Raw genomic sequence first — 55,815 nt, 5'->3', positions numbered from 1 at the left:
GGCGACCGCCTGGGCTCGGCCGCCGCGGCCCGGCAGGCCGCCCTCGCCCGGTTCCAGGCGCGGACCACCGACGACGACTCGGCCCTCGCGGCGCGACGCGCCGTCCGGCAGGCGATCGCTGCGGCGCGGACGATCCGTGTGGCGGAGCGTGAGGCCGAGCGGGCTGTGCAGGAGGAGGCGCGGATCGCGCGAGAGGCCGAGGCGACGGCCGAGGAGGCCCGCCGGCGCGAGATCGCCGCCGCCGAGGAGACGGAGCGCGCTGCCGAGGCCGCGCGGACCGCCGAAGCACGGCAGGCCGACCAGAAAGCCGCGCGCGACGCTCGCTACGCCGCCCGCAAGGCGCGCCAGCGGGGTTGACCCACCCTGCAGCGCCGCGTGTCAGAAGGAGTGGCCGATGTCACATAAGTTCAAGCTGAATCAGCGCGTGCGGATGCTGCGATCCGGATCGTCCGACAGCCATGCCAGCGACATGGATGCCTTCGAGGTCGTGCGGCTGATGCCGGAGGATCGCAACGGGGAAGCCGCCTATCGCATCCGCTCGCGGATGGGCGAGCGCGCCGTTCGGGAAAGCGAGATCGTCGCCCTCCCTTGAGCCGTCCGGGGTGACAGCGGTCCGCCGGGCGGTCCGCTGCCGATCACGCCTGAAGGCGCGAGACGTCAGTTGCAGCCTTCCTTGTGAACGGTCTTGGAATTGCCCATCCCGTCCTCCTTGTGGACGGTCTTGGAGCCGCAATCGACGCTGCCGGTGGTGATGTCGCGGTGCTCGACGATGCCCTCGCGATGCTCGACCGCGATGCCCGGCGCCCGGTCGCGATGGATCACGGTGGTCTCCTCGGCCATCGCCGAAGCCGAGAACCCGGCCAGGATGATCGCAGCCGCGCCGGCGGTGAAGACTGTCCGCATGGGTGATCTCCTCAGTTCATCTGGGGTTAACAACGTCGGCGCGGCAGGTGGGTTCCAGCCTTTCTGATGGCATGACGCATCGAATAGCCTGCCGAAAAATGCTTCTGCTCGGGAACGATCCGAAGGATGCGGCTGCATTCACGCGCGGCACGCGGATAGACTGCCGGAATCGCGGATGAGGCGGCTTTTTGTGGCGTCCTAGCCATAGATGAGAAACATGCCGAACGGGCCGGCCATCAAGCACCGCGACCGCGCGTTCGACCAGCGGACATCCCCGTCCTGCCCCGCGCGCGGGCGCGTCGATGCAACAACAGGCATGATCGCGGCCTGACTCTGCTCCCCCGCTTATCGGTCCTTCTGCCCGCGCTCTGGCTCTCGACCACGAGCCTGCCGACGGCGCAGGTCGACCACGACGGACAGTCCCAGATCAACGCCACAGCACGCGGCAGCGACGGTTCGTTCGCGTCGTCACAGGTAGCTCAGCAGGGGATGCCGCCCCCGCCGCTTCAGGCCCACCATCCAGCGGCAGGCGGCAAAGAGCGGCAGGCTGATCAGCGCCGCGATCATCCAGAGCTGCGCCGGGGCACCGGCCTCGATCCGGCCGGAAGCGCCTGCGAGGCCGAGCGCCAGAGCGAGGTGAGAGAGCCCGCGCAGCAGCCAGAGATGGACGAGATAGAAGAACAACGGTGCGCCTCCGAACACCCGCAGCCAGGCGAGGCGCCCGGCCGGCACCGCCTCGAACAGGGCGAGGAGCCAGAGCCCGAGGCCGAGCGTCAGCAGCAGGAAGTCGGCCGAGGGCGGATACTTGGTGAGGTTCAGGAACGACAGGACCGTCGCCCCCATGGTCGGGCCGGCCTGCCACGGCACCGGCTCGCCATAGCCGTTGAGCCCCCGCAGCACCAGGAAGAGCGCAAGGGCCGCGGCCCCGAGGGCGAGGAGCCGGCGCCGCCGGGGGGCGGGATCGAGGGAGAACCACGGTCCGAGGGCGTAGCCCGCCGCCGCGACGCCGATCCAGGGCAGCACCGGATAGGAGGTGCGGGCCACACCCCAGGGCAGGTCGAGGAGGCCGCGCTGGTGCAGGATCGACCACAGCGTGTAGCCTGCCTGGCCCGGCGCGAGCACGATCCCGTCGAGGAGGTTGTGCCCGAGCATGATCAGGAGCGCGACCGTCGCCAGCGCCCATTGCGGCAGCCGCATCAGGCCCGCGAGCGCGACCATGCTGAGCCCGATCGCCCAGATCACCTGCAGGTAGAGGACCGGCGGCAGGAGCCGGCCGGTCCAGGCGAGGTTCACGAGCGTGACCTCGAGCAGGATCAGGAACAGGCCGCGGGTGAGGAGGAAGCGCGACGCCGCACCCGTGCCGTGCTTGCCGGCATAGAGGCGGGCCGAGAGCCCGGTGAGCAACAGGAAGACCGGCGCGCAGAGATGCGAGGTCAGCCGCGTCACCACCAGGTCGGGGGCGGTGACCGCGAGATCCATCGGGTCGCGGACCTGGGCGTGCAGGAAGAAGGTCTCCCGCGCGTGGTCGACCAGCATCAGGAGCATGACGAGGCCGCGCAAGGCATCGATCGCTCCGATGCGCGGGGAGGGTGTGCCCTGTGCCGTCATGACCCGGTCTCGGCGGCGAGCCGGGAGAGGAGCCGGCGCACGTCCGGCGGCGTCCAGACCCGGCCGCCGCGGGGCTTGCGCACCCCGCGCCGGGTCAAGGAGGCGGCGATGCCCTCGGGCGTGCTGCCGGCCTCGGCGGCGAGGAGAGCCAGGACCGGCGCGAGGCCCTGGCGGTAGCGCCGGGCGCGGGCGGCGGCGGCATCGCGGCCGGCATCGCCCTTGCGGCCGGCATCGCCCTTGCGGAGGAACGCTGCCATCAGAATCGCACCGACAGGGTGCCGGTGAACCGGCGCGGCGCCCCCGGATAGACCCGGAACGCGCTGAGCGAGCTTTCGTAATACGTGGTGTCGAACACGTTCTCGACGTTCAGGCCGAACCGGACATTTTCCCAGCGGTAATAGGCGAGCGCATCGACCGCGATGGTGCTTGGCAGCCGGAAGCCGCTGCCGGCGGCGTCGCCCGCCCGCTCGCCGACGGCGCGCACGCCGCCGCCGAGTCCAAGGCCTTTCCAGGGGCCCTCCTGCACCTCGTGCACCGCGAGCAGGCTGCCCGAGTGGCGCGGCACGTTGATGAGTGCCGCACCAACCGGGAGGAGATTGTCCTTGGTGACAACGGCGTCGGCGAAGACGTAGCCGGCTAGGAGCTTGATCTCCGGCGTGATCTGACCGGCCGCCGTGAACTCGAAGCCCTGGCTGCGCACCGCGCCCGCCGCGATGGAGAAGCCGCTGTTGCGCGGATCGGGGGTGAGCACGTTCTGGCGCTCGACCCGGAAGGCGGCGCCGGTGAGGCTCAACGCTCCCCCGAACAGGTCGAGCTTCGTGCCGATCTCGTAGCCGAGGCCGGTCTCGGGTTCGACCGGCCGGCCGGGCGATGCGGCGGCGGCATCCGGGCCGATATTCGGCCGGAAGCTGGTGCCGACATTGGCGTAGAGCGCGAGTTCCGGGAGCGGCTGGTAGACGAGGCCGGCCCGTGGCGAGGCGGCGGCCCAGCTCTGGTCGGCTTGGCTGCGCGGAACCCGTTCGCGGAACGAATCCTCGAAGATGTCGAACCGCACGCCGACGAGCGCCTTCCATTCCGGCGACAGAACGAGCTGATCCTGCGCGTAGAGCGCGGTGTTGGTGATGTGCTCGATGTTGTTGCGCGGGATCGTGTACGGCGGCGGCGGCTGGCCGTAACGTGGATCATAGATGTCGATCGCGTAGGGGTTGGTGCGGACGTTGGAGCGCAGGTAGACCGTGCGGCTGTCGGTGCTCTCGCGCTCGACGCCGAGGAGCAGGGTGTGGCCGATCCCGGCGGTGTCGAAGCGTCCGACCAGTTCGGCCTGGCCGATGGCCACGTCCCAGCGGTAATCGCGAAAATTGCGGTCGCGCGAGACGGTGCGGTTGTCGGCCGCGATGGCGCGAATCTCGGCCGCTTCGCCGACGAGGCTTCCGGTGTTGAAATAGGTGGCGAGCCGCATCTGCCAGTCGGCATCGAAACGGTGATCGATCCGGACCTGCATCGAGTCGGACGCTTGATGGATGCTCTGGCCCGGCTCGCCGAGGAAGCGCGAGATCGGCAGGAAGCCGAGTTGCTTGTCGATGGCGATGACGCCGCGGTCGAACACGGTGCGGTTGCGCAGGAACTCGGTCTCGACGGTGACCTTCGTGTCGGGCGTGACCTGCCAGCTCACCACCGGCGCGACCAGGAGCCGGTCGCCGTCGACGAAATCGCGAAAACTGTCCTGGCGTCCGGCCGCGAGGTTGAAGCGGTAGAGGAGCGTGCCGTCCTCGTTGAGGCTGCCTCCGGAATCGACCGTGCCGCGGACCTGCCCGAACGAGCCCCACAGCCTGCCCATCTCGACGAAGCGCTCGCGCGTCGGCTGCTTGGTGATGATGTTGATCAGGCCGCCGGGGTCGCTGCGCCCGAACAGGCCGCCGCCGGGGCCCTTGAGCACCTCGATCCGTTCGACGTTCTGGGCGTCGGGCGGGGGCGGGTAGCCGCGGTTGAGGGGAAAGCCGTTCTTGTACAACTCGGAGGTGGTCACGCCGCGGATGGCGTAGCTGAACACCGACAGGCCGCCGAAATTGTTCTGCTGGGCGACGCCGGGCGTGTAGGTGAAGACCTGGTCGACGCGCGTGGCGGCGAGATCGGTGATGACCTCGCGCGGGGCGACGGTGACGACCTGCGGCACGTCGCGCTGCGGCGTGTCGGTCCGCGTCGCGCTGACGGCCCGGTCGCCGCGGAAGCCCGGGGTGGGACCGATGAGCCCGATCGTGCCAGCAGCCGCGGAGGAGAGCGCCGGGAGCGCCGGCCCGGACGGACGCGGGCCCTCCACCACGACCTCGTCGAGGGCGATCGTCTCCTGTGCCTGCGCGGCGCTGACCGCGAGGCTGAAGCCCAGGGCGGTCGCCAGGACGGGCATCGGGCGCGGGCCGGATCGGGGACGGTGGAGCGGCGGACGGGTTCTCACGGAGCGCACTCGATGGTTGCCGTGCGGCGCGTTCCGGGCGAGCAGCAGGCGGCGCCCGCGCGGCCACGCGGCGGACAGCCCGAGCGCTCCCCCGGGGGCCGCACCGCCCGCAGGACGTGACCGCGCCGGACGGCGCAGGCTCAAGGCAGGTCTCCTGGCTCGCGGATCATCGGTCCCGCCGGCCTTCCCGGTGTCGGAGCATCAGTGGCCATCGGCGGCGGAACCTCTCCGCTCACAGTTGCGGGGGCAGCCTCGGCCTCGCCGCGGATACCTGCGCATCCGAACGGCTCACCGAGTTCCCTCTTCACCCGCGGGCTCGCACCCGGGGAACCTTGGCGGCCGCATCCATGGCAGGCCGCCCGCCGGGGAGCAACACTTGGAAACGCACTGTAATAACGTTTCAGACTATGTGTCCACGGGAACACACCGGCCGATGATGCGACCGTGGCCTACTCGCCGCGCAGGAAGGCCGCCGTGGCGGGGTGGAGCCACGAAGCCGGAACCGCTTCCGCGAGATCGCGGGGATCGCTCGGCCGCTCATGCGCCAGGCGCCGGGCGAGGGCCGGCTTCGCCTTGTCGATCGCCGCGACGAGACGGGCGGCGGAGGCCGGGTCGAGGCCGGGCTTGCCGAGGATGAAGCTCCACGACCCCACCGTCTCGATCGCCTGATCCTGGCCCGGGAAGGTGCCGGGCGGGACGGTGATGCGCCGCAGGGACGGGCTCGCCGCCAGGATCGCGGGAAGCGCCGCCGCCGAGGGGCCGAGGAAGCGGGCGCCGCCCGGTGCCTCGGCCATCGCCAGGAAGCCCGGCCAGCCGGTGCCGCCGCCGAACAGGGCCGCGGCCCGTCCGTCCCGCACCATCGCCGGGCCGTCGCCGGCATGGTCGAGGAGGATCGGGCGGATGTCGTGCTCGGGGTCGATGCCCGATCCGCGCAGGATGGTCCGGCCCATGGCGGTGAGGCCGGAACTCCGCGTGCCGAGGGCGACCGGCTTGCCGCGCAGGTCGTCGATGCCGCGCACCGGGCTCTCGGCCGGCAGCACGAACAGGCCCGGTGCCGCGTAGACCGGCGCGACCACCGTCACGGCCGGGGGCGTGCCTTGCGCGGACAGCGCCTCGTAGGCGTACTCGCCCTGGACGAGGCCGAGATCGACCTGACCGTCGCGCAGGAGCACGAGGTTCTCGGTCGAACCCTTGCTGGCGCGCAGCTCCAGGGTGAGGTCCGGATCCACCTCCCGGATCGCCGCCGCCAGCGCCTCGCCATAGGCCGGAAACCCGCCCCCGGGCGTCGCGGTGGCGAGGACGAGGCGCAGGGGTTCAGCGGCGTGGGAGGCGGGGGGCACGGCGAGGAGAGCGATGCAGGCGGCGGCGATCAGCCAGGGTTTTGGCATTGCTTCTTGTCCTGCCTTCTCTCGACGTTGGTGCCATCCGTGACGTCGTTCCGGGTCCGCGTCGCGGAGCTCGGGATCCGGAGCCGCAGGCTTTCCGGAAATAGGCGGATCGCGTTCCGCGTCATCCTGGATCACCTGAGTGTCCGGATTCCGGGTTCCGCGGCGCGGCCCCGGATTGACGTGGCGGGTGTGAAGAAAGGTGGCGACGCGGCGGTTCAGTTGGCCGGTACCGGCGTCACCGGCACCGGTGCCACGTCGGGCTGGAGCAGCGAGACGGTGATCGCCCGGGTGACATGCTCGGCCATGCAGCGATAGCCGAGATCGGCCAGGCGGAAGCCCGCGCCGGACTGCGCCGTGTCGCCCTTGAGGGCGCTGATCGCCCGCGTGGCGAGGTAGCGCATCGCCTCGTAGCGCTGGACCAGCGGCACCTGCTCGCGCTCGGCGACTTTCTGGATCGCCTGGACGAACTGGCGGTAGTAATCGTCCTTGGCGAGGCTCGCGGTGTATTGGGGATCCACCAGCACCACGTCGATGCCGTGGGACTTGATCCAGGCCACGGTCTCGGCGAGGGACTGCGAAAAGTCCTCGATGTCGACGCGGGCAAGCGCGTCGTTGCCGCCGACCTGCCAGACCACGAGGTCGGGCTCGATCTCCGCCACCTGGTTGCGCAGGCGCTCGGCCGCCCCGAAGGCGATCTCGCCGGAGACGCCGCGGCTCTCCACCGTCACCTCGATGTCGGGCAGGGAGCGGGTCAGCGCGTCTTCGAGGCGCACCGGGTAGGTGGCGGCGGTGCCGAGCCCCCCGGAATTGGAGCCGATGGTCAGGACCTGGACGGCACGGTGCTCGCGCAGGGCTTTCTTCACCGCCTTGAGCTTGGCCAGCGTGTAGAGCTTGGAGCCCGGCACCCGGCATTCCGGGGAGAGGCTCGGATCGGGCGCGTCCGGGCTCGGCGCGGTGGCCTGGAGCGCCGGGATCTCGGCAAGGGCCGGCTGGGGCGGGACGGGCGCCGGCTGAACCTGGGCCGGTTGCGGCGTCGTCGACTGCGCCTGCACGGCGAAGCCGAGGCACGACGCCATGGCGAGGCTCACGCCGCCGAGGAGGGCCGGGGAGAGCGAGAGCGCCATTCGACGAACCATGCCGTGAAGGAGAGAGAAGCCAACCCGCACCCTACGACAAATATGTCCGTCGCGAAACCTCCCCCGCTCCAGAAACGAATCAGTTGTGCACCGAGGCTGGCGACCGAACCGACCGAGAACACCGCGAGCGAGTTTCGGCCGAGGCCGGCGAGCTGCCGCGTGAGCCAGCGCGCCCGTGGCTGGACGAGGCCGAACACCGCCTGGAAGGCGAGGAGCACGCCGAGGAAGTGCACCAGACGGGCCGGCGACAGGTAGGACTTGTCGAAGATGAACAGGAGCCGCGGCTCCGGCACCGCCAGCGGGTCGGGCCGCAGGTTGAACCAGGACAGGACCGCGCCGACGAGCACGATGACGATGCCGAGCGGCATCAGCCTGCGGCGCCAGGCCAGGAACCGCTCCGAGCTGCGCCGCCACTCATGCGCCGCGAAGCCGAGCACCAGCAGCAATTGCCAGCACAGCGGGTTGAAGAACCAGTGCCCCTCCATCGGCCAGCTCGGGATGTTGATCTCGAAGACCAGGCTGACGGCGTAGAGCAGGATCGAGATCCCGATCGCGAGGCCGAGATGCACCCGCGACAGGAGCACGAAGGCGGGCGCCAGGCCGAGCAGCACGACGTAGAGCGGCAGGATGTTGAAGAAGCCGAGCTGGTGCAGCAGCGTCACCCAGCCGACGGTGGCCTGGATCGGGTCGCTGAAGATCGGCCCGGCATTGTGCCACTCCACCAGCAGCGGGTTGTCGAGGTAGAGGGCCGCACCCGCCAGCATCGCCAGCGCGATGGCGGTGATGACGAGCTGGGCGCGATACACCTCGACCATGCGCGAGAGCAGACGCAGCACCGTGCGACCTGCCGGCTCCGGCACCCCGTCGCGCCCGCGTGTGGCGATGCCGATCGACCAGCCGGCCAGGAACACGAACAGCTCGGCCGCGTCCGAGATCCCGTACTGGGAATAGGTGTAGTTCTGGAAGACGTTGCCCGGGATGTGATTGATGAAGATCGTGATCAGGGCGATGCCGCGCCAGAAATCGACCGCGTTCGGTTCACGCATGACGCTCGTGGTCCCTTTTGCCGGCCTGCGGACGTCCCCGGACCGATGGGGAGTGCCTGACGTCGATGAAGTTAGCGCATGACGGGACCGCCGCGCACCTGCGCGGCGGCCGTCCGGAATCGGTGGGGTGCGGCTCGCCCTACTTCACGATCCGGTCGAGGCGGTTGTTGACGAAGAAATACAGCTCCTTCGCGCCGGGCTCGGTGTAGAGCACCTGCACCTCGCGCTGGCCCCGCCCGCTCTCGCCGACGAGCACGTCGGTCGGCGGCTTGCCCTTGAGCCGCACCAGCTCGCATTCGGGGATGCCGGGGGCGATCTCGGTCGCCGTCGCCGGGACCGACCCGGTGCAGGTGCCGTCCTGCGCCAGGACCGGGCCCCAGCTCGGGGCGGGCGGCGGGGGCGGCTTGACCGGGGCCGCGAGGTTCACCGGCGGGGCGGCGCGGTCGGTGCTGCTGCAGCCGGCCAGAGGAAGCCCGATCAAGCCGAGCCCCATCAAGGCGATTCCGATCACCGTCCGCCGCATCGTGCCCCGCTCGTCATCGTCCGTCGCCGCCGCTCCGCCGCGCGGCCAGGGCCGTCTCGTAGAGGCGGAGCGCGTCCCCGCGCAAGGCCGCCCGCGAGCCTTTGCGGAAATAGAACATGTGGCCGCCGGGATAGACCGACAGCGAGAGGCGCCGTTCGCGGCCATAGGGCGGGATCTGGTCGAGGATCAGCTTCGAGGCGAAGTAGGGCGTGACGAGGTCGGTATAGCCGTGGGCGACGAGCACCCGCATCGCCCCGTCGAGGGCGAGGGCCTGGCGCAACTCGCCCACCACCTCCGGCGGGGAGCGGCCGCCGCCCCAGTTCCAGCTGCCGTTGACCGCGTTGTTGAGAAGCTCGTAGCGCAGGTTCGGCACCCGCCAGTTCAGGGTGCGGGCGGTGAGGTCGACGATGGCGCTGGTGAGCGGTGCCTGCATGGCGGTGAGGATCGGATCGACGAAGCGCCCCTGCGCCGCGCTCGGATCCGGGTCCCAGCCGGTGACGCCGGTATCGTAGGCGCTCGCCACCCGCCCCGCATCGCGGTCGGCCTCGCGCTGGTAGCTCGACCCCGAGAGCCGGCCGGCCTGGCGGCGCACCAGGGCGGGATCGAGCCCGGTCAGGGCCGCGACGCGCTCGGTCATCCGGTCGATGGCGGCGGAATCGGCGGGCCCGCGCAGGAGATCCGTGAGGTAGGGGCCGGTGGCATAGGCCTCGGCCTCCGCCATGCGGGCGGGGTCCGGGGTCTCCCCGCGGCGCTCCAGGCCGGCGGCGGCGAGCGAGGGCAGTCGCGTCACGGCACCCAACGGATTGTGCCGCGGCGGCTGGAGATAGCCGAAATCGAGCACCGGCGAGAGCAGGACCAGCCCCGAGAGCCCGATTCCGACGTCGTCCTGGAGCTTGCGGGCGATCAGCGGCCCGCGGAAGCCGCCATAGCTCTCGCCGAGGAAGAATTTCGGGGAGGTGAGCCGGTCGTTGGTGCGCAGCCAGCGGGCGATGGCCGCCGACAGCACCGCCGTGTCGCTCTCGACGCCGTAATAGCGCTTCCCGTCGTCGCCGGCGGCGCGGCTGTAGCCGGTGCCGACGGGGTCGATGAAGACGAGGTCGGTGAAGTCGAGCCAGGTCTCGTCGTTCGGCACCGCCACCGGCGCCATCGAGGGGCTGATGCTCGTGCCGTCGAGGGGCAGGCGCCAGGGCCCGACCGCCGCGAGGTTGAGATAGGCCGAGGCGGCGCCCGGCCCGCCATTGATCGCGAAGGTGACGGGCCTCGTCCTGGCCTCGCGCTCCGGCAGGGTGAAGGCCGTGAAGGCAATCTCGGCCTGGAGCTTGCCGGATTCGTCGACCAGCGGCAGGCTGCCGGCCACGGCGGTGAAGCTCAGGGAGCGGCCGTCGGAGAGGGACAGGCTGTGCTGCGTCGTCGCGTCGGGCGGTAGGCGCCGCCCGTCCGGCTGGCGGGTGTCCTGTCGGGCTTCTTGCTGGCGCGTCTCCTGTCGGGCCGGCTGCGCGAGGAGCGGCGCGGATCCGAGCAGCAGGGCGGCCGCGAGCGCGAGGATGCGGGTCGTGAGGCGGGTCATGACGTCTCCTCGCGGGCGGGGGCCCGGGTTGTCAGGCCTTCTTCTGCCAGCGGCCGCGCTCGTCCTGCTGCCAGTAGGCGACGCTGTGGCCGGCCTCCTTGGCGCTGCGCCACTGCTCGCGGGCGTGCAGCAGGGCATCCTGGTCGGTGCCGTCGAACAGGATGCAGATGCGCTGGTAGCTGGCGGCGTCGTCGGGCAGGGGCGCGCCCTCGACCAGGAAGCGGATCGAGGCGCCGTTCGGGTTGGCGTCGCGCAGGGTCAGCACCACCGGCTGGGTGCCGCAATCGGGGTCGCGATCGGTGCCGTGGGGCAGGAAGCTCTCGTCGGAGAAGACCCAGAGATGGTCGTCGAGGGCCTGCAGCCGCTCCTCGCTCGTCGCCTGCACGGCGACGCGCCATTGCCGCTCCAGGGATTTCTCCAGGAGGTTCGGCAGCACCGTCTCCAGGGGCTGGCGCTGCATGTGGTAGAACAGGATCTCGGTCACGGTGCTCACGACATAGGGCGACCCGGGCCGGACGGTACCGGCCCGGGATGCGGTGTGCGGCCTCAGGCGGCTGCCGCGGCTTGCGCCTGCCCCAGCAGCTTCACGAGGTCGCAGCCGGCATAGAGGTCGTGGGCGACGCCGGCCGCCCGCAAGGCGGCTTCGAGCTCGCCGGGCTTGCCGGCGAGGGTGATCGTGGTGGCGCCCGCCGCCCGCAGGGCCTCGGCGGCCGGCACCGCCTGCTCGGCATAGACCGCGTCCGAGGAGCACAGGCAGGCGAGCGGCGTGCCGGAGGCCCGGAAGGCCTCGACCAGGGCGGCATGGTCCGCAAAGCCCTCGTTCGTCACCGCCTCGATGCCGCCGGCCTCGAAGGCGTTGCGGGCGAAGGTGGCGCGGGTGTTGAAGGCGCTCAGGGGCCCCAGATTGGCCAGGAACACGCGCGGGCGCCGGCCGGTGCGGGCGAGGATGTCGTCGGAGGCGTCGCGCAGGGCCTCGTAGGGCTCCGCGAGGCGCCGGGACGGCAGCGCGCCTTCGGGAGCCGGCTCCGCCGCCGGGGCGGGGCTGAGCACCGCCACGGGCGCCTCGTGCAGGTCCGGGAACTCGCTGGTGCCGGTGATCGGCTGGCGGCGGGTGGCGAGGTCGGCATCGCGCGACCGCCGCAGGGTCGCGAGGCGGCCCGCGAGCGCGCCGGAGCGCAGGCTCCCGGCGATCCCCCCTTCCCGCTCGATCGCCTGAAAGAGCGACCACGCCTCGGCGCAGAGCGCGTCGGTCAGCGCCTCGAAGCCGCCGGCGCCGGCGGCCGGGTCGGCGACGCGCCAGAGATTGGCCTCGTCGAGGAGGACGTGCTGGGTGTTGCGGGCGCAGCGGCGCGCGAAGGCGTCGGGCAGGCCGATCGCCGCCGTGAAGGGCAGCACGGTGATCGCGTCGGCCCCGCCGAGACCCGCCGAGAACACGGCGGTGGTCGCCCGCAGCATGTTGACCCAGGGGTCGCGGGTGGTGGTGCTGCGCCAGGCGGTCTCGGCGTGGAGGCGGATTGGCGCGGGGTCGAGCCCGCTCGCCTCCTCGACCCGTGCCCAGAGGCGGCGCAGGGCCCGGGTCTTCGCCACCGTCAGGAACTCGTCGGCATCGGCCACCAGCAGGAAGGCCAGGGCTGAGCGGGCGCGCTCGAGCGGATGCCCGTCGGCCTCGAGCGCCCTCAAGGTCGCGAGCGCCCCGGAGAGGACGCAGGCGAGTTCCAGCGCCTCGCCGGCGCCGGCCTCGTGGAAGGGGCGGGCATCGGCCAGGAAGGCGCGGCCGGCAAAGCCCTGCGCCTCGAATTCGCGCAGGAGATCGGCGAGGCCGGGCCAGGACGGCGCCGCCCCGGTGGCGGCCTGCACCGCGACCGGATCGAGGCCGAGATCGATGTCGAGGGCGGCGAGATCGTCGCCCCGGGCCTTGGCCAGGGCGAGCAGGGCCTTCGCGGCCTCGGGCGCCGCCGCGCCGGCATCGAGCCGCAGGCCGATCAGCGGCAGCATCACGTCGGCGAGCGCCGCCTCCAGGTCCTGCGGGCCGGACAGGCCGAAGCCGCGGGCGGCGGGGCTGCCTGCCATCACCAGGGTCAGGGCGTCGGCGCCGCCCTCCAGGTCGGTCAGCGCCAGGGCGTTGGCCTCGGCGGGATCCGGATGGTCGACCCGCTGGCTCACCCGCCAGCGCCCCGGCGTCGCGCGGCCGGGCTGGGCAGCGGCGTCGGCCGGCGGATAGAGCGGCCGAACCGTGATTCCGTCCGGCGTGCGGCGCACCAGCCGCTTCTCGAAATCGGCCCCCTTCAGCACCCCATCCACCAGGGCACGCCACTGCGCCTCCGTGGCGGCCGGAAACGCGGCGGCGAGCGTCGTATCGTCCATGGCGGGTCCTCGTGGCGCGGGTCACTCCCTGGGGCCAGGACATAACCGCGCCACCCGGCCTTGGTCGAGACCTCTTGGGTCGAGGTCTGTCGGGTCGCGGTCTGTCGGGTCGCGGTCTCTCGATCGAGGCCCCTTTGGGGGACCCCGCCTCGAGGTCCGTCAGCCGAAGACGATCAGCCCGGCGAAGCCCGCCGCGCCCACGATGATGCGCCACCAGGCGAACAGCGCGAAGCCGTGGCGGGAGACGTAGTCGAGGAGCTTGCGCACCACGAACAGCGCCGACAGGAACGCCACCACGAAGCCGATGGCGATCAGACCGACATCGTCCTTCGACAGGTTCTTGTAGTTGTCGAGCAGGTCCTTGGCGAAGGCGCCCGCCATGGTCGGCATGGCGAGGTAGAACGAGAACTCGGTGGCGGCGCGCTTGCCCGAGCCCATCAGCATCGCCCCCACGATCGTGGCGCCGGAGCGCGACACGCCGGGGATCATCGCCAGGCACTGGAAGAAGCCGATCTTCAGCGCCATCGGCAGCGAGAACTGGTGCACGTCGTCGTATTTCTGCTCGATCTCGGTCTCGTCGATGACGAGCAGCACGAGGCCGCCGGCGACCAGCGTCGAGCAGATGATCCAGGGGTTGAACAGGTAGAACTTGATGTATTTCGAGAACAGGCCGCCGACGATGGCGGCGGGCAGGAACGCCACCAGGATCGCCAGGATGAAGCGGCGGGCATTCGGGTCGCGGGGCGCGCGCCGCAGCAGGTCGAGGAGCTGGCGGAAATAGACCCCGACGATGGCCAGGATGGCGCCGAGCTGGATCAGCACCTCGAAGGTGTTGTTGGGCGATTCGAAGCCGATGAAGTGGCCGACGAGGAGCTGGTGCCCGGTCGAGGAGACCGGGATGAACTCGGTCGCGCCCTCGACGAGGGCGAGCACCACGGCCTTGCCGATGCTGGCGACGTCCATCACCGGGCTCCCCGTTCGGAGCTCATGCCGCGCGCTGACGCGCCCAACCCTCTCGTCGCCGTCGTCATGTCGTCTGCTCTCGTGGTCGCGCCGCGGGCGGTCGCGACCGCGTCCGGCGGGGATGAAGAAACGGGGGCCGGCTCCGTGCCGCCCGCGTCGTGCCCGCCGGTACGGCGCCAGCTCTGTGGCAAGTCTGTGGTGGAGCTCTATGATGAGGGGCGTGCCGGCGGCTCGGGCGTCGCGCAGGAGTCTTGCATCGGCAGGGTTGAGGCTCGGTTACCAGCACCCGTCACCCGTGTTAAGGATGCCGAAAGATCTCTATGAACCGGTGACCGGACGTTAAACACGATCGGGTCAAGCCTGACGCCTACGACCCACCGCGAGCCGACCTTCAAGGCCAGCCAACAGACGAAGCGCGAAACGGCCCCGCATGGCGACGCTCCATCACTCCTCGTTCTGCCCGCATTCCCGCTTCGTGCGCCTGATCATGGCCGAGATGGGCATGGAGCCCCACCTCGTCGAAGAACGCCCGTGGGAGCGCCGGGAGGAATTTTTGATGATGAACCCGGCCGGCACCACCCCGGTGCTGGTCGAGGAAGGCGGGCTCGCCGTGCCGGGCGCCAGCATCATCGCCGAATACCTCGACGAGACGCGGGGGCTGGGCCTGAGCGGGCTCCGGCTCCTGCCGGAATCCCCCGCCGCCCGGGTCGAGGTGCGCCGCCTGCTCGACTGGTTCCTGCAGAAGTTCGACCAGGAGGTGACCGGCTACCTCGTCACCGAGAAGATCCACAAGCGCTTCATGACCTCGCAGCATGGCGGCGGCCCGCCGGACATGAACGCGATCCGGGCGGCGCGCAGCAACGTGCGCTATCACCTGAAATACATCGGCTACCTGATCTCGCGCCGGAACTGGCTGGCGGGCAGCCAGCTGACCTACGCGGATCTCGCCGCGGCGGCACATCTGTCCTGCGTCGACTATCTCGGCGACGTGCCGTGGGACGAGGACGAGATGGCGCGGAACTGGTACGCGCGGGTGAAGTCGCGCCCCTCCTTCCGCAGCCTGCTCACCGACCGGGTGGCCGGGATGGCGCCGGCCGATCATTACGCGGATCTGGACTTCTGACCCCTCACGCCCTGCGCCACTTCCTGGAAACCCGCGCCCGGGCGCTGGGCTTCGACGCCCTGGCGATCACCCGGCCCGACGCGGTGCCGGCCCTCCCGGAGCGCCTGGCCGCCTGGCTCGCCTCCGGTCACCATGGCGACATGGCCTGGATGGAGGAGCGGACGGGCGAGCGGGCCGATCCGGCACGCCTGTGGCCGGAGGTGCGCAGCATCGTGATGCTCGGCGTCAATGCCGGGCCGGAAAGCGACCCGCTGGCGGCGCTCCGGGATCCTTCGCGCGGCTCGATCGCCGTCTATGCGCGGCGGCGCGACTATCACGACGTGATCAAGGGCAAGCTGAAGGAGCTGGGCGGCGCCTTCGCGGTGAAGGCCGGGGCCGCGATCAAGGTCTTCGTCGACACCGCGCCGGTGATGGAGAAGCCGCTCGCGGCTGCCGCCGGGCTCGGCTGGCAGGGCAAGCACAGCGTGCTGCTGTCGCGGGACTTCGGCAATTGGCTGCTCCTCGGCGCTCTTTACACGACAGCGGAATTGCCGGCGGACGCACCGGAGGGCGACCATTGCGGCCGCTGCCGGCGCTGCCTCGATGCCTGCCCGACCGACGCCTTCCCGGCCCCCTACCAGCTGGATGCACGGCGCTGCCTCGCCTACCTGACGATCGAGCATGCGGGGCCGATCCCGCCGGAATTCCGAGTGCCGATGGGCAACCGGGTCTTCGGCTGCGACGATTGCCTGGCGGTGTGCCCGTGGAACAAGTTCGCGACGGCGACCCGGGAGGCGCGGCTGACCGCCCGCGACGACCTCGCGGCCCCTCCCCTCGCAGAGCTGGCCCGGCTCGACGATGCGGCATTCCGCAGGCGCTTCGCCGGGACGCCGATCAAGCGCACCGGGCGCGACCGCTTCCTGCGCAACGTGCTGATCGCCATCGGCAATTCGGGGGACGAGGGCCTTTCCGGCGAGGCCGAGCGCCTCCTGGGCGATCCCTCGCCGCTGGTGCGCGGCATGGCGGTGTGGGCGCTCGCCCGCCTCGGGCGCCTGCCCCCGGCCCCGCCGCCGGGCGAGCGGGACCCCGACGTGCTGGCCGAGTGGGATCTGGCGAAAAACTCTGGAGTCCGGAGGGCGAGCCCTCTGGCAGGTGCAGGGCAGCGCCCTGCATAAGACGGCATCTCCCGTCAGGCAGGGCTTTGCGCCGCATGAACCTGTTCGTCTTCGGGCTCGGCTACACGGCCGGCCATTTCGTGGCGCGCGAGCGCGCGCGCTTCAGCAGCGTCACGGCGACCCGCCAGGCGCCGGCCGCGATCGATGGGGTGGCCCTGCGGGTCTTCTCGCCCGACGAGAGCGATCCGCGGATCGTCGACGATCTCGGCCAAGCCGACGCGATCCTGGTGTCGATCCCGCCGGATTCGGGCGCCGATCCGGCACTCGCGGCCTTCGCGGACGTGATCGCCGCCGGCCCGGCCCGGTGGATCGGCTACCTGTCGACCATCGGGGTCTATGGCGACCAGGGCGGCGCCTGGATCGACGAGGCGACGCCGCCGGCCCCCACCCATCAGCGCACCCGCGACCGGGTGGCGGCGGAGGAGGCTTGGGCAGCTTTCGGCGCGCGGACGGGCAAGGCGGTGCAGGTCTTCCGGCTGTCGGGCATCTACGGGCCCGGGCGCAACGCCTTCGAGAAGCTGCGCCAGGGCAAGGCGCAACGCATCGTCAAGCCGGGCCAGGTGTTCAACCGCATCCATGTCGACGACATCGCGACCACGCTCGCCGCCTCCCTCGACCGGCCGCGGGCGGGCGCGATCTACAACGTCACCGACGACGAGCCCGCCCCGCCGCAGGACGTGACGGCCTACGCGGCCGGGCTCGCCGGGCTGCCGCTGCCGCCAGCCGTCGATTTCGACACGGCGCAATTGAGCCCGATGGCGCGCAGCTTCTACGGCGAGAACAAGCGGGTGCGGAACCGGCTGATCCGGGAGGAGCTGGGGGTGGACCTGGCCTATCCGACCTATCGGGAGGGGTTGCGGGAATTGGTGTAGGGGGCAGGCGCTGGCCGCCGCGGGTGCGCGTGCCTGGTTCTTTCAATCGTATGGACACCCTCCCCGTCATCCCGGGTTCTCGCCTTTCGGCGAGCCCCGGGATGACGGGGAGAGATGCCGGCCTATATGTCACATCGACTATCAGTCGACGCGATTACTTCTCGAACTCCACCCTCTTGATGAACTTCACCGCACCGCGCTCGTTGCGCACGACGTTGTAGCCGTGCAGTCCGTCGCCGTTCTGGTCGAAGTTGTACATCCCTTCGGCCCCCTGCACGCCTCTGGTGGCGAGCAGCGCGTCGCGGATCTTGCCGGGCTCGGTGCTGCCGGCCTGGTTGATGGCGCGGGCCAGGATCGTCACCGCATCGTAGGCCCAGGCCGAGAAGAAGTCGGGGGCGGTCTTGTAGGCGGCCTCGTACGTCTTGGCGTAGGCCTTCGCGACCGGGTTGGCGTCGCGGTGGAAGTCGGAGGCCGCGTAGGCGCCGTCCAGGGCGGCGCCGGCGAGCTTCAGCGCCGTGGCGCTCGACGTGGTGGACGAGCCGACCCAGTCGATATTGACCCCGAGCTGGCGCAGCTGCCGGGCGAAGATGCCCTGGTCGGTCTCGAACGGGATGTAGGTGCCGAGTACGTCGGCGCCGGATTGCTTCACCGCCAGCGCGACGGCGGTGAAGTCCTGCGAGTTGTTGGGGAAGGCCTGCACCACCACCGGCTCGATGCCCTGCTCCTTCAGGGCGGCGGCGAGGTTGCGCATGCCGCTGGTGCCGAAGGTGTCGCTCGAATGGACCAGCGCCCATTTGCGCCGGTTCAGGGTCGTCACGCCGAATTCCGCGATGACCCGGGCGGAGTAGCGGTCGTTCGGGCGGAAGCGGAACAGCCAGGGATTGCCGACGGCGGTGAGCTGCGGATCGGTGCCGCCGATCATCGCGGGCTTGCCCGTCTTGGCGACGTCCGGCGCGATGGCCTGGACCTGCGTGCTGCGCACCGGCGCGATGAAGGCCGGAAGCGTGGGATCGGCCGCGAGCTTGCTGAAGGCCAGGATGGCGCCGGGATTCGTGCTCTGGTCGTCCTGGACCACGAAGTCGAGCGGGCGCCCGAGCACGCCGCCGGACTTGTTGACCTCCTCCGCCGCGAGCTTCGCCCCCTGCACGAGGTACTTGCCGGATTCGGCGCCCGGCCCGGTGATCGCCGCGGCGACCCCGATCCGGATCGGGTCGGCGGCGAGGGCGGGCCCGATTCCCAGGGACAGGCACAGGGCAGCGAGCAGCGTCGCGCGGCGGGTCATGGCGTCCTCCCGTTGTTTTGCGGACAGCTTACCGCCTGTGCTCCGGCGGACAACGCGGATCTTTTGCCGGATCGGCCGCGAGGCCGTCGCGACGGGACCTGCGTCAGGGGGCCTGCCGGGCGATGGCCACCGGGTCGACCGAGACTTCCTGCTTCAGGGTGCGCAGCGCGAAGACCGAGCGCGACTGGCGGATGCCGCGCAGGCGGTAGAGCTTTTCGCGCAGGAACCGCTCGTAATGCGCGGTGCCGCTGACCGCCACCTTGATGATGTAGTCGTACTCGCCCGTCACCAGGTGCACTTCCAGGACTTCCGGAATGCGCAGGATCTCGGTGCCGAAGGCCTCCAGCACCGAATCGTCGTGCTTGTCGAGGGTCACCTCGACGAAGACCACGTCCGGGATGCCCAGCGCCCGGTGGTCGAGCAGGGCGACGTAGTCGCGGATCAGCCCAGCCTCCTCCAGGCGCCGCAGGCGCGTCCAGCACGGCGATTGCGACAGACCGACCCGCTCAGCCAGGGCCGCGATGGTCAGCCGGCCGTCCTCCCGCAGGGCGCCCAGGATCTTCCGGTCCATGTCGTCGAGCCGGTGCGGCTCCGCAGCCCTCGCGGGGGCCTGGATGCGCCCAGAACGCCTGTTCGGCGAATCGCCGTTCGATGCCATCGCGTGTTCTCCGGAAATCCGCTTTAGCCGCGAAAATCGGCGAGGACCATCCGGCCGGACCCGGCTACAAGGGAGCCAATCAAGCGTCGCGGGAGGACGCGCGTGGCTCGACACCAAGGGCACTTCAGCGAGGGGCACCTCATCGAGATCCGGGCCCGCATCCTGCGCGTCGCCGCCGGCGCGTCGCCGATCGTCACCCTCTCGCATCCGGTCCCGGTCGGGGCGGCCCCGTCCGTCCTCGCCGCCTGCCTCCCGCGCCATCCGGCGGCGGTCGAGGCGTGGCCCGGCGCGCCGTCCTGAGACCGACACACAATCGTCCGCGACCCCTCCCCCAAGGGCCTCCCATGCCGCCAGACGCCTCGAGTCCCCACGCTCCCCTGAGCCTTCATGTGCCGGAGCCGGCCGTCCGCCCGGGCGGCAATCCGAGCTTCTCCGATCTCGACATCCCGGAAGCCGGCGCCGTCCGGCGGCCCGAGGTCGACGTGGCGGCGGCGGACATCCGCGACCTCGCCTACACGCTGATCCGGGTGCTCGACTCCGAGGGCAAGGCGGTCGGCCCCTGGGCCGGCTCGCTCACCGACGAGGAGCTGCTCGCGGGCTTGCGCGACATGATGAAGCTGCGCGCCTTCGATGCGCGGATGCTGATGGCCCAGCGCCAGGGCAAGACCTCGTTCTACATGCAGCATCTCGGCGAGGAGGCGGTGAGCACCGCCTTCCGCCGGGCGCTCGAGCCGGGCGACATGAACTTCCCGACCTACCGGCAGGCGGGGCTGCTCATCGCCGGCGGCTATCCGCTCGTCGACATGATGTGCCAGATCTACTCCAACGAGAACGATCCGCTGCACGGCCGCCAATTGCCGGTGATGTACTCGGCCAAGGAGCACGGCTTCTTCTCGATCTCCGGCAACCTTGCGACCCAGACCATCCAGGCGGTCGGCTGGGCGATGGCCTCGGCGATCAAGAACGACAGCAAGATCGCCGCGGCCTGGATCGGCGACGGCTCGACCGCCGAATCGGACTTCCACGCGGCGCTGGTCTTCGCCTCGACCTACCGGGCACCGGTGGTGCTCAACGTCGTCAACAACCAGTGGGCCATTTCGACCTTCCAGGGCTTCGCCCGCGGCGGCTCCTCGACCTTCGCGGCGCGCGGCCACGGCTTCGGGATTCCGGCTTTGCGGGTCGACGGCAACGATTACCTCGCCGTCCACGCGGTGGCGAAATGGGCGGTCGAGCGGGCGCGGCGCAATCTCGGGCCGACGCTGGTCGAATACGTCACCTACCGCGCCGGCGCGCACTCGACCTCCGACGACCCCTCCGCCTACCGGCCGAAGACCGAGTTCGACGCCTGGCCCCTCGGCGACCCGGTCGCGCGGCTCAAGGATCACCTGATCGCCCGCGGCGTCTGGTCGGAGGAGCGCCACCGCCAGGGCGAGGCCGAGATCCTCGACGAGGTCGTGGCCGCCCAGCGCGAGGCCGAGACCCACGGGACGCTGCATGCCGGCGGCAAGCCGTCGCCGCGCGACATGTTCGAAGGAGTTTTCTCCGAGATGCCCCCCCACCTGCGCCGCCAGCGCCAGCAGGCGGGGTACTGACATGCCGCGCCGCACGATGATCGAGGCCATCCGCGACGCGATGGCCGTGGCGATGGAGCGCGACGACGACGTGGTCGTGTTCGGGGAGGATGTCGGCTATTTCGGCGGCGTCTTCCGCTGCACCCAAGGCTTGCAGGCCCGCTTCGGTAAGAGCCGCTGCTTCGACGCGCCGATCAGCGAGCTCGGCATCGTCGGCGCCGCCGTCGGCATGGCGGCCTACGGCCTGAAGCCCTGCGTCGAGATCCAGTTCGCCGATTACATGTACCCGGCCTACGACCAGATCGTGTCGGAGGCCGCGCGCCTGCGCTACCGCTCGGGCGGCCAGTTCACCGCCCCGATCGTGGTGCGGATGCCCACCGGCGGCGGCATCTTCGGCGGCCAGACCCACAGCCAGAGCCCCGAGGCGCTGTTCACCCACGTGGCCGGCCTCAAGACCGTGGTGCCGTCGAACCCCTACGACGCCAAGGGCCTCCTCATCGCGGCGATCGAGGATCCCGACCCGGTGATCTTTCTCGAGCCCAAGCGCCTCTATAACGGACCCTTCGACGGCCACCACGACCGGCCGGTGACGCCCTGGGCCCGCCACGACCTCGGCGAGGTGCCGGACGGGCACTACACCGTGCCGCTCGGCAAGGCGGCGATCCGGCGCGAAGGAAACGCCGTCACGGTGCTCGCCTACGGCACGATCGTGCACGTGGCCGAGGCCGCCGCCGCCGAGACCGGCATCGACGCCGAGATCGTCGACCTGCGGACGCTGCTTCCCCTCGACATGGAGACGATCGAGGCTTCGGTGCGCAAGACCGGGCGCTGCGTCATCGCGCATGAGGCGACCCTGACCTCGGGCTTCGGCGCGGAACTCGCGGCCCTCGTGCAGGAATCCTGCTTCTACCACCTGGAGGCGCCGATCGTCCGGGTCGCGGGCTGGGACACGCCCTACCCGCACGCCCAGGAATGGGCCTATTTCCCGGGTCCCGAGCGCGTCGGCCGGGCCCTTCGCGCCGCGCTGGAGGGCTGACCCATGGGCTTTCGCATCGTCAAGCTGCCCGATATCGGCGAGGGCGTGGCCGAGGCCGAGGTCTCGGCCTGGCACGTCAAGGTCGGCGACGTGGTCCGGGAGGACCAGCCGCTCGCCGACGTGATGACCGACAAGGCCACCGTCGAGATCCCCTCGCCGGTGAGCGGCACGGTCGCGGCGTTGGGCGCCGAGGCCGGCCAGATGCTGGCGGTCGGCGCCGAGCTGGTGCGGCTGGAGGTCGAGGGCGGGGAGTCCGCGCCCGCGTCAGTTCCCGAAGCCGGCGTCGCGGTGGCGCCGGAGGTGGCGAAGGCGCAGGACGCGGCGGCGGGCCAGCCGGCCGCCGCCCTGGTCCCGGCCGCGGACGGCCTGGAGCCGGCCCAGCCCGCGCCCGCCCCGACATCCGCCGCTGCGCCGAAGCCGGTCGAGCCGCCGAGGCCGGCGCCCGCCAACCCCCCTGCCCCGCGCCCCGCCGCGGCAGCGCCCTCCTCCGGCCCGCCCCGCCCGTCCGGCGAGAAGCCGGTCGCCTCCCCGGCCGTGCGAAGGCGCGCGCTCGATGCCGGGATCGACCTGCGCCAGGTCCGCGGCACGGGACCGGCCGGCCGCATCGGCCACGACGACCTCGATGCCTTCCTGACCGCGCCGCCCGAGGAGGCGGCCCCCGCGCCCGCCGGCCGCGCCCCGCGGACGGGCGTGGAGGAGATCAAGGTCATCGGCCTGCGCCGGCGCATCGCCCAGCGCATGGCCGACGCCAAGCGCCGCGTCGCGCATTTCTCCTACGTCGAGGAGGTCGACGTGACCGCGGTGGAGGAGCTGCGCACGGCCCTCAACCAGCGCCACGGCGCGAGCCGGCCGAAGCTGACCCTGATCCCGTTCCTGGTCCAGGCCCTGGTGCGCGCCCTGCCGGACTTCCCGCAGATGAACGCGCATTACGACGACGAGGCGGAGGTGATCCACCGCCATGCGGGGATCCATGTCGGCATCGCCACCCAGACCCCCTCGGGCCTGATGGTGCCGGTGCTCCGCCACGCCGAGACCCGCGACGTGTGGAACGCGGCCGCCGAGGTCCGTCGTCTGGCGGACGCCGCCCGCAATGGATTGGCGGCCCGCGACGAGCTCTCGGGCTCGACCATCACCATCACGTCGCTCGGGGCGCTCGGCGGCATCGTGACGACGCCGGTGATCAACCGGCCGGAAGTGGCGATCATCGGCGTCAACAAGCAGGTGATGCGCCCGCTCTGGCGCGACGGCGCCTTCGTGCCGCGCCTGACGATGAACCTCTCGGCGTCCTTCGACCACCGGGTGGTCGACGGCTACGACGCCGCCCTGTTCGTGCAGGCCCTGAAGGCCCTGCTCGAGACGCCCGCGACATTGTTCATGGAGGCCTGACCCGTGGGCGAGATCACCACCAAGCTCCTGGTGCTCGGCGGCGGCCCGGGCGGCTACGTCGCGGCGATCCGCGCCGGCCAGCACGGCATCGACACCGTGCTGGTCGAGGAGAACCGGCTCGGGGGCACCTGCCTCAATGTCGGCTGCATCCCCTCGAAGGCGATGATCCACGCGGCCGAGGCTTTTCACGCGGCGGTTCTGCAATCCGAGGATGCCTCGCCCTTCGGCCTCTCCGCCGGCCCGCCCAAGCTCGACTTCACCCGCACGGTGGCCTGGAAGGACGGCATCGTCGGGCGGCTCAACACCGGCGTGGCGTCGCTCCTGAAGCGCGGCGGGGTCAAGATCCTGCGCGGGCGCGGCACCATGGTCGACGGCAAGACCTGCCTCGTCGAGACCGACACGGGGCCCGAGCGGGTGCGGGCCGAGCACGTCATCCTCGCCACCGGCTCGGTCCCGGCGGCGTTGCCCCATCTGCCCTTCGGCGGGCGTGTCATCTCGTCGACCGAGGCGTTGTCCCTGGCGAAGGTCCCCGCCACGATGGCGGTGGTGGGCGCCGGCTATATCGGGCTCGAACTCGGCACCGCCTTCGCCAAGCTCGGCGCCAAGGTCACGGTGGTCGAGATGGCCGAGCGGATCCTGCCGGCCTACGATGCCGAGCTCACCCGGCCCGTGGCGCGGCGCTTGGGCGCTCTCGGGATCGAGGTGCTTCTCGGCGCCAAGGCGACCGGGCTCTCGGGCGACGGGCTCTCGGGCGACGGGCTCGCCGTCGATGTCGGGGGCGAACCCCGGACGATTCCCGCCGAGGTGATCCTGGTCGCGGTCGGGCGCAAGGCGCGCACCCACGATTTCGGCCTCGACCGGCTCGACCTCGACATGAGCGGGCCGTTCCTCCGCATCGACGAGCGCTGCGCCACCTCGATGCGCAACGTCTGGGCGGTCGGCGACGTCACCGGCGAGCCGATGCTGGCCCATCGCGCCATGGCGCAGGGCGAGATGGTGGCCGACCTCGTGGCGGGCCGCCGCCGCGCCTTCCACAAGGTGGCGATCCCGGCGGTCTGCTTCACCGATCCCGAAGTGGTCTCGGCCGGCCTCTCGCCGGAGGAGGCCCGGGCCGCCGGCCACGAGATCCGCACCGGCCTCTTCCCCTTCGCCGCCAATGGCCGCGCCATGACGTTGGGCGCCGAGGACGGCTTCGTGCGGGTGACGGCGCGGGCCGACAACCACCTGCTGCTCGGCATCCAGGCGGTGGGGGCCGGCGTCTCGGAACTGGCGGCGGGGTTCGGCCTGGCGCTGGAGATGGGCGCGCGGCTCGAGGACGTCGCCGGCACGATCCACGCCCACCCCACCCTCGGCGAGGCCTTCCACGAGGCGAACCTGCGGGCGCTCGGCGAGGCTCTCCACATCTGAGAAGCCGCGCCGTCGGGTGAATCGCCGCCCGATATGCGAGATCATCCCTCGTCGCGGGCCGCGGAGGGACGACGCGTGAGCGAGAAGAGGCGCCGTGCCACGGCCGCGGAGATCCGCGGCCGGGCCTTCGGCGACGTGATCGAGTGGCTGGAATACCGCGTCGCGGTCTGTCGCGACGGGCTGGAGCGCTACACCGCCTCCCACGGCGCCGACAGCCGGGCCGCGGCGGCGGAACGCGCCGCGGCGTTCGAGGCCGAGCTGATCCTGCGCGAGATCGGCAAGCTGGCGCGTGAGGCGCCGCGCGCGAAGGCGTTCCGCGAGGCGGCCGAGGCGCGCCGCCGCTTCGTCGCCGCACAGCGGGAGCAGGCCGGCGAGGCGGACGCGCCGGAGGAGGCCTGACGGGCCGCCGCCGCGGCCCTCATGATGCTCGGGCAGACGAAGAATTTTTCTTCGCCGCATTGAATAGATCCGGGCCTGCGTGAAATACTGCGAAGACGGTCCCACCTCAGACGGGCCGCGATCCAGGGAGTATCGCCATGACGGGCCGGGGCTCACAGCGCCTGGGGAGATTCGTTTCCGTGCTCGCCCTCTGCGTCGCGGCGCAAGGCGCGCAGGCCGAGGTGAAGACCGGGCCGGTGCTGATGCATTGGGGGCCGTGCGAGGCCTCCGGCGCCGTCCCCTACCCGGCCGGCAGCTTCGGCGACCGCTTCCTGGTGGTCGACGACCAGGACAACACCTTGCGCCTCTACAAGGCCGACGAATCCGGCCCGCCGCTGATGCTGAAGGGCGGCGACCTCGACGCGGCGCTCGCGCCCTCCGGTCGCGAGGAGCCCGCCAAGGCCGACCTCGAATCCCTCGCCTGGCTCGGCAGCGACCTGGTGCTGATGGGCTCGCACGCCCGCGACGCGGAGGGGCGCACCCGCGAGGCCTCGCGCCAGATGCTCGCCCTCACGGTCGGCGGCGACCCGAAGGCGCCCGCGGTGACGCCGAAGGGCCAGGCCTTCCAGGGCCTCGCCAAGGCTATCGCCGATCTCGACCCGCGCCTGTCCGAGCGCATCGCCGTCGACCTCGCGGCGAAGGCGAGCCTGAGCCCGCGGCGGCGCGGCTTCGCCATCGAGGGCCTGAGCCCGACGCCCGACGGGCGCGGCCTGTTCGTCGCGCTGCGCAACCCGCTCAACGCCGACAATGACGCCCTGGTGGTGCCGTTCGAGAACCCGGCCGAGGTACTGGCGGGCGGCGCTGCGCCCAAGCTCGCGAAGCCGGTCGCCCTCGACCTCAAGGGCCGCGGCATCCGCGACATCGCCTATGCGCCGGGGATCAAGGCCTATTTCCTGATCGCCGGCGGCTCCGGCAGCGGCGGCGAGGCCGCCGATCTCTACCGCTGGTCCGGCACCGCCGGCGAGGCGCCGTCCCGCGTCGCGGGGGCGGCCGAGGCCTTGGCGGCTTTGCCCGATTTCCAGCCCGAGGGCCTGATCGTCGCCCCTGACGGCAAGAAGGTGCAACTGATCAGCGACGACGCCGATATCTGCCCGGCGCGCAGGCCGCAGGGGTTCCGGAGCGTGGTGCTGGAGTTGGAGTGAGCGGGGCTCACCCCGCCGGCCGGACGATCGCGAGACCTTCCTTCGTCACGACGTTCGCCGCACGGGATGCTGTCGGGATGTCCAGGACGCGCCGAGATCCCGAGCCCGAACGGCCTCGCCTCATACGGGATCTCGGCGTGCTACGGCTGCGACGCTGCGTCGGCCGTTGCGGGCCACGCTGCCAGGAGGGCGGCTCGCGTTCGTAGTCCGGTCGGCACCGGATCGGCGCGCTCGTCCCGGTCGAGCCGTGCGACGAGCAGCGTGCGTGCGCCCTTCGTCGCCCAACCGACATACCAGCCATAGGCGCGCGCCATGTCGGACACGCCACGCCCGTCGCGCGGATAGGCCGTGCCGGTCTTGCCGTGCACCTGCCAGCCACCGCCTGCGGGGCTGACCTCGACGACGTCCTCCGCCTTCGCCATCGCTTGCGCCGAGACCGGCAAGGCATGGTTCACCAGCCGGCGCAGGAAGACGACCTGCTCGTAGGGCGAGACTTGGAGCGACGACGCGATCCACGCCCGGTCGAGGCCGTTGGCCCTGCCGGGATCACCGGAGATGTCCGCATTCCCGAAGCCGAGCTTGCGCGCATACTCGGTCACGCGTGCCTCCCCCAGCGCGTGGGTGATGCGCTGCGAGTACCAGACGACGGAATATTTGAGCCAGCGCGTCGGATCGGTCGGCTGCCGCCACGCCTGGCCACCCCAGTCAGGATCGCCGGCCTTATAGGGCTGCACGGGCGCGTGGGCATCGGTGAGGAAGCCGCTGTCGAAGCCCATGACGGCGAGCGGGATCTTGAAGGTCGAGGCGGGCGTCACCCGGGTGCGGCAGTCGCCGTGTTCGAACAGCACGCGACCGTCCATGGCATCCATCACGATGGTGCAGAGCGTGCCGGCCTGGGCGAGGCGAGGGGCGGAGGCTGCCAGGATCAGAGCAACGAGACCAGTCCGATGCATGGATGCCTCCGTCCGAGGCAGGGCTCCTCGCATGACGCGTTCTGCGATGGCAAGCGACGAAGGCTCCGGCCGCCCTGAGCAAACATCGCCGGCGACATGGCTGCTTTCCGCCGGCGAGCAGCCTCAGGGGCCTCGGCCCGGGCGATGAACCATCCCGGGTCCTGCCGCGACAGGACGACCGGACGCACTCAGGGTCAGCGGGCGAGCCCGCACCCGCCGAGCACCCATCGACGAACGACCGTCACGCGTCTCGCTTCGGCCCAGCCTTCCTGCGGACGGCTGTTCGCCTGTCCCGCCGCAGCAGCCAGAGCTGCCAGAATCCGAATCCCAGTACCGCCCCGAAGACCAGCCCGAAATCCAGCAGCGCGAACAGCGTCTCGTTCACGACGGCGCCGGGCCGCCGAGGCGTTCGCGCTCGCGCAGGGTCTCGATGAGGTCGAGCACGCGCACGACCTGCCCGCCGAAATTCCACCAGGCCGGCCGCGTCGCGGCGGGGGCAAGCGGCGTCGCCGCCACCGCCGCGACCAGGAAGGCCGCTTCCGGCAAAACCGGGCGGTCGGCGCGGCGAGCCGAGGGCGTGACGACGGCGTGGGCCAGGAGCCGTACCTTGCGGGCGCCCGGCACCCGGGCGCGGCGGGTCACCGGATCGAGCCCGCCGCGGAGAAGGTCGCGACCGATTTCGGCATAGATCAGCCCGGCGGCGCGCACCGCGGGGCGGCAGGCGGGCGGCAGCATCGCGATGCCGGATTCCGCCCGCGCATAGAGGAGGTCGGCGTCGTCGAGCAGGCGGGCGACGACGGCGGCGAGCGCGGGGCTCGGCTCCGGCCGGGCGAGGAAGGCGTCGGGGTCGAGACCGGCCTCGCGCAGCCAGGATTCGGGCAGGTAGAGGCGACCCGCCCGGGCATCCTCACCGACGTCCCGGGCGACGTTGGTGAGCTGCATGGCGATGCCGAGATCGCAGGCCCGCGCCAGCGCTTCGGCTGAGCGCTCGCCCATGACGAGCGTCATCATCGCCCCGACCGAGCCGGCGACCCGGGCCGCGTAGGCGACGAGGGAGGAGAGGTCCGGGTGGCGGCGCCCGGCGGCGTCCCAGGCGAGGCCCTCGAGGAGGGCGGCGGGCAGCGCCTGGGGGATCGCGTGGCGGGTCACGATCTCGGCGAGCACGCGGTCGGCAGGGGCGTCGGCGGGCCGGCCGGCATAAGCCGCCGCCAGGCGCGCCCGCAGGCGCGGCACCGCGTCGACCCGGGCGCCCGCCCCGTCGACCGCGTCGTCGGACAGGCGGCAGAAGGCGTAGAGCCCGTAGGCGTCGCGGCGTACGGCCCGGGGCAGCAGCCACGAGGCGGCGTAGAAGCTGCGCGAGCCGGTCCGGATCGCCGCCCGGCAGGCGGCGTGGTCGGCGGGGCGGGCCGGCAGCCCGCGGAGAGGCGCATCAGGCGAAGACGGCAGCATCCGGCACCACGCGATCGAGGATTTTCGACGAGGAGAGCACGCCCGGCAGCCCCGCCCCCGGATGGGTGCCGGCGCCGACGAGGTAGAGGTGGCGCACCGCGCCGCAGCGATTGTGCGGGCGGAAATATGCACTCTGGGTCAGGATCGGTTCGAGGCCGAAGCCTGAGCCGCGGAAAGCCAGGAAATCGTCGGAAAAATCCTGCGGCGTCGTCACCCGGGAGGTGACGAGGGATTTTGACAGGCCGGGCAGGATCGTGGCTTCGAGGCGTGCGGCGATGCGCTGCCGGAACGGCTCGGCGAGCCTCGCCCAATCCTGCCCCCCGGCGAGGTTCGGCACGGGAACGAGGGCATAGAACGCGTCGTGGCCCGGCGGCGCGACGCTCGGATCGGTCGCGGTCGGGCGGTGCAGGTAGAGGCTCATGTCCTCGGCCAGCACCTTGGCGGTGAAGATGTCGTCGAGGAGCCCGCGATAGCGCGGCCCGAGCAGGATCGTGTGGTGGGCGAGGTCCGGATAGGTCCGCCGCGTGCCGAAATACCAGACGAACAGCCCCATCGAGGAGTGAGCCCGGGCAAGCCGCCGCTCGCGCCAGCCCCGCGCCTCCTGCGGCAGCAGGTGGAGCGCCGTCGCAGCCGAATCGGCATTCGACACCACCACGTCCGCGGGCATCTCCGTGCCGTCGGCCAGCGCCACGCCCCGCGCGGTCCCGTTCGTCACCAGGATACGTTCGACCTCGGCGCCGCACCGCACCTCGCCGCCCTGGCCCTCGATCAGGCGGACCATCCCGCGCACCAGGGCGCCGGTGCCGCCGAGCACCGAATGCACGCCCCAGCGCCGCTCCAGGGCGGCGATCAGGCAGTAGAGCGCGCTCGCCCGGAACGGCGAGCCGCCGATGAGGAGCGGGTGGAAGCTGAACGCCGTGCGCAGGCGCTCGTCGCGGAACACCGACGAGACGAGGCCGTAGACGCTGCGATGGCCGCCGATGCGCAAGAGGTCGGGGGCGATGCGCAGCATGTCGGTGAGGCGCCCGAACGGCACCGCGCCGAGCTGTTCGAACCCGACCCGGCACAGCTCGTCCGAGAGCGCCATGAAGCGGTCATAGGCGGGGGCCTCGCCGGGCGACAGGCGCTCGACCTCGGCACGCATCGCCTCGGCCTCGCCGCACATCGCGAAGGTGGCGCCGTCATCGAACCGAATCCGGTAGAACGGCCGCATCGGCACAAGCGTCACGTCGTCGGCGAGTGATCGCCCGCAGAGCGCCCACAGTTCCTCGAACAGGAACGGCGCGGTGACGATGGTCGGCCCGGCATCGAAGGTGAACCCGTCCTGCCGGTGCACCCGCGCCCGCCCGCCGGGCTGGTCCAGGCGTTCCAGCACGCTCACCCGGTAGCCCCGCGCGCCGAGCCGGATCGCCGCCGCGAGCCCGCCGAAGCCGCTGCCGATCACCACCGCACGGGGCCGGCGCCGGGCGGACGTGACCCGCGGCGGCGCCTCATCGAGTGTCAACATAAGTTGACACTATCATCGCGGTCGGGGCGGGTGGCAAGCGGGAAAGACGGTTTGCAGGCTCGACTTCGCCGAGGTCTAGGCCTGCGCTGCCCCGGCCCGGATCAGCTCCGCCACCACCTCCGGCTTCTCCTCGTGCGCCAGATGCCCGAGGCCGCGCAGCAGCTCCACCCGCGCCTTTCCGCCGAGGCGGTCGGCGAGGCCGAACGACACGTCGGGGGCGATGGTGCGGTCCTGCGCGCCGACGATCAGGAGCAGCGGAGGGCCGAGGCGGGGCAGGTCGCGGTCGAGGGGGATGAGGTCCCAATGCGCCATCATGCCGAGGGCGCCGGCGACGTGGCCGGGGGTCTGGAACAGGCGGCGGTAGAGATCGAGGCCGGTGCGCTCGAGGGTCGAGCCGGTGCCGTGGATCAGCCGCTCCACCGCCGCCCGGTCGGCCGACCAGGCGAAGACCCGCGGGGTCACCGGGTTGAGGAACAGGGCGCGGGCCATGGCCGGGAAGATGAAGCCGGCCATGCCCGGGAAGGGCTTCAAGGCGGCGTTGAGCCCGACGAGGAGGCGCGGCGCCAGCGACCCGTCGAGGCAGAGCCGCGCCAGGATCGCGGCGCCGGCGGAATGGCCGACCGCGACCTCGGGCGCCACCCCGAGACTGCGCAGCAGGTCGGCGAGCGCCCGGGCCATGCGCGGCAGCGAGGGCGTCGGCAGGGGATCGGTGAAGCCGTGGCCCGGCAGGTCGGGGGCGATCACCCGGAAGTCGCGGGCGAGCAGCGGCAGCAGCCCGCGCCAGGAATGGGTCGCCGCGCCGGTGCCGTGGACGAGGAGCAGCACCGGGCCCTCGCCCGCCTCCTGCACGTGCCAGGTCAGGCCGCTGGCGGTCACGAAGCGGCTCGCCTCGCGGTTCGGCCAGTCGCGGCCCTCCCGGGCGAAGGCGGGCCTGTCGTCGGTGAGTGCCATCGTTCAACCCGGCGGGGCGGCCTCGCGCACGGCCCGGGTCAGGCGCGCGGCATCGGCCTGCGGCATGGCGAGGTAGCGCGCGGCCATCGCGGCGGCCAGCGCCCGGGCCAAGTCCTGCGGGCGGGCGGCGGTGTCGATCACCAGGGCGCGGGTGCCCTCCGCCGCCAGCGCCTTGGCGGCGCTCAGGGCGTCGGCGCCCGCCTGGGCCCGGCCCGGCGCGCCGGAGCGGGCGATGTTGGCGCGGCCGTCGGTGAGGAGCAGCACGGTCGCGCTGCGCCCGGCCCGGCGCTCGGCGGCGGCGAGCCGTCCCGCCGCCTCGATGCCGGCCGCGAGCGGGGTGCCGCCGCCCCCCGGCAGGGAGGCGAGCGCGCGCTTGGCCCGCACCAGCGAGCGGGTCGGGGCGAGCAAGAGGTCGGCATTGCGGCCCCGGAAGGCCACAAGGGCGACGCGGTCGCGCCGCACGTAGCACTCGGCGAGCAGCGATTCGACCGCGCCCTTGGCCTCGGCCAGCCGCTCCAGGGCGGCGGAGCCGGAGGCATCGACCGCGAAGATCGTGGTGGTCTCGCGCTTCCGCACCAGGCGGCGGATGCGCAGGTCGTCGGCCGTGATGCGCAGGCGCGCCTCAGCCCCGCCCCGGCGCAGGCGCTGCCAGGGCGCCGCGGCCCGCAGGGTCTCGATCAGGGCGAGGCGGCCGCGGCGCGGATCGCCCGGCCGCGCCCCGACCGGGCGGCCGCTTTGGGCCGACGCGGAGGCCCCGGCGCGGCCCGCGCCGGGGCTGCGGGTGCGAGGGCCCTCGCCCGCGAGCAGACGGGCGAGGAGGCCGGGCGGCAGGCTCGCCGCGACAGCTGCGAGGACGCGGTCGTCGAGGCTCGGATCGTCGCCGTTCCGGTCGTCGTCCTGGTCTGCCGCTCCGGCCTCGTCGCGGTCCGGCGGCGGAGGCTCGGACGGAGCCTCGATCGCGTCGGACGGCCAGGTGCACGCCCGGGGCGCGAGCACCAGGGCGGCGGCGGCGGCGAGATCGGAATCGTCCAAAGCCGCGCGTCCGGCGAGCGCCGCGTGCATCCGCGCCACCCGCAAGGCGAGGAGCGGCGCGCGCAAGGACGCGATGCCGAGCCGCGAAGCGAGGGCGCACACGGCCTCGGCCGCCTCGGGCGGGACCTCGGGCCGGGCCGCGCGGGCGGCCATGAGGTCGGGGAGTGGCTGGGTGGTCGCGAGGGCGCCGAGCGGCACGGCGTCGAGGTCGAGATGGAGGGCCGCGCGGTCGGCGAGGCAAGCCGGCAGGGTCTCGTCCTCACCCTCTCCTTCATCAAGGAGCATGAGCCCGAAGCGGGCCGGGTGCCGGGTCGCGATCCCGTCCCGGGCGATTTCGACGGCGCCGGTATCGAGTCCTTGCGCGATCCGCGCCGCGGTGCCGGGGCTGAGCCTTTCGGCCATCGGCACCACCACAACGCCGCCATGGCTGCGGGCGATGAGGCCGGGCTGCGCCACCGGCTGCCCGGCCCTCAAGGTCGCCGGGAGGTCGAGCCCACCGAGGAGCGCGTCGTCGGCGATGCCGGGCGGGAGACGCGTCACCGGCGTGCCTTCGGGGAGAAGGGCGCGCAATCGGTCGAGCCAGGCCTCCCGCACCGGGCCAGGCCGGGAGCGCACGACGACGCTCGTCCCCGCCGGGTCGATCGCCACCAGGACCGCCGCGAGGCAGGCCTGGGTCCAGGCCGCGTCGGGCGCGGCGCTCACCCGAGCACCTCGGCGAGCGCCCGGCCGATCCGGGCCTCCGACCCGGCCTCGTCGAGGGGGTTGCGGCGCAGGCGGTGGCTCAAGGCGCTCGGGGCGACCTCGCGCAGGTGGTCGAGGGTCACGGTCCCGGCCCCGTCGAGGCTCGCCAGGGCGCGGGCGGTGCGCATCAGGGTCAGCTCGCCGCGCAAGCCGTCGGTGCCGAGCGCCAGGCAGAGCCGGGCTGACGCCTCCAGCACCGCGTCCGGCACCGCGACCTCGGGCAGCTGCGCCCGGGCCGCCAGGATCGCCTGCCCGAGCCGCGCCTCCTCCGCCGACCACTCGGCCGCGAAACCGGCGGGATCGCGCTCGTACGCGTCGCGGCGGCGCACGATCGTCACCCGGCTGGCCAGGTCGGCAGGCGTCGTCACCGCGACGGCGAGGCCGAACCGGTCGAGGAGCTGCGGGCGCAACTCGCCCTCCTCCGGGTTGCCGCTGCCGACGAGGACGAACCGCGCCGGGTGGCGCAGGCTCAGGCCCTCGCGCTCGACCGTGTTCACGCCCGAGGCCGCCACGTCGAGGAGCAGGTCGACGAGGTGGTCCTCCAGCAGGTTGACCTCGTCGATGTAGAGGAACCCCCGGTTGGCGCGGGCGAGCAAGCCCGGCTCGAACGCCTTCTCGCCGGCCCCGAGCGCCCGGCCGATATCGAGGGCTCCGACGACCCGGTCCTCGGTGGCGCCGAGCGGCAGGTCGACCACCGGCACCGGCACGGTCTTGACGGTGAGACCCTGCGCCCGGCGCGCCGTGCAGGCCGGGCAGAGCGAGGCGGCATCGACCGGATCGCAGGCGTAAGGACAGCCCGCGACCGCCCGCATCGGCGGCAGCAGGGCGGCGAGCGCCCGAACGGCGGTGGACTTGCCGGTGCCGCGATCGCCGAAGACCAGCACCCCGCCTACCGCCGGATCGACCGCCGCGACGAGCAGCGCACGCCGCATCGCGTCCTGCCCGACGATGGCCGAGAACGGATAGGGCGGGCGGGCCATCGCCTCGGGATGCGCGGCGGGATCCACGATGATCGGGGTCGAGAAGCCCGGCTTGGAGGCCCGCCGGGACAGGGCCGAGTGGGTGGGGGCCACGGAGAGTCCTCGCGGGTGGGTGGTGCGGGGCAGGATCGGACGGGACGACCCGATTGTCTAATAAAAATGACGGTTGAATTGGATGACAGTGGCGTGCCGCTCCCGCGCGAAAGGATGCGACGGTCGCGCGCAAAGGAACGCTCGCCCGCGGGGGAGACGGCTGCCCGCTGCGTCAGCAGGCCCGGGCCGGGACGAAGTCCCGCGAGCGGGGAACCCGCTTCCGGAAACGGTGTGACGTCCGTGACGGGCGCCAAGGCGATCAGCGTCGCGCTGCCCCTTTCCCGCCCTGCGTCGCAGGGCACCCTCCCCCGCAGAGGGGGAGGGTTCGGACGTTGCGCCTCACGCCGCCCGGGCCAGCCCGATCCGTCCCCAGATCGTCCCGAGCGCCAGCGCCAGATGATCGATATCGGCGTCGCTGTGGAGCGGCGATGGCGTAATGCGCAGCCGTTCGGTGCCGCGCGGCACGGTCGGATAGTTGATCGGCTGAACGTAGATCGCGAACTCGTCGAGCAGCGTGTCGCTGATCTGCTTGCACTGGACCGGATCGCCGACCATCACCGGCACGATGTGGCTCGGATTGTCGAGGAGCGGGATGCCGATCGCCGAGAGCCGCCGGCGCACCGCGGCGACCCGGTCCTGGTGGCGGGCGCGCTCGGTTCCGCTGGCCTTCAGGTGGCGGATGCTCGCCGCCGCCCCCGCCGCGATGGCGGGCGGCAGCGAGGTGGTGAAGATGAAGCCCGAGGCGAAGCTGCGCACGAAGTCGCACAGCGCGCTCGAAGCCGCGATGTAGCCGCCCGAGACCGCGAAGGCCTTGCCGAGGGTGCCCTCGATCACGGTGAGGCGGTGCATCAGCCCCTCGCGCTCGGCGATGCCGCCGCCGCGGGGCCCGTAGAGGCCCACCGCGTGGACCTCGTCGAGATAGGTCATGGCGCCGTGCGCCTCTGCGACGTCGCACAATTCGGCGATCGGCGCGATGTCGCCGTCCATCGAGTAGACGGATTCGAAGGCGACGAGCTTCGGCAGGTCCGGATCGACGAGGCGGAGCTTGCGGTCGAGGTCGTCGGGATCGTTGTGGCGGAAGATGTGGCGTTCGGCGCGGCTGGAGCGGATGCCCTCGATCATCGAGGCATGGTTGCCCTCGTCGGAGAAGACGACGCAGCCGGGCAGCTTCGAGGCGAGGGTCCCGAGCCCGGCCCAGTTCGAGACGTAGCCCGAGGTGAAGAGGAGCGCCGCCTCCTTGCCGTGCAGGTCGGCGAGTTCCTGCTCCAGGAGCACGTGATAGTGGTTGGTGCCCGAGATGTTGCGGGTGCCGCCCGCGCCGGCGCCGCAGCGGTCGATCGCCTCGTGCATCGCACCCGTCACCGCCGGGTGCTGGCCCATGCCGAGATAGTCGTTCGAGCACCACACCGTCACCTCGCGGGTGCCGTGCGCGCCGTGCTGCGTGGCGTAGGGGAAACGTCCGGCCTGCCGCTCGAGGTCGGTGAAGATCCGGTAGCGCCCCTCGCGGTGCAGGCCCTGGAGGGCGGCGGAGAACATTGCCTCGTAGTCCATCGAGCGTCCCCTTGTACGGTGTTCTTGTGTACGGTGTTCTTATCGTCGTGGTCTTCTGCGTCGCTTACGGAGCGGCGTCGGCCCCCGGGCGGCGGGCGGGCAGGCCCCAGCCCCAGAGCGCGGCGGAGGGCAGCGGCAGCATCAGGAAGCCGTGTTCCAGGATGGCGAGCGCCATCAGGGTCGCCATCATGGTGTGGCCGGAGCGCTTGAAGGCCGAGGCGCTCTCGGTCACGGCAGGGTGCAGCAGCACCAGGAGGAAGCCGGTGGCGAGGATCATCGCCACCGGGAACAGCGCGTTCATCGGCGCGCGGCGAAAGAAGCTGCCGAGATAGCGCAGATGTTCGGGCAGGAACTCGGCGTTGAGGTTGCGCACGCCGAGGAACAGGTTGAGCCGGGCGCTGAGGTTCATCCCCCACAGCACCAGGTAGGTCCAGAGCGCCATGCGGTTCGGGGAGCCCGCCGTCAGCCACGCGATGGCGACGAATCCGAGGATGATCGCCGCCTCGTGCCAGAGGTTCGTCGCCGCCGCGGCGCCGAAGCGGGCGAGGCCCCGGTCGGTGGCTGAGCCCGGTGTGCGCCGGGGACCGGCGAGATAGCCCATGTAGAAGGCCATTTCCTGCCAGCCCCAGACGATCAGCGCCGCCGTGAAGGCCGCGTAGGCCCCCGCCTCGCTCTCCTGGCTCGCGCTCCAGGCGACGACCCAGAGGGCGATGACCAGCGCCAGCGTCGTCGCGCCGAAGCTCCAGGCATGGGTGCGGCGCGGCCGATGGTTCAGCCAGAGGATCGCCCCGGTCAGGAACCACCAGATCACGACGGCATAGAGGATCGGCGCGGCGTAGTCGGACATGCGGGCGCTACCAGGCGGGGCTGAGGCGGATCTGCGCGGGCATCGGGTTGGCCTTGGCGGGCATCACCATCAGCCGCCCGAAGGCGAGGGCGGCCTTGGCCGCGTAGCCGGCATGCTTGAGCTTGCCGACGAGCCCGCCCCGCGCCTTGGCCTCCTCGATGCCGCGGGCGCAGGACAGCAGCCGCTCCAGCCCGGCCCGGAAGCCCGGATGGTCGAGGTCGAGGGTCAGCGGGAAGACCTGGCGCGAGATCTCCGAGGTGACGGCGAAGACCTGGAAGTCGTACTCCTTGGGGTCGATCCCGAGCGCCTTATGGAAGGCCGGCCGGCACTGGTCGCGTACGTACATCGTGCAGAACACGGCGAGCAGGAAGAACTTGATCCAGTAATAGTTGATGCCGGTCAGCAGCTTCGGGTTGGCGCGCATCAGGAGCGCGAAGGCCTCGCCGTGACGGAACTCGTCGTTGCACCACTTCTCGAACCACTTGAAGATCGGGTGGAAGCGCTTGTCCGGATGGCGCTCGAGATGGCGGAAGATCGTGATGTAGCGGGCGTAGCCGATCTTTTCGGAGATATAGGTGGCGTAGAAGATGAATTTCGGCCGGAAATGGGTGTATTTCTTCGCTTTGGTCAGGAAGCCGAGGTCGATGCCGACCCCGAAATCCTTCAGCGTGTCGTTGATGAAGCCGGCATGGCGGGCCTCGTCGCGGCTCATGAAGCCGAACAGCTCGCGGATGTCCTTGTTCTGGGCGCGCTTGCGCATCTCGGCGTAGAGCACGCAGCCCGAGAACTCGGCGGTGATCGACGAGACCAGGAAGTCGAGGAATTCCTTGCGCAGCTCCGGATCGAGGCCCGAGAGGTCGAGGTCGAAGTCGGAGTTGCGGACGAAGTGGCGCTTGTTCGGATCGCTGCGCATCTCGGCGATCAGCACGTCCCACTCGGCCCGCACCGGCTCGACATTCGTGCGGTCGAGTTCCTCGAAGTTGGTGGTGTAGAAGCGGGGGCTCAGGAACGTCGTTTCCTGCGCCGACTTCGTGCTCTCGTTCGGGGTCTTCAGGGTCGTCGCGCTCATAGCCGCGTCCTTTCCGAGAAGCTGACTTCGTAGAGTTCGGTGAGCTCGAAATGACCCGCGATGCGGGTCCACAGGCGCTCGACGGCGCCGGCGCGCACCACCGTGGCGGTGCGGCGCACCACGATCCGGTCGCCGTAGGGCACGGAGGTCGGCGCATCGTGCACCGTCACCTCGTCGCCCGGGGCGATCAGAAGCCCGCCGTCCAGCGTGACGTGGGCGTGCAGGCTCTCGGCCGTCTGCTCGATCTCGACCGTGCACGGCACCTCGATGCGGCTTTTGCCGCTGAGCCACTGCATCACGATGCGCCCCTCCCCTGTTCGAGCAGCCGCGCGAAGGCGGCCGCGTTGCCGAGCCCGAAGGCTTCGAGGTTGATCCGCCGGCCCGACGCGACGTCGTCGAGCGAGAGCGTGCCGTTGTCCCAGCGGGTGAGCCGGAACGGCGGGTCGCGCGACAGGCCCTCGCGCAGGCGGGCCTGGGCCATCACCCGCAAGGTGGCGCGCAGGAACCCGTCCTCGCCGGGTTGAACCTCGGCGACGAGGTGGCCGTTCGCGGCGTCGCGCAACGCCACGCGGCCGTCCGGCCGGTCCTCGACCTTGAGGTCGAGCACCTGCACGGCTGAAGCCGGCGGCATCTGCGTGGTGCCGATGTCGCCGAACCGCCCGATCGCCACCGCGGCCAGCGAGAAGGCGACGAGGAGGCCCGCATTGCGCAGGAGCGCGCGGGGAACAGGGATATCGTGCGCCATTCCCGTCTCCCTCAGTGGCCTGCCGCCGCGAGGCGGCCGGGGAGGACGGGGGCGGTCTCGGGGAGCGGCGGCAGCGCCTGGACCGGCTGGCCGTTCGCCTCGGCGAGCGCCGCGGCGATGCGCTTGGCGACCGCCTCGGCATCCGGCACGCAGCGCAGCATCGGCTCGGGCCGGGTCAGGCGCCAGGGCCGGGCATGCGGCCACAGATGGAGATAGGCCAGCCGCACGCCGGGCTTGAGCAGCAGGGGCAGGTCGCCGCTGCCGTCGCCGAAGCGGCGGAAGGCGGCGCCCTCGATCTCCTTCAGGGGCAGGTTGACGTCCATCTGGAGCGCGATGCCGATGCGCAGCATCAGCCGCCGGTCGGTCAGGGTGTAGATGGTGGTGCGGCAGGCCCCCCAGGCGAGGGCGAACAGGATGACGAGGGCCAGGGCGCCCGCCAGCAGCACCGGCCAGGCCGCGGCGACCCGCCCGGCCGAGACCGCCTGGTAGAGGGCGAGCCCGCCGAAATAGAGCGCGACGAGGTCGACGTGGAAGGCGCGGCGCGCCAGGCTCAGGGGGGCCGGGCGGCCCTGCCACAGCAGGCGCTCGCCGGAAGGCAGCGGGCCGGGCAGCCCGTGGGGAAGGGTCTGCGTCACAGCAGCGGCTCCTGGCGGCGATCGGTGGCGTAGAGCGTGCCGGCGCCGTAATAGGCGATGACCCGCTCCTCCTCCCGCAGGGTGATGCTGTCGGGATCGCGGTGCTGCGGCACGCCGGCGAACTGGCGGGCGAGCAGGGCCTCGACGACGATCTTCTTGTGTCTGCTGAAGCGCTGCACGTCCGCGAAGGTCACCGGGATCAGCACGGTGCGGTCGCGGGCGCCCTCCAGCTCCATCTCGTAGTAGCGGGGGAGCGACTCGCCGCGATCGACCCAGATCTCCGTGACGGTTCCGGCTACGACTCCATCGGCGCCGTAGACCGACATCCCGCGCGGGTCGGGATCCTCCGCCGCGACCGTGAACTCCTCGGCGACGCGCATCGGCACGATGCGGGTCTTGCCCTCCCAGGTGAGGTCCGGCCGCTCGGCCCGCAGGGCGTAGGCGCCCGGACCGACGCCGTCGGCGAGGCGGGAATCGTCGGTCGCGGTCGGAACGATAGGGGCGCCGGGCCAGGGTTCGAGCTTGACCGCCTTGAGCGGGCCGACCGGGCCTTCATGCGGGCGCGGCGCCAGCACGGTCGAGCCGTCGGCGAGCAGGAACGTTTTCGGGGACGGCACGAACAGCCAATCCCACCCCTTGAGGCCGCCATGGACCTCTGATTCGAGGGGATAGCCTTCCCGGCGATCCTCGCGGCGCAGGTAGAAGACCAGGCCGGCGAAGAAGATCCAGAACGCGTAGAGCACCACTTGCGCGACGTCGAGGTAGCTCGTGAGGGCACCCTTGGGCATGATGGCCTCCTTCTAGGACAGGGCCGGGCGGGCGGAGAGCGGGGACGGATCGGGCCGGCGCACCAGCGGGCCGATCGCCACCAGGGTGGCGAAGAGCAGCCCGATCTCGATGTGGTAGACGACGAGGTAGCCGGTGGAGGCCTCGGAGAGCGCCTCGCCGAGGCGTCCGGACACCGCGAGGGCCGAGCCGAGATCGCGCAGGATGCCGCTCGCCGCGATGGCCGCCCCCGCGGCGCAGGCCTGGACCGCGCCCCAGGCGCCGAGCGCGAGCCCGGTCTGCTCTGCCGCCGCCCCGGCCATCGAGGCCGTGAGGGTGCCGTGGGCGAAGAGCCCGCCGCCGACGCCGATCAGCGCGACGCCGCAGGCGAAGAGCCCGCCGGAGCTCAAGGGGGCGGCGAAGACCACCGCCGAGAAGGCGGCGATGCCGACGACGGCGCCGGCCGCCGCGACCCGGAACGGATCGCCGCCGCGGTTGAGCCAGCGCGCGGCGGTGAGGAGCCCCGCCCCGCCGCCGATGGCGAGCACGGCGGTGAGCGCGGTCGTCGCGGCGACCGGCAAGTGCAGGATCTGGCCGCCATAGGGTTCGAGCAGGATGTCCTGCATGCTGAACCCCGCCGTGCCGAGCCCGGTGGCGATCAGGCGCCGGCGCGCCTGCGGCTGGGCCGCGTAGGCGCTCCAGGCATCGCCGAAGCGGCGGGGCGCTTCCGCCTTGCGGGAGGTGTCGCGCGGCTCCTGCTTCCACAGGGCGATGCCGTTGAGGATCAGCGTGGCCAGCGCCGCGCCCTGGATCACCTGGATCAGCCGGATCGCCGAGAAGTGCGCGAGGGCGAGCCCGAACACCACGGCGCTCGCCATCATGCCGGCGAGCAGCATGGCGCAGAGGAGCGCCACCACCTTCGGCCGGGCGTGTGGGGGCGCGAGGTCGGTGGCGAGCGCGAGCCCCACCGTCTGCGTGGTGTGGAGCCCGGCGCCGACGAGCACGAAGGCGAGGGCCGCCGCCGCCTGGCCGATGACGATCGGGCCGGTCGTGTCCCCCGACAGGATCAGGAGCGCGAAGGGCATGATGGCGAAGCCGCCGAATTGCAGCAGCGTGCCGAACCACAGGTAGGGCACGCGCTTCCAGCCCAGCACCGACCGGTGGGTGTCGGAGCGGAAGCCGATCAGCGCCCGGAACGGCGCGCCCAGGAGTGGCAGTGCCAGCATCACGGCGACGATCCAGGCCGGCACGTCGAGCTCGACGATCATCACGCGGTTGAGAGTGCCGATCAGCAGCACCGCCGCCATCCCGACCGTGACCTGGAACAGCGACAGGCGCAGGAGCCGGCCGAGCGGCAGCTCTGTCGTGGCGGCATCCGCGAAGGGCAGGTAGCGGGGCCCGAGATCGGCGAGCACCCGGGCGAGGCGGCGAGCAGGGCTCATCGGCGCACCAGCTCCAGGGCGTTCGAGAGGTAGAAGCCGGAATTGACCCGCCGGCTGCGGGCGAGGGCGAAGGGCGTCAGGCCCGGATCGGCGGCGATGCGGCGGCGGAGCGCGCCCTCGCCGACCGGCTCGATCGCCGGCGCCCGGTCGCCGCGGGGGAAGAGGCGGCCGGCCGCGTGCATCACCGTGAGCAAGGGCGTGCGCGGCGCGACCGTGAAGAGAACCGAGGCGTCGGCGCGGCGGGCGAGCGCCGAGAGGGCCCGGACGATGTCTGGCGTGCGGTAATGGATCAGCGAATCCATCGCCACGACGTGATCGAAGGCTCCCAGACCCTCGTCCAGCATGTCGCCGACCTGGAAATCGAGGCAGCCCGGGAGCCGCAGGCTGGCGGTGCGCTCGCGGGCGAGATCGATCAGCGTCGGCGACACGTCGACCGCGACGACTTCGGCCCCCCGCCGCGCCGCCTCGACGGCGAGCGCGCCGGTGCCGCAGCCGGCATCGAGCAGGCGCCGCCCGGAGAGGTCGGAAGGCAGCCAGGAGAGGAGCTCGGCCCGCATCGCGTCGCGGCCGGCCCGCACGGTGGCGCGGATGCGGCTCACCGGCGCGTCGGAGGTCAGCCGCGCCCAGGCCTCGACGGCGGTGCGGTCGAAATAGGTCTCGAGCTGGGCCCGGCGGGTGGCGTAGGTGGGGCTGGTCATCAGTCGAACCCGAGGAACTCGAACAGGTCGCGGTCCTTCATCGGCACCGCCGGGAGCGGGTCGACGCCGGCCCAGAGCTGTTCGGCGAGCTGCAGGTACTCGGCCTGCACCGCGAGCAGCTCCGGCGAGGGATCCATCTCGAACAGGGTCGCCTTCTTCAGGCGCGAGCGGCGCACCACGTCGAGATCGCGGAAATGCGCCAGGCGCTTGAGGCCGACCGCGTCGTTGAACCGGTCGATCTCGTTGGTCTCGGCCGAGCGGTTGGCGATGACGCCGCCGAGGCGCACGCCGTAATTCTTCGATTTCGCGTGGATCGCCGCGACGATCCGGTTCATGGCGAAGATCGAGTCGAAGTCGTTCGCGGTGACGATCAGCGCACGGTCGGCGTGCTGAAGCGGCGAGGCGAAGCCGCCGCAGACGACGTCGCCGAGAACGTCGAAGATCACCACGTCGGTGTCTTCCAGCAGGTGATGCTCCTTCAGGAGCTTCACCGTCTGCCCGACGACGTAGCCGCCGCAGCCGGTGCCGGCCGGCGGTCCGCCGGCCTCGACGCAGCGCACGCCATTGTAGCCCTCGACCACGAAATCCTCGACGCGCAACTCCTCCGAGTGGAACTGCACGGCTTCGAGCGCATCGATGACGGTGGGCGCGAGGCGCTTCGTCAGGGTGAAGGTCGAATCGTGCTTCGGGTCGCAGCCGATCTGGAGCACGCGCTTGCCGAGCTTCGAGAAGGCGACCGACAGGTTCGACGACGTCGTGCTCTTGCCGATGCCGCCCTTGCCGTAGACGGCGAAGACCTTGGCGGTCTCGATGCGGATATCCGGATCGAGGGCGACCTGGAGGCTGCCTTCCTCCCGCCGCGGCACGGGGTTTCGGATCGCGATGTTCATGCGGCAGCCTCCGCGGTGATGCCTTCCAGCCGGTCCTCCAGGGCCTCCTCGGCCCGGTCGAGGGCGGCACGGGTCTCGGGGTCGGGGGTCCAGAAGCCGCGCCGATGCGCCTCGATCAGGCGGTGGGCGACCTTGGCCGAGGCAGCGGGGTTGAGCGCCGCCATGCGCTCGCGCATCGCCTCGTCGAGGACGTAGGTCTCGGTGATGCGCTGGTAGATCCAGGGCGCGACCTGATCGGTGGTGGCCGACCAGCCCACGGTGTTGGTGAGGTGCTGGTCGATCTGGCGCACGCCCTCGTAGCCGTGGCCCAGCATCCCCTCGACCCATTTCGGGTTGAGCATGCGGGTGCGGGTCTCCAAGGCCACCTGCTCGGAGAGCGAGCGCACCCGGCCCTCGCCCCGGGTCTGGTCGCTGATATAGACCGGAACCGAGGTGCCGCGGGCCTTCGCCACCGCGCGGGCCATGCCGCCGAGCCCGTCGAAGTAATGGTCGACGCTGGTCACCCCGACCTCGACCGAATCGAGGTTCTGGTAGGCGAGGTCGACCTGCGCCAGCACCGCCTGCATCAGCGCGCGGCGGGGCTCCGGCTTGCCGGTGCGGCCATAGGCGAAGCTCTTGCGGCGCGAGAAGGTCTCGCACAATTCCGCCTCGTCCTCCCAGCGTCCGCTGTCGACGAGGTGGTTGAGGTTGGCGCCATAGGCGCCCTCGGCGTTGCTGAAGACCCGGAGCGCCGCGGTTTCCAGGTCGACCCCTTGAGCCGACTGGTGGGCGAGCGTGTGCTTGCGCACGAAGTTCATCGCCTCCGGCTCGTCGGCGGTGGCGGCGAGGTAGGCGGCCTCCGCCAGAAGCTTGGTCTGAAGCGGCAGCAGATCGCGAAAAATGCCCGACAGCGTCGCCACCACGTCGATGCGCGGGCGACCGAGCTCCTCGAGCGGGATCAGCACCGCGCCGCAGAGCCGGCCGTAGCCGTCGAAGCGGGGCGCGGCGCCCATCAGCGCGAGGGCCTGGGCGACCGGAGCGCCCTCGCTCTTCAGGTTGTCGCTGCCCCACAGGACCAGGGCGATGCTCTCCGGATAGGCGCCGCCATCGGCGGCGTGGCGGGCGAGCAGCCGCTCGACCTGGGCCCGGCCGTCGGCGAGCGCGAAGGCGCTCGGGATCCGGTAGGGATCGAAGCCGTGCAGGTTGCGGCCGGTCGGCAGGATCGCGGGCGAGCGCAGCACGTCGCCGCCGGCGACCGGCGCGACGAAGCGGCCGTCGAGGGCGCGCAGCAGGGCCGGAATCTCGTGGTCCTCGGCGAGCAGCCGGTCGGTTCCGGCAAGCGCCCGGAAGGCGGCGAGCGTCGCCTCCTCGGCGGCGAGGCCCGACGCCGCGACCGCCTCTTCCGGCGAGGCGCCGGCGACCAGCCGCGCGATGCCGGCGCGCTCCGGCGCGAGGCCGTGGACGGATTCCGCGAGCGCCAGGAGCAGGTCGACCCGCTCCTCCGCCGGGGTGCCCTGCCCCACCACGTGCAGCCCGTGCGGGATCAGGGTGTGTTCGAGTTCGACGAGCCGGACGGCCACTTCGGCGATGCGGTGTTCCGCGTCCTCGCCCCATCCCTCGCCCTCCGCGAGATCGAGCCCGAGGGCCTGGCCATGGATGAGAACGGCGAGCTTGGCGCGCTCGGCCGCGTCTTCCGGCGGCAGGGTGCGACGGCGCTCCAGCGACGCCTTGAGGTCGATGAGCCCGCGATAGAGCCCGGCTTGGGCGAGGCTCGGGGTGAGGTAGCTCACCAGCGTCGCGGCGGCGCGGCGCTTGGCGAGCGTGCCTTCCGACGGATTGTTGGCGGCATAGAGGTAGACGTTCGGCAGCGCGCCGATCAGCCGGTCGGGCCAGCAGGCGCCGGAGAGCCCGGTCTGCTTGCCGGGCATGAATTCGAGCGCCCCGTGGGTGCCGAAATGCAGCACGGCATCGGCGCCGAAATCCTCGCGCAGGTAGCGGTAGAAGGCCGAGAAGGCGTGGGTCGGGGCGAAGCCCTGCTCGAACAGCAGGCGCATTGGGTCGCCCTCGTAGCCGAAGGCGGGCTGCACGCCGACGAAGACGTGTCCGAAGTGGGCGCCGAGCACCAGGATCGACCCGCCGTCGCTCTGGTGCCGGCCGGGAGCCGGGCCCCATTGCGCCTCGATCTCGGCGAGGTGCGCCTCGCGCCGCACATGCTCGTCTGCGGTGACGCGGTGGGCGACGTTCGCTTGCGTGCCGTAGCGGGCGGCATTGCCCTCGAGCACCCGGACGCGCAGGGCGTCGACGGTCTCGGGCACCTCGACGGAGTAGCCCTCGTCCTTCAGCCCCTGGAGGACGCGGTGGAGCGACTCCCACACCGACAGGAAGGCCGCGGTGCCGGTGGCGCCGGCATTCGGCGGGAAGTTGAACAGGACCACCGCGACCCGGCGCTCCGCGCGTGCGCGGGACCGCAAGGCGACGAGGCGCGCCACCCTTTCGGCGAGACGCGCGGCGCGCTCGGGGTGCACCGCCATGTCGCGGGATTCGCCGGCCCCGGCGGCGCGGCCGCCGAACACCATCGGGGCGGTGGCGCCATCCAGCTCGGGGATCGCCACCATCATGGTCGCCTCGACCGGCGACAGGCCGCGGGCGGAGGCCTCCCACTGCTCCAGGCTCTGGAACTCGACCGCCTGGGCGGCGAGGTAGGGCACGTCGAGCTGCGCCAGCATCGCGCTCGCGGCCGCCGCATCGTTGTAGGCCGGCCCGCCGACGAGGGAGAATCCGGTGAGCGAGACCAGCGCGTCGATCGCCGGCCGCCCGTCGCGCAGGAAGAACTTTTCCACCGCCGGGCGGTTGTCGAGCCCGCTGGCGAAGGCCGGCACGACGGCGAGCCCGCGCGCCTCGAGGGCCGCGATCACCCCGTCGTAATGGGCCGTGTTGCCGGCGAGCACGTAGGAGCGCATCAGCAGGAGGCCGACCCGTCCCGCGTGACCTGCGGCCGGCAGCCGGTCGGGGCGTTCGGTGACGCGCTCCGCCAGGCGCGGGTGGTAGAGGCCGGTCTCCGGATAGGCCAGGGGCTCTGCGGCCGTGACGTGCCGGCGCCAGGCGGCGCGCGGGCCGGTCGCGTAGCGGCCGGCGAGGAAGCGCACGAGGTTGACGACGTTCTCGTCCGAGCCGGCGAGCCAGTATTGCAGGGTCAGGAAATAGGCCCGCACGTCCTGGGCCGAGCCCGGGATGAAGCGCAGGATCCGGGGGATCTGGCGGATCAGCGCCATCTGGCGCGCGCCGCCGCTGCTCGCGCCACCGGGGCCCGACTTGCCGCGCAGCCGCTTGAGGAAGTCGAGCGCGCCGCGCTGCGACCCGTCCATGTTGAAGCGGTCCATCCGGGTGGTGCGCACCACCTCGGACGCCGAGAGGCAGCCCACCATCGCGTCGCAATGCGGGCGGCGGGCGAGGAGCGCCGGCAGCACCGCCCGGACGTGCTCGTCCATGAACAGCATCGCCGAGAGCACGATGTCGGCCCGGGCGATGTCGGCGCGGCAGGATTCGAGGGCCGACGGGTCGGTGTCCCACTCGGCGGCGGCGTGGAAGCCGAGGACGAGGTTGGGTGCGGTCTCCGCCAGCACCCGGCGCGCCCGCTCCACCGCCCCGGCGAGGTGGTTGTCGAGGGTGACGATGACGACGCGCAGCTCCGGCAGCGCGTCCGCCCTCTCACCGGCTGAAATGCGCTTTGGCATCGTAGAGGGTCTCGACGGTGATGAGCGGGAGCGCCCGCTCGCGGGCGAAGCGTTCGGTGTTGTGGCGGGCCTTGCCGCGCACGAAGAACGGGACCTTCTTCAGCTCGCGCTCGGCCTCGATCGACCAGACCACCGGCGCCGTATTGGTGACCGGCGCCGCGGCGATGACGGTCCCGGCCTCCTCGCGCGGCCGGCCGCCGAGATGCGAGGGGGCGACCCCGTCGTGGAATTCCGGATCGTCCCGGAACATCGCCAGCAGGTGCTCCTCCAGCCCCATCATCAGCGGATGGACGAAGGTGTCGAACAGCACGTTCGCGCCCTCGAAGCCCATCTGCGGCGCGTGGCGGGCCGGCACGTCCTGCACGTGCATCGGCGCCGAGATCACCGCGCAGGGGATGCCGAGTCGCTTGGCGACGTGGCGCTCCATCTGGGTGCCGAGCACCAGTTCCGGCTGCGCCGCACTGATCGCCGCCTCGACCGCCAGGTAATCGTCGGTGACGAGCGCCTCGATGCCGTGGGCCGCGGCTTCCGTCCGCACCTCGCGGGCGAATTCGCGCGAATAGGTGCCGAGGCCGACGAGGGAGAAGCCGATCTCTTTCGTCGCCACCCGGGCCGCCGCGACCGCATGGGTCGCGTCGCCGAAGACGAAGACGCGCTTGCCCGTGAGATAGGTCGAATCGACCGAGCGGGAGTACCAGGGCAGGCGCGAGCCCTCCCCGTCGAGGACCGGGGCCGGATCGACCCCGGCGAGGGCCGCCACCGCCTCGATGAAGGCGGTCGTGCCCTTCACGCCGATCGGCGTGGTCTCGACGAAGGGTTGTGCATGGGTGCGCTCGAGCCACTGCGCGGCGCTGCGGGCGACTTCCGGATAGAGCACGACGTTGAAGGCGGCGTTCCCGAGCCGCCCGAGATCGGCCGGCGTGGCACCCAGAGGTGCCACCACGTTGACCGCGATGCCGAGTTCACCGAGCAGGCCCCGCACCTCGCGCAGGTCGTCGCGGTGGCGGAAGCCGAGGGAGGTCGGCCCGAGGATGTTGCAGCTCGCCTGGATGCGCGGGGCATCGGTGCGCGGGCCCGCGAGGGTGCGCACGAGGCGGTAGAAGGTCTCGGAGGCGCCCCAGTTCTCCTTCTTCTGGTAGGCGGGCAGCTCCAGCGGGATGACCGGGATCGGCAGGCCGAGCGCCCGCGACAGCCCGGCCGGATCGTCCTGGAGCAATTCGGCGGTGCAGGAGGCGCCGACGATCATCGCCTGCGGGCGGAAGCGGCCATAGGCGGCGGCGACCGCCTGCTTGAAGATCTCGGCGGTATCGGAGCCGAGGTCGCGGGCCTGGAAGGTGGTGTAGGTCACCGGCGGGCGGGCGCCGTGCCGCTCGATCATGGTGAAGAGCAGGTCGGCGTAGGTGTCGCCCTGCGGCGCGTGCAGCACGTAGTGCAGGCCGCGCATCGCGGCGGCGACCCGCATCGCGCCGATGTGAGGGGGGCCCTCGTAGGTCCAGAGCGTGAGCTGCATCGCGTCAGCCCTCCAGCCGCGCGCGGCGCGCAAGCGGTCGGGTGAACAGCCCGGCGAGATCGCCGGCCTGCTCGTAGCCCTGGATCGGGGTGAACAGCAGCTCGATCGACCACTTGGTCGGCAGGTCCTCCGCCTCGAGCGGGTTGGCGAGGCCGAGGCCGCAGATCGTGAGGTCGGGCCTAGCCGCCCGGCAGCGGTCGAGCTGGTCGTCGAGGCTCTGGCCCTCCGTCACCGCCGTGCCGTCGGGGAGCAGCGCCAGATCCTCGGCGAGGTGGCCGCGATGGAGATAGGGGGTGCCGACCTCGATCAGCTCCGCGCCCATCTCCCGCGACAGGAAGCGGGCGAGCGGCACTTCGAGCTGCGAATCGGGGAAGAAGAACACCCGGCGACCGGAGAGCGCAGCCCGGTGCGCCTGGAGCGCCCGGGCGGCCCGGGTCCGGCCGGCCTCCGTCGCCGCGACGACGCGGGCGGGCGAGATCCCGAAGGCGCGGGCGGCCGCCGCCAGCCACAGGGTCGTGCCCTCGGCGCCGAGCGGGAACGGCGCCGGGATGCGGATGGCGCCGCGATCCTCGAGCGCCCGGGCGGTATCCGAGAGGAAGGGCTGGGCGAGGAGGTAGCGGGTGTTCGGCCCGACCGGCGCCCGGTCCGCCGCCCGCCGCCCGGGCAGGAAGCGCACATTGCCGATACCGAGATCGGCGAACAATCGCGCGAACTGGTCCTCGACCACGTCGGCCAGCGCCCCGACGACCAGGAGCGAGTCGTCGGTGCCGCGCGGCAGATCGGGAACCAGGGCGGCGAGGCAGGCATCCTCGCCTTGCGTGAACGTCGTCTCGATCCCGCTCCCGGAATAGCTCAGGACCCGCACGTCCGGGGCGAAGCTCGCCGAGAGACGCGACGCGGCGCGGCCGAGATCGAGCTTGATCACCTCGGACGGGCAGGAGCCGACGAGGAACAGGAGCTTGATGTCGGGCCGGCGCTCCAGCAGGCGGCGCACCACCCGGTCGAGCTCCTCATGCGCATCGGCGAGGCCGGCGAGATCGCGCTCCTCGATGATCGCGGTGGCGAAGCGCGGCTCGGCGAAGATCATCACGCCCGCCGCCGACTGGATCAGGTGGGCGCAGGTGCGCGAGCCCACGACCAAGAAGAACGCGTCCTGGATCTTGCGGTGCAGCCAGACGATGCCGGTGAGGCCGCAGAACACCGCCCGCTGACCGCGCTCGTGGCGGATCTCGGGGCCGCAAGCGACCGGGGATGCGAGAGGAGTGGCGAGCGCCGTCATCGCGCCGCCCCCATCGCGGAAGTCAACGGCGCCTTTTCGGGCGCCTGCAGCCGGGCGGCACGCAGCTTGAGCAGGAACTGGCCGGCATTGACGAGGTAGGTGGCGTATGCCGAGAGCGCCAGCAGCATCAGCCCGGCGGTGCCGAGCGCGCCTGTGGCGAGCGCCACCAGGTAGGCGGTGTGGAGGGCCAGCACCAGCATGCTGACCACGTCCTCCCAGAGGAAGGCCGGGGCGAACAGGTAGCGCCCGAACACCGCCTTCTCCCACAGGGAGCCGGTGACCATGATCGCGTAGAGCGCGAGGGTCTTGGCCACCACCGAGGCGTTGGCGAGTTCCACCCCCTCCCCGGTCGCCAGCGTGCGCGAGACCAGGGCGAGGCTCACCAGGAAGATCGCGAACTGGAGCGGGGCCAGCACCCCCTGGACCAGGGTCCAGGGCGAGGCGTCCCGTCGCCGACGCTCGGCCTCGCTGTAGAGAAACGGCCGGTCCGTGGACGTCGCCATCGCGCCTGCCCTCACCTGTCCGACCCGCGTTGGTCCGCGGATGCCGATGAGGGGAGCCTAGGACCGGCGGCGCCGGAGTGTCAACCTAAGTTGACAGTTAGGAACGATGACATTCCGGGGAGCCTCTCACGAATGCGTCTTGCGGCCGAACGCCGAGCCTGTATCCTAGAATGAATCCGGATGACGCCGCCCCATTACGGCGCTCCCAAGGTAGAATACCCGACACAAGGTCGAGAAAACTCGATTTTCCTGAGCATCGGGGAGGTGCCGGTGGGAGATCAAGCACAGTCCGGCACCTTGCCCGGAAACAGGACCAGTCCCCGTGACCGCGGGTTTCGCGATCGGTCTTCCCTCGACAGACACTGCGGGGGAGTACATCGGCACGTTCGCTGGCGGGACGATCTCGCGCAGGTCGTCGAAGCCGAGATCATTCCTCGGCTGATGCTCGCTCATCGCGGCGAGCGCAAGCCGCGCGCTCTTCCAGCCCGCCTGAGCGGGACCGACGACATCGGCCGTCTCGGCACCCTGCTGCTGCTGCCGCAGGACCACGACGTGTTGGCGGAGATCCGCGCCCTGATCGAGGAGGGCATGACCCTCGAGGAGGTGCTGACCGGCCTCCTGGCGCCCACGGCCCGGCATATCGGCCGGCTGTGGGAGGAGGATGCCTGCGATTTCGTCCAGGTGACGACCGCGATGGCGCGGCTGCGCCGCCTCGTCCACGACCTGGAAACGCTCTGCCTCGACCTGCGGCCGGTCGATCCGGCGAGCCGGCGGGTCCTGCTGGTGCCGGCGCCGGGCGAGACCCACACGTTCGGGCTGACGCTGGCGGCCCATTTCTTCGCCGAGGCCGGCTGGGAAGTGACGACGCGCTTCGACACCCACCTCGCCGACGCGCTCGAGCGCCTGCGCGCCGAGTGGTTCGACGCGGTCGGCCTGTCCTTGTCCTGCGAAGTCTGCCTCGACCGGCTGGTCGCGGCGGTCCCGGTCTTGCGGCGCGCCTCGCGCAACCGCGACCTGCGGGTGATCGTCGGCGGTCCCGCCTTCCACGGCCGTCCCGACCGAATCCGGCTCGTCAACGCCGACGCGGTTGTCGACGACGCGCGCGATGCGCCCGGAATCGTACAAAGCTTGCTTGATCTGCGGATTAGAGCCTGCTGAAAGACCTGTTCGATGCGGTCGGCGTGTTGGTGACCCTTGAACAGACCCCTGAGCCCTGCTGCGAAGGAATCGTTCGCGGTGCTGCGAGACGCCGTGTCCCGCCTCGATCCCCGGATGACGGGCAGCCTCGTCGCTGCCGCCAGCGACGTGTCGCTCGTCGTCGACGGCGCGGGGGTGATCCGCGACGCCGCCTTCACGGCCGACGGCCTGTCCGACGAGGCGGGCGACCGGTGGCTCGGCCGGCGCTGGGTCGACACCGTCACGGTCGAGAGCCGGCCCAAGGTGCTGAGCCTGATCGAGGATGCGGCGCCGGGCGCCGTCAGCCGCTGGCGCCAGGTCAACCATCCCTCCGCGCAAGGCGGCGCCGACGTGCCGATCCGCTACGCGGCGCTCCGCGTGCCCGACGACGACCGCATCATCGTGATCGGCCGCGATCTCAGGGCGCTGTCGGCCCTGCAGCAGCGCCTGACCGAATCGCAGCAGGCTCTGGAGCGTGACTATGCCCGCCTGCGCAGCGCCGAGACCCGCTACCGGGTGCTGTTCCAGCTCGCCGGCGAGCCGATCCTGATCGTCGATGCGGGTACGCGCCGCGTCACCGAGATCAACCCGGCCGCCGCCCGGCTCCTCGGCCGGGCGGTCAAGCGCATCGTCGGGCGCGACCTCGTCGACCTGTTCGAGCCGGAGGGCGCCCGCGCCGTCCAGGCGCTGCTCGTGGGCCTGCGCCTCACCGGCCAGGCGGAGGACCTGACCGCCCGGCTCGCCCAGAGGCGCGGCGAGGCGCGGGTCTCCGCCACCCTGTTTCGCGAGGAGGCCGGGATGAACATCCTGGTGCGCCTCTCCGCCCTCAACCCGGCCCCCCATCCGGCGGCGCCGCGCTCCGGCGCGCTCGAGGTGATCGAGGCGATGCCCGAGGGCTTCGTCGTCACCGACCGCGACCGGCGCATCATCGGCGCCAACGCGGCCTTCCTCGACCTCGCCCAGCTCGCCACCGAGCACCAGGCCAAGGGCGAATCGCTGGAGCGCTGGCTCGGTCGCGAGGGCACCGAGATCGCCGCCCTGTTCACCACGCTCTCCGAGCACGGCTCGGTGCGCCATTTCGCCACCGTGGTGCGGGGCGAGTTCGGCGCCGTCGACGAGGTCGAGGTCGCGGCGGTCTCGGTGCCGGGGGGCGACCGGCCCTGCTTCGGCTTCACCCTGCGCGCCCTGCCCCGCCGCGTCGCTGCGGTAGCCCCGGGCGGGCGCGAGCTGCCGCGCTCGGTCGAGCACATGACCGAGCTCGTCGGCCGCGTCTCGATGAAGGCCCTGGTGCGCGAGACCACCGACCTGATCGAGCGGCTGTGCATCGAGGCGGCCCTGCGCATCACCCACGACAACCGCGCCTCGGCGGCCGAGATGCTGGGGCTCAGCCGGCAGGGCTTCTACGCCAAGATGCGCCGCTACGGCCTCGGCGATCTCGACGGCTCGGAGGAGGCGGAGGACGGCGCGGACTGAGCGCGCACGTCTTCGCGACGGGATGCACAGGAGTGTAAAGCTCGCTTGACACTTTCCCGTGGTCGTCCCACCCTCGCGGCATGACGACCGAGCCCCTGACCAAGCCCTTGATCGCGCCCCCGGCGGTTCCGGCGCCCCGGGCGCTGCTGGAACTGCTCAAGCCGATCACATGGTTCGCCCCGATGTGGGCCTTCGCCTGCGGGGTGGTCTCGTCCGGCGCCGCGGTCCAGGGGCGCTGGCCCCTGGTGATCGCCGGCATCCTGCTCGCCGGGCCCCTCGTCTGCGCCACCAGCCAGGCGACGAACGACTGGTTCGACCGGCACGTCGACGCCATCAACGAGCCGCTTCGGCCGATCCCCTCGGGTCGCATCCCGGGCCGCTGGGGCCTCTATGTCGCCCTCGCCTGGACGCTTCTGTCGCTGTCGGTCGCCGCCCTGCTCGGTCCGATCGTGCTGGGTGCCGCCGTCTTCGGGCTCGCCCTCGCCTGGCTCTACAGCGCGCCGCCGATGAGGCTCAAGCGCGACGGCTGGTGGGGCAACGCCGCCTGCGGCCTCTGCTACGAGGGCCTGCCCTGGTTCACCGGCGCCGCCGTGATGGCGGATGCCCTGCCGGACGGGCGGATCGTCGGGCTCGCCGCCCTCTACAGCCTGGGCGCCCACGGCATCATGACCCTCAACGACTTCAAGTCGATGGAGGGGGACCGGCGCACCGGCATCCGCTCGCTCCCGGTCCAGCTCGGCGCAGGTCCCGCCGCCCGCCTCGCCTGCCTCGTCATGGCTTTGCCGCAGGCGGCGGTGGTGGTCCTGCTCCTCGCCTGGGGGGCGCCCTGGCACGCGGCCCTCGTCGCCGCCCTTCTCGCCGGCCAGGGCCTGCTGATGCGCCGCTTCCTCGCCGATCCGCACGCTCACGCCGCTTGGTACAACGGCACCGGCACCCTCCTCTACGTGCTCGGCATGCTCGCCGCGGCCTTCGCCGTGAGAGGCGGCCTCGGCGGGGGCCTCGCATGAGCGGCCCGGCCTCCTTCGGCTGGGGCACCATCGTCCGCCTCGGCCTCGTCCAGACCGCGCTCGGCGCCATCGTGGTGCTGATCACCTCGACCCTCAACCGCGTGATGGTGGTGGAGCTGGCGCTGCCGGCCGCCCTGCCCGGCGGGCTGGTGGCGCTTCACTACGCGGTGCAGGTGCTGCGCCCGCGCTGGGGCTACGGCTCGGATCTCGGCCGCCGACGCACGCCCTGGATCGTCGGCGGCATGGCGCTGCTCGCCCTTGGCGGCGCCGGCGCCGCCCTCGGCACGGCGCTCGTGGCGACGCAGGCAGCGGCGGGCTACGGGCTCCTCGTCGTGTCCTTCCTCGCCGTCGGCATCGGGGTCGGGGCGGCCGGCACCTCGCTCCTCGTCCTGCTCTCCACCGGGGTCGCGCCCCACCGCCGGGGTGCCGCCGCGACGATCGTCTGGATCATGATGATCGCCGGCTTCGTCGTCACCGCGCCGACCGCCGGGCACCTCCTCGACCCGTTCTCGGGTGACCGCCTCGTCGCGGTGTCGAGCGGCGTCTCGCTGATCGCCTTCCTGGTGGCGGTCGCGGCCCTATGGCGCGTCGAGCCGGCCCGGCCCCCCGTTCCCGCTCAAGCCCCGCCGGCCGGGCCCTTCGCGCGCGTGCTCGCCGAGGTCTGGGCCGAGCCGGAGGCGCGCCGCTTCACGGTCTTCGTCTTCCTGGCGATGCTCGCCTACAGCGCCCAGGAGCTGATCCTCGAACCCTTCGCCGGCCTCGTCTTCGCGCTGTCGCCGGGCGCGACCACCAAGCTCTCGGGCCTCCAGAACGGCGGCGTCCTTGCCGGCATGGTGTTCGTGGCCCTCGTCACCGCCAACGGGCGCGGGGCCCTCGCGTCCTTGCGGCTGTGGACCGTCACCGGCTGCCTCGGCTCGGCCGCATCCCTCGTGGCGATCGCGGCCTGCGGCTTCGCCGGGCCCGGCACCCCCTTGCGTCCGTGCGTGGTCGGGCTCGGCCTGTTCAACGGCATCTTCGCGGTAGCGGCGATCGGCCAGATGATGGCGCTCGCCGGCAGCGGCGGCGCGCCCGACGGCGAGAGCCGCCACGGAACCCGCATGGGGGTGTGGGGCGCGGCGCAGGGGCTCGCCTTCGGGCTCGGCGGCTTCCTCGGCGCGGCGGGGGTCGACCTCGCGCGCCTCGCCTTCGGCACCGTGGTGCCGGCCTATGCGGCGGTGTTCGTCACCGAGGCGGCGCTGTTCCTGGTCGCCGCCGGGCTGGCCTACCGGATCGGGCGGCCGGAGCGGAAGGCGCGGGCGATCGAGACGCTGTCGGTACGGCATGCCGTCTGAACCAGAATCCGGCCGTACCCGGGCCGGACAACCCGGAGGCACGGCCATGGACGAGGGCATCGTCGACGCGGTGGTGGTGGGAGGGGGACCGTCCGGGGCGACGGCAGCGACCGATCTGGCGCGGCTCGGGCGGCGGGTCGTGCTGCTCGACCGGGCCGGCCGCATCAAGCCCTGCGGCGGCGCCATCCCGCCCCGCCTGATCCGCGACTTCGCCATCCCCGACGAGCTGCTGGTGGCCAAGATCCGCTCCGCCCGCATGGTCTCACCGCGGGACCGCGCGGTGGACATGCCGGTCGGCGAGGGGTTCGTCGGCATGGTCGATCGCGGGCCTTTCGACGAGTGGCTGCGGGTGCGCGCCGCCCTCGCCGGCGCCGAGCGGGTGACCGGCACCTATCTGCGCCTCACCCGCGCGGATCGCGGCCCGGTCACGGTCCATTACCGCGACGCGGACGGCGGCGAGACGCGGATCCGCGCCCGCCTCGTCATCGGGGCGGACGGCGCCAACTCGGCGGTGGGACGCCAGGAGATCCCGGCCCATGCCCGGATGCGGCAGGTCTTCGCCTACCACGAGATCGTGCGCACGCCGCCGGCCGGCGCAGGCGCCATCGAGGCGACGCGCTGCGACGTCTACTACCAGGGCGTCCTCTCGCCGGACTTCTACGCCTGGATCTTCCCGCACGGCGACACGCTCAGCATCGGCACCGGCAGCGCCCGGAAGGGGTTCTCGCTGCGCGGTGCGGTGGGTCGCTTGCGCGCCGCGACCGGGCTCGACCTCGGCGAGACGGTCCGCCGCGAGGGCGCGCCGCTGCCGCTCAAGCCGCTCTCCCGCTTCGATAACGGCCGCGACGTGCTGCTCACCGGGGACGCCGCCGGCCTCGTCGCCCCGGCCTCGGGCGAGGGCATCTACTACGCGATGTTCGGCGGGCGGCTCGCCGCGGAGGCTGCGCACGACTTCCTCGCCACCGGCAACCCGCGCGCCTTGGGCCAAGCGCGGCGCCGCTTCCTCAATGCGCACGGCCGCGTGTTCTGGATCCTGCGGCTGATGCAGGGCGTCTGGTACCGAAACGACTCACTGCGCGAGCGCTTCGTCAGCATCTGCCGCGACCCCGACGTGCAGTCGCTCACCTGGGACGCCTACATGAACAAGGAGCTGGTGCGGGCGAAACCCGCCGCGCATGCGCGGATCTTCTTCAAGGATCTCGCCCACCTCTTCCGCTGGGTGTCGCCGTGATCGAGTCTCTCGGCGGGCGCTGGGGCCCGATCGTGGTGGCGGCGGTCTCGGCCATCGTGGTGGCGGCGGCGGGCGCCTGGCTCACCACGCTCGGCCCCTGGTACCGCTCCTTGCGGGTGCCGTCCTGGAAGCCGCCCGACTGGGCCTTCGGCCCGGTCTGGACCACCATCTTCACCCTCACCGCCATCGCCGGCGTGCTGGCCTGGAACGCGGCGCCGGAGGGCG

General features: G+C 72.0%; 53 protein-coding genes and 1 riboswitch (2 of these 54 cut by a window edge). Of the genes, 18 read left to right on the top strand and 35 right to left on the bottom strand.

The genetic code is table 11. The features are described from left to right. Positions 1 to 357 carry the 3' portion of a DUF6481 family protein gene (locus DA075_RS04270; protein WP_164712204.1) on the top strand. It extends 27 nt beyond the left edge of the window, so the window shows 357 of its 384 coding nt (coding positions 28-384); its start codon lies off the left edge, out of view; the stop codon is at positions 355 to 357. A gap of 37 nt (positions 358 to 394) precedes the next feature. Next, positions 395 to 592 (top strand): hypothetical protein, encoded by a 198-nt coding sequence (locus tag DA075_RS04265; protein WP_099952158.1) that lies wholly within the window; start codon positions 395 to 397, stop codon positions 590 to 592. A 65-nt stretch (positions 593 to 657) separates the two neighbouring features. On the opposite strand, the gene DA075_RS04260 is transcribed toward DA075_RS04265, so the two are convergent. The 12 genes from DA075_RS04260 to DA075_RS04205 all read right to left on the bottom strand — a co-directional run bounded on the left by DA075_RS04260 (position 658) and on the right by DA075_RS04205 (position 13,950). Beyond that, positions 658 to 903, bottom strand: a complete 246-nt coding sequence (locus tag DA075_RS04260; RefSeq protein WP_099952157.1) for a hypothetical protein — start codon at positions 901 to 903, stop codon at positions 658 to 660. A gap of 468 nt (positions 904 to 1,371) precedes the next feature. After that, complete coding sequence (locus tag DA075_RS04255) at positions 1,372 to 2,511, bottom strand: acetyltransferase domain-containing protein (protein ID WP_099952156.1); 1,140 nt, start codon at positions 2,509 to 2,511, stop codon at positions 1,372 to 1,374. Next, positions 2,508 to 2,768 (bottom strand): hypothetical protein, encoded by a 261-nt coding sequence (locus DA075_RS04250; RefSeq protein WP_099952155.1) that lies wholly within the window; start codon positions 2,766 to 2,768, stop codon positions 2,508 to 2,510. Before DA075_RS04250 ends, DA075_RS04255 begins: the two co-directional genes overlap by 4 nt. Beyond that, on the bottom strand, positions 2,768 to 4,915 hold the full coding sequence (locus DA075_RS04245) for a TonB-dependent siderophore receptor (protein ID WP_099952154.1): 2,148 nt from the start codon (positions 4,913 to 4,915) through the stop codon (positions 2,768 to 2,770). Before DA075_RS04245 ends, DA075_RS04250 begins: the two co-directional genes overlap by 1 nt. Before the next feature lie 175 nt (positions 4,916 to 5,090). Next, positions 5,091 to 5,314, bottom strand: a riboswitch (cobalamin riboswitch). Between the two features lie 98 nt (positions 5,315 to 5,412). Further along, entirely contained in the window at positions 5,413 to 6,351 is a 939-nt protein-coding gene (locus tag DA075_RS04240) for a TAXI family TRAP transporter solute-binding subunit (RefSeq protein ID WP_099952153.1), read from the bottom strand. Between the two features lie 215 nt (positions 6,352 to 6,566). Then, a complete protein-coding gene (locus DA075_RS04235) occupies positions 6,567 to 7,475 on the bottom strand; it encodes an SGNH/GDSL hydrolase family protein (RefSeq protein ID WP_099952152.1) in 909 nt (302 codons plus the stop codon). Continuing rightward, complete coding sequence (locus DA075_RS04230; RefSeq protein ID WP_099952151.1) at positions 7,436 to 8,533, bottom strand: OpgC family protein; 1,098 nt, start codon at positions 8,531 to 8,533, stop codon at positions 7,436 to 7,438. Before DA075_RS04230 ends, DA075_RS04235 begins: the two co-directional genes overlap by 40 nt. A gap of 139 nt (positions 8,534 to 8,672) precedes the next feature. Next, positions 8,673 to 9,056, bottom strand: coding sequence for a hypothetical protein (locus DA075_RS04225; protein ID WP_174800054.1), 384 nt, complete (start codon positions 9,054 to 9,056; stop codon positions 8,673 to 8,675). A gap of 13 nt (positions 9,057 to 9,069) precedes the next feature. Next, positions 9,070 to 10,623: a S10 family peptidase gene (locus tag DA075_RS04220; protein WP_099952150.1), complete on the bottom strand. Its 1,554-nt coding sequence runs from the start codon at positions 10,621 to 10,623 to the stop codon at positions 9,070 to 9,072. 31 nt (positions 10,624 to 10,654) lie between these two features. Further along, positions 10,655 to 11,107 (bottom strand): DNA polymerase III subunit chi, encoded by a 453-nt coding sequence (locus DA075_RS04215; RefSeq protein ID WP_099952149.1) that lies wholly within the window; start codon positions 11,105 to 11,107, stop codon positions 10,655 to 10,657. A 62-nt stretch (positions 11,108 to 11,169) separates the two neighbouring features. Then, entirely contained in the window at positions 11,170 to 12,987 is a 1,818-nt protein-coding gene (locus tag DA075_RS04210) for a methylmalonyl-CoA mutase family protein (RefSeq protein WP_099952148.1), read from the bottom strand. Positions 12,988 to 13,146: 159 nt separating this feature from the next. After that, a complete protein-coding gene (locus DA075_RS04205; RefSeq protein ID WP_099952147.1) occupies positions 13,147 to 13,950 on the bottom strand; it encodes an undecaprenyl-diphosphate phosphatase in 804 nt (267 codons plus the stop codon). A gap of 430 nt (positions 13,951 to 14,380) precedes the next feature. Here DA075_RS04205 and DA075_RS04200 point away from each other — a divergent pair, with 430 nt between their 5' ends. From DA075_RS04200 to DA075_RS04190, 3 genes are read left to right on the top strand one after another with little or no spacing between them, the layout of a single operon-like run. Next, positions 14,381 to 15,073 carry a glutathione S-transferase family protein gene (locus DA075_RS04200; RefSeq protein ID WP_099952146.1) on the top strand — a complete coding sequence of 231 codons (693 nt, stop codon included), beginning with the start codon at positions 14,381 to 14,383 and terminating at the stop codon, positions 15,071 to 15,073. Positions 15,074 to 15,096: 23 nt separating this feature from the next. Next, positions 15,097 to 16,227: a tRNA epoxyqueuosine(34) reductase QueG gene (gene queG, locus DA075_RS04195; RefSeq protein WP_276330932.1), complete on the top strand. Its 1,131-nt coding sequence runs from the start codon at positions 15,097 to 15,099 to the stop codon at positions 16,225 to 16,227. A 35-nt stretch (positions 16,228 to 16,262) separates the two neighbouring features. Next, complete coding sequence (locus tag DA075_RS04190; RefSeq protein ID WP_099952145.1) at positions 16,263 to 17,099, top strand: SDR family oxidoreductase; 837 nt, start codon at positions 16,263 to 16,265, stop codon at positions 17,097 to 17,099. Positions 17,100 to 17,253: 154 nt separating this feature from the next. On the opposite strand, the gene DA075_RS04185 is transcribed toward DA075_RS04190, so the two are convergent. Next, the gene (locus DA075_RS04185; protein ID WP_099952144.1) at positions 17,254 to 18,381 is read right to left on the bottom strand and encodes an ABC transporter substrate-binding protein; all 1,128 of its coding nucleotides are present in this window, start codon (positions 18,379 to 18,381) and stop codon (positions 17,254 to 17,256) included. 103 nt (positions 18,382 to 18,484) lie between these two features. Then, a complete protein-coding gene (locus DA075_RS04180) occupies positions 18,485 to 18,952 on the bottom strand; it encodes an Lrp/AsnC family transcriptional regulator (RefSeq protein ID WP_232386342.1) in 468 nt (155 codons plus the stop codon). Positions 18,953 to 19,141: 189 nt separating this feature from the next. On the opposite strand from DA075_RS04180, the gene DA075_RS04175 reads away from it, so the two are divergent. From DA075_RS04175 to DA075_RS04145, 7 genes are all read left to right on the top strand, one after another. Beyond that, entirely contained in the window at positions 19,142 to 19,339 is a 198-nt protein-coding gene (locus tag DA075_RS04175) for a hypothetical protein (protein WP_099952142.1), read from the top strand. Between the two features lie 44 nt (positions 19,340 to 19,383). Then, positions 19,384 to 20,631, top strand: coding sequence for a 3-methyl-2-oxobutanoate dehydrogenase (2-methylpropanoyl-transferring) subunit alpha (locus DA075_RS04170; protein ID WP_099952141.1), 1,248 nt, complete (start codon positions 19,384 to 19,386; stop codon positions 20,629 to 20,631). Between the two features lies 1 nt (position 20,632). Beyond that, positions 20,633 to 21,646 (top strand): alpha-ketoacid dehydrogenase subunit beta, encoded by a 1,014-nt coding sequence (locus DA075_RS04165; protein ID WP_099952140.1) that lies wholly within the window; start codon positions 20,633 to 20,635, stop codon positions 21,644 to 21,646. 3 nt (positions 21,647 to 21,649) lie between these two features. After that, a complete protein-coding gene (locus tag DA075_RS04160) occupies positions 21,650 to 23,032 on the top strand; it encodes a dihydrolipoamide acetyltransferase family protein (RefSeq protein WP_099952139.1) in 1,383 nt (460 codons plus the stop codon). A 3-nt stretch (positions 23,033 to 23,035) separates the two neighbouring features. Next, positions 23,036 to 24,439, top strand: coding sequence for a dihydrolipoyl dehydrogenase (gene lpdA, locus DA075_RS04155; protein WP_099952138.1), 1,404 nt, complete (start codon positions 23,036 to 23,038; stop codon positions 24,437 to 24,439). A 75-nt stretch (positions 24,440 to 24,514) separates the two neighbouring features. Further along, complete coding sequence (locus DA075_RS04150; RefSeq protein ID WP_099952137.1) at positions 24,515 to 24,838, top strand: hypothetical protein; 324 nt, start codon at positions 24,515 to 24,517, stop codon at positions 24,836 to 24,838. A 179-nt stretch (positions 24,839 to 25,017) separates the two neighbouring features. Continuing rightward, on the top strand, positions 25,018 to 26,019 hold the full coding sequence (locus DA075_RS04145) for an esterase-like activity of phytase family protein (RefSeq protein ID WP_099952136.1): 1,002 nt from the start codon (positions 25,018 to 25,020) through the stop codon (positions 26,017 to 26,019). 140 nt (positions 26,020 to 26,159) lie between these two features. On the opposite strand, the gene blaOXA is transcribed toward DA075_RS04145, so the two are convergent. The 21 genes from blaOXA to bchF form a co-directional block, all read right to left on the bottom strand. Beyond that, positions 26,160 to 26,972, bottom strand: a complete 813-nt coding sequence (gene blaOXA, locus DA075_RS04140) for a class D beta-lactamase (protein WP_099952135.1) — start codon at positions 26,970 to 26,972, stop codon at positions 26,160 to 26,162. 241 nt (positions 26,973 to 27,213) lie between these two features. After that, positions 27,214 to 27,357, bottom strand: a complete 144-nt coding sequence (locus tag DA075_RS36385; RefSeq protein ID WP_164712203.1) for a hypothetical protein — start codon at positions 27,355 to 27,357, stop codon at positions 27,214 to 27,216. Then, entirely contained in the window at positions 27,354 to 28,421 is a 1,068-nt protein-coding gene (locus tag DA075_RS04135) for a phytoene/squalene synthase family protein (RefSeq protein ID WP_099952134.1), read from the bottom strand. The genes DA075_RS36385 and DA075_RS04135 overlap by 4 nt, the downstream gene beginning before the upstream one ends. Next, a complete protein-coding gene (gene crtI, locus DA075_RS04130; protein WP_099952133.1) occupies positions 28,402 to 29,928 on the bottom strand; it encodes a phytoene desaturase family protein in 1,527 nt (508 codons plus the stop codon). Before crtI ends, DA075_RS04135 begins: the two co-directional genes overlap by 20 nt. Positions 29,929 to 30,003: 75 nt before the next feature. Next, positions 30,004 to 30,879 (bottom strand): alpha/beta fold hydrolase BchO, encoded by an 876-nt coding sequence (bchO, locus tag DA075_RS04125; protein WP_099952132.1) that lies wholly within the window; start codon positions 30,877 to 30,879, stop codon positions 30,004 to 30,006. A 3-nt stretch (positions 30,880 to 30,882) separates the two neighbouring features. Continuing rightward, positions 30,883 to 32,613, bottom strand: coding sequence for a magnesium chelatase subunit D (locus DA075_RS04120; protein ID WP_099952131.1), 1,731 nt, complete (start codon positions 32,611 to 32,613; stop codon positions 30,883 to 30,885). Next, positions 32,610 to 33,632: a magnesium chelatase ATPase subunit I gene (gene bchI, locus DA075_RS04115; protein ID WP_174800147.1), complete on the bottom strand. Its 1,023-nt coding sequence runs from the start codon at positions 33,630 to 33,632 to the stop codon at positions 32,610 to 32,612. Before bchI ends, DA075_RS04120 begins: the two co-directional genes overlap by 4 nt. A 432-nt stretch (positions 33,633 to 34,064) precedes the next feature. Continuing rightward, complete coding sequence (gene hemA / locus DA075_RS04110; RefSeq protein WP_099952129.1) at positions 34,065 to 35,276, bottom strand: 5-aminolevulinate synthase; 1,212 nt, start codon at positions 35,274 to 35,276, stop codon at positions 34,065 to 34,067. Between the two features lie 64 nt (positions 35,277 to 35,340). Continuing rightward, complete coding sequence (gene puhE, locus DA075_RS04105) at positions 35,341 to 36,123, bottom strand: putative photosynthetic complex assembly protein PuhE (RefSeq protein ID WP_099952128.1); 783 nt, start codon at positions 36,121 to 36,123, stop codon at positions 35,341 to 35,343. A gap of 7 nt (positions 36,124 to 36,130) precedes the next feature. Further along, complete coding sequence (gene acsF / locus DA075_RS04100) at positions 36,131 to 37,192, bottom strand: magnesium-protoporphyrin IX monomethyl ester (oxidative) cyclase (RefSeq protein WP_099952127.1); 1,062 nt, start codon at positions 37,190 to 37,192, stop codon at positions 36,131 to 36,133. Further along, positions 37,189 to 37,488, bottom strand: a complete 300-nt coding sequence (locus DA075_RS04095; protein ID WP_099952126.1) for a hypothetical protein — start codon at positions 37,486 to 37,488, stop codon at positions 37,189 to 37,191. Before DA075_RS04095 ends, acsF begins: the two co-directional genes overlap by 4 nt. Then, the gene (gene puhC, locus DA075_RS04090) at positions 37,488 to 37,937 is read right to left on the bottom strand and encodes a photosynthetic complex assembly protein PuhC (protein ID WP_099952125.1); all 450 of its coding nucleotides are present in this window, start codon (positions 37,935 to 37,937) and stop codon (positions 37,488 to 37,490) included. The genes DA075_RS04095 and puhC overlap by 1 nt, the downstream gene beginning before the upstream one ends. A gap of 11 nt (positions 37,938 to 37,948) precedes the next feature. Next, on the bottom strand, positions 37,949 to 38,572 hold the full coding sequence (gene puhB / locus DA075_RS04085) for a photosynthetic complex putative assembly protein PuhB (RefSeq protein ID WP_099952124.1): 624 nt from the start codon (positions 38,570 to 38,572) through the stop codon (positions 37,949 to 37,951). Beyond that, positions 38,569 to 39,360, bottom strand: coding sequence for a photosynthetic reaction center subunit H (puhA, locus tag DA075_RS04080; RefSeq protein WP_099952123.1), 792 nt, complete (start codon positions 39,358 to 39,360; stop codon positions 38,569 to 38,571). The genes puhB and puhA overlap by 4 nt, the downstream gene beginning before the upstream one ends. Before the next feature lie 12 nt (positions 39,361 to 39,372). Then, positions 39,373 to 40,779, bottom strand: coding sequence for an MFS transporter (locus DA075_RS04075; RefSeq protein ID WP_099952122.1), 1,407 nt, complete (start codon positions 40,777 to 40,779; stop codon positions 39,373 to 39,375). Beyond that, the gene (gene bchM / locus DA075_RS04070; RefSeq protein ID WP_099952121.1) at positions 40,776 to 41,477 is read right to left on the bottom strand and encodes a magnesium protoporphyrin IX methyltransferase; all 702 of its coding nucleotides are present in this window, start codon (positions 41,475 to 41,477) and stop codon (positions 40,776 to 40,778) included. Before bchM ends, DA075_RS04075 begins: the two co-directional genes overlap by 4 nt. Continuing rightward, positions 41,477 to 42,367 carry a ferredoxin:protochlorophyllide reductase (ATP-dependent) iron-sulfur ATP-binding protein gene (bchL, locus tag DA075_RS04065; protein ID WP_099952120.1) on the bottom strand — a complete coding sequence of 297 codons (891 nt, stop codon included), beginning with the start codon at positions 42,365 to 42,367 and terminating at the stop codon, positions 41,477 to 41,479. The genes bchM and bchL overlap by 1 nt, the downstream gene beginning before the upstream one ends. Continuing rightward, entirely contained in the window at positions 42,364 to 46,080 is a 3,717-nt protein-coding gene (locus DA075_RS04060) for a magnesium chelatase subunit H (protein WP_099952119.1), read from the bottom strand. The genes bchL and DA075_RS04060 overlap by 4 nt, the downstream gene beginning before the upstream one ends. Continuing rightward, entirely contained in the window at positions 46,055 to 47,590 is a 1,536-nt protein-coding gene (gene bchB, locus DA075_RS04055) for a ferredoxin:protochlorophyllide reductase (ATP-dependent) subunit B (RefSeq protein WP_099952118.1), read from the bottom strand. Before bchB ends, DA075_RS04060 begins: the two co-directional genes overlap by 26 nt. Positions 47,591 to 47,594: 4 nt before the next feature. Beyond that, positions 47,595 to 48,869 (bottom strand): ferredoxin:protochlorophyllide reductase (ATP-dependent) subunit N, encoded by a 1,275-nt coding sequence (locus tag DA075_RS04050; protein WP_099952117.1) that lies wholly within the window; start codon positions 48,867 to 48,869, stop codon positions 47,595 to 47,597. Continuing rightward, positions 48,866 to 49,372, bottom strand: a complete 507-nt coding sequence (gene bchF, locus DA075_RS04045; RefSeq protein WP_099952116.1) for a 2-vinyl bacteriochlorophyllide hydratase — start codon at positions 49,370 to 49,372, stop codon at positions 48,866 to 48,868. Before bchF ends, DA075_RS04050 begins: the two co-directional genes overlap by 4 nt. Positions 49,373 to 49,813: 441 nt before the next feature. On the opposite strand from bchF, the gene DA075_RS04040 reads away from it, so the two are divergent. The 6 genes from DA075_RS04040 to DA075_RS04015 form a co-directional block, all read left to right on the top strand. Beyond that, positions 49,814 to 50,530: a cobalamin B12-binding domain-containing protein gene (locus DA075_RS04040; RefSeq protein WP_232386355.1), complete on the top strand. Its 717-nt coding sequence runs from the start codon at positions 49,814 to 49,816 to the stop codon at positions 50,528 to 50,530. Between the two features lie 78 nt (positions 50,531 to 50,608). Beyond that, a complete protein-coding gene (ppsR, locus tag DA075_RS04035; protein WP_099952114.1) occupies positions 50,609 to 52,021 on the top strand; it encodes a transcriptional regulator PpsR in 1,413 nt (470 codons plus the stop codon). An 80-nt stretch (positions 52,022 to 52,101) separates the two neighbouring features. After that, positions 52,102 to 53,028 (top strand): chlorophyll synthase ChlG, encoded by a 927-nt coding sequence (gene chlG / locus DA075_RS04030; RefSeq protein WP_099952113.1) that lies wholly within the window; start codon positions 52,102 to 52,104, stop codon positions 53,026 to 53,028. Beyond that, positions 53,025 to 54,359: a BCD family MFS transporter gene (locus DA075_RS04025; protein WP_099952112.1), complete on the top strand. Its 1,335-nt coding sequence runs from the start codon at positions 53,025 to 53,027 to the stop codon at positions 54,357 to 54,359. Before chlG ends, DA075_RS04025 begins: the two co-directional genes overlap by 4 nt. A gap of 46 nt (positions 54,360 to 54,405) precedes the next feature. Further along, the gene (locus DA075_RS04020; protein ID WP_099952111.1) at positions 54,406 to 55,590 is read left to right on the top strand and encodes a geranylgeranyl diphosphate reductase; all 1,185 of its coding nucleotides are present in this window, start codon (positions 54,406 to 54,408) and stop codon (positions 55,588 to 55,590) included. Continuing rightward, positions 55,587 to 55,815, top strand: partial view of a TspO/MBR family protein gene (locus DA075_RS04015; protein WP_099952110.1) — the 5' end (the start) only. Its footprint extends 260 nt past the window's final position; the window shows 229 of its 489 coding nt (coding positions 1-229); its start codon is at positions 55,587 to 55,589; the stop codon falls past the right edge of the window. The genes DA075_RS04020 and DA075_RS04015 overlap by 4 nt, the downstream gene beginning before the upstream one ends.

The sequence above is a fragment of the Methylobacterium currus genome (assembly GCF_003058325.1).
GTDB lineage: Bacteria > Pseudomonadota > Alphaproteobacteria > Rhizobiales > Beijerinckiaceae > Methylobacterium > Methylobacterium currus.
The sequence above is the reverse complement of the archived record's forward strand: the minus strand, read 5'-3'. Positions and strand labels throughout refer to the sequence as shown.

Bases quoted from the DNA above. Each gene is read 5' to 3' on its own strand.
- DA075_RS04265 (WP_099952158.1), top strand. From the start codon at position 395: ATGTCACATAAGTTCAAGCTGAATCAGCGCGTGCGGATGCTGCGATCC.
- DA075_RS04260 (WP_099952157.1), bottom strand. From the start codon at position 903: ATGCGGACAGTCTTCACCGCCGGCGCGGCTGCGATCATCCTGGCCGGG.
- DA075_RS04255 (WP_099952156.1), bottom strand. From the start codon at position 2,511: ATGACGGCACAGGGCACACCCTCCCCGCGCATCGGAGCGATCGATGCC.
- DA075_RS04250 (WP_099952155.1), bottom strand. From the start codon at position 2,768: ATGGCAGCGTTCCTCCGCAAGGGCGATGCCGGCCGCAAGGGCGATGCC.
- DA075_RS04245 (WP_099952154.1), bottom strand. From the start codon at position 4,915: ATGCCCGTCCTGGCGACCGCCCTGGGCTTCAGCCTCGCGGTCAGCGCC.
- DA075_RS04240 (WP_099952153.1), bottom strand. From the start codon at position 6,351: ATGCCAAAACCCTGGCTGATCGCCGCCGCCTGCATCGCTCTCCTCGCC.
- DA075_RS04235 (WP_099952152.1), bottom strand. From the start codon at position 7,475: ATGGCGCTCTCGCTCTCCCCGGCCCTCCTCGGCGGCGTGAGCCTCGCC.
- DA075_RS04230 (WP_099952151.1), bottom strand. From the start codon at position 8,533: ATGCGTGAACCGAACGCGGTCGATTTCTGGCGCGGCATCGCCCTGATC.
- DA075_RS04225 (WP_174800054.1), bottom strand. From the start codon at position 9,056: ATGCGGCGGACGGTGATCGGAATCGCCTTGATGGGGCTCGGCTTGATC.
- DA075_RS04220 (WP_099952150.1), bottom strand. From the start codon at position 10,623: ATGACCCGCCTCACGACCCGCATCCTCGCGCTCGCGGCCGCCCTGCTG.
- DA075_RS04210 (WP_099952148.1), bottom strand. From the start codon at position 12,987: ATGGACGATACGACGCTCGCCGCCGCGTTTCCGGCCGCCACGGAGGCG.
- DA075_RS04205 (WP_099952147.1), bottom strand. From the start codon at position 13,950: ATGGACGTCGCCAGCATCGGCAAGGCCGTGGTGCTCGCCCTCGTCGAG.
- DA075_RS04200 (WP_099952146.1), top strand. From the start codon at position 14,381: ATGGCGACGCTCCATCACTCCTCGTTCTGCCCGCATTCCCGCTTCGTG.
- DA075_RS04190 (WP_099952145.1), top strand. From the start codon at position 16,263: ATGAACCTGTTCGTCTTCGGGCTCGGCTACACGGCCGGCCATTTCGTG.
- DA075_RS04185 (WP_099952144.1), bottom strand. From the start codon at position 18,381: ATGACCCGCCGCGCGACGCTGCTCGCTGCCCTGTGCCTGTCCCTGGGA.
- DA075_RS04180 (WP_232386342.1), bottom strand. From the start codon at position 18,952: ATGGACCGGAAGATCCTGGGCGCCCTGCGGGAGGACGGCCGGCTGACC.
- DA075_RS04170 (WP_099952141.1), top strand. From the start codon at position 19,384: ATGCCGCCAGACGCCTCGAGTCCCCACGCTCCCCTGAGCCTTCATGTG.
- DA075_RS04165 (WP_099952140.1), top strand. From the start codon at position 20,633: ATGCCGCGCCGCACGATGATCGAGGCCATCCGCGACGCGATGGCCGTG.
- DA075_RS04160 (WP_099952139.1), top strand. From the start codon at position 21,650: ATGGGCTTTCGCATCGTCAAGCTGCCCGATATCGGCGAGGGCGTGGCC.
- blaOXA (WP_099952135.1), bottom strand. From the start codon at position 26,972: ATGCATCGGACTGGTCTCGTTGCTCTGATCCTGGCAGCCTCCGCCCCT.
- DA075_RS04135 (WP_099952134.1), bottom strand. From the start codon at position 28,421: ATGCTGCCGTCTTCGCCTGATGCGCCTCTCCGCGGGCTGCCGGCCCGC.
- crtI (WP_099952133.1), bottom strand. From the start codon at position 29,928: ATGTTGACACTCGATGAGGCGCCGCCGCGGGTCACGTCCGCCCGGCGC.
- bchO (WP_099952132.1), bottom strand. From the start codon at position 30,879: ATGGCACTCACCGACGACAGGCCCGCCTTCGCCCGGGAGGGCCGCGAC.
- bchI (WP_174800147.1), bottom strand. From the start codon at position 33,632: ATGGCCCGCCCGCCCTATCCGTTCTCGGCCATCGTCGGGCAGGACGCG.
- hemA (WP_099952129.1), bottom strand. From the start codon at position 35,276: ATGGACTACGAGGCAATGTTCTCCGCCGCCCTCCAGGGCCTGCACCGC.
- puhE (WP_099952128.1), bottom strand. From the start codon at position 36,123: ATGTCCGACTACGCCGCGCCGATCCTCTATGCCGTCGTGATCTGGTGG.
- acsF (WP_099952127.1), bottom strand. From the start codon at position 37,192: ATGAGCGCGACGACCCTGAAGACCCCGAACGAGAGCACGAAGTCGGCG.
- DA075_RS04095 (WP_099952126.1), bottom strand. From the start codon at position 37,488: ATGCAGTGGCTCAGCGGCAAAAGCCGCATCGAGGTGCCGTGCACGGTC.
- puhC (WP_099952125.1), bottom strand. From the start codon at position 37,937: ATGGCGCACGATATCCCTGTTCCCCGCGCGCTCCTGCGCAATGCGGGC.
- puhA (WP_099952123.1), bottom strand. From the start codon at position 39,360: ATGCCCAAGGGTGCCCTCACGAGCTACCTCGACGTCGCGCAAGTGGTG.
- DA075_RS04075 (WP_099952122.1), bottom strand. From the start codon at position 40,779: ATGAGCCCTGCTCGCCGCCTCGCCCGGGTGCTCGCCGATCTCGGGCCC.
- bchM (WP_099952121.1), bottom strand. From the start codon at position 41,477: ATGACCAGCCCCACCTACGCCACCCGCCGGGCCCAGCTCGAGACCTAT.
- bchL (WP_099952120.1), bottom strand. From the start codon at position 42,367: ATGAACATCGCGATCCGAAACCCCGTGCCGCGGCGGGAGGAAGGCAGC.
- DA075_RS04060 (WP_099952119.1), bottom strand. From the start codon at position 46,080: ATGCCAAAGCGCATTTCAGCCGGTGAGAGGGCGGACGCGCTGCCGGAG.
- bchB (WP_099952118.1), bottom strand. From the start codon at position 47,590: ATGCAGCTCACGCTCTGGACCTACGAGGGCCCCCCTCACATCGGCGCG.
- DA075_RS04050 (WP_099952117.1), bottom strand. From the start codon at position 48,869: ATGACGGCGCTCGCCACTCCTCTCGCATCCCCGGTCGCTTGCGGCCCC.
- bchF (WP_099952116.1), bottom strand. From the start codon at position 49,372: ATGGCGACGTCCACGGACCGGCCGTTTCTCTACAGCGAGGCCGAGCGT.
- DA075_RS04040 (WP_232386355.1), top strand. From the start codon at position 49,814: ATGCTCGCTCATCGCGGCGAGCGCAAGCCGCGCGCTCTTCCAGCCCGC.
- chlG (WP_099952113.1), top strand. From the start codon at position 52,102: ATGACGACCGAGCCCCTGACCAAGCCCTTGATCGCGCCCCCGGCGGTT.
- DA075_RS04025 (WP_099952112.1), top strand. From the start codon at position 53,025: ATGAGCGGCCCGGCCTCCTTCGGCTGGGGCACCATCGTCCGCCTCGGC.
- DA075_RS04020 (WP_099952111.1), top strand. From the start codon at position 54,406: ATGGACGAGGGCATCGTCGACGCGGTGGTGGTGGGAGGGGGACCGTCC.